53 protein-coding genes (1 of these 53 running past the window's edge) are annotated in these 56,627 nt (G+C 58.1%); 21 read left to right on the top strand and 32 right to left on the bottom strand.

Features of this window, described 5'->3' with window-relative positions:
- On the top strand, positions 1-269 hold the end of the coding sequence (locus tag DSM25558_RS21310) for a LysE family translocator (RefSeq protein WP_077106688.1). The gene continues 364 nt to the left of window position 1, outside the view; 269 of the gene's 633 nt are visible here — the last part of the coding sequence; the start codon falls outside the window, past its left edge; the stop codon is at positions 267-269.
- Positions 270-292: 23 nt separating this feature from the next.
- Here DSM25558_RS21310 and DSM25558_RS21305 read toward each other — a convergent pair whose 3' ends face one another.
- From DSM25558_RS21305 to DSM25558_RS21285, 5 genes are read right to left on the bottom strand one after another with little or no spacing between them, the layout of a single operon-like run.
- Positions 293-835, bottom strand: coding sequence for a sarcosine oxidase subunit gamma (locus DSM25558_RS21305; RefSeq protein WP_077106687.1), 543 nt, complete (start codon positions 833-835; stop codon positions 293-295).
- Positions 828-3,785: a sarcosine oxidase subunit alpha gene (locus DSM25558_RS21300; protein WP_077106686.1), complete on the bottom strand. Its 2,958-nt coding sequence runs from the start codon at positions 3,783-3,785 to the stop codon at positions 828-830. Before DSM25558_RS21300 ends, DSM25558_RS21305 begins: the two co-directional genes overlap by 8 nt.
- Positions 3,782-4,096 (bottom strand): sarcosine oxidase subunit delta, encoded by a 315-nt coding sequence (locus DSM25558_RS21295; RefSeq protein ID WP_077106685.1) that lies wholly within the window; start codon positions 4,094-4,096, stop codon positions 3,782-3,784. Before DSM25558_RS21295 ends, DSM25558_RS21300 begins: the two co-directional genes overlap by 4 nt.
- Positions 4,097-4,105: 9 nt before the next feature.
- Positions 4,106-4,513 carry a hypothetical protein gene (locus DSM25558_RS21290; RefSeq protein WP_077106684.1) on the bottom strand — a complete coding sequence of 136 codons (408 nt, stop codon included), beginning with the start codon at positions 4,511-4,513 and terminating at the stop codon, positions 4,106-4,108.
- Positions 4,510-5,763, bottom strand: a complete 1,254-nt coding sequence (locus DSM25558_RS21285) for a sarcosine oxidase subunit beta family protein (RefSeq protein ID WP_077106683.1) — start codon at positions 5,761-5,763, stop codon at positions 4,510-4,512. Before DSM25558_RS21285 ends, DSM25558_RS21290 begins: the two co-directional genes overlap by 4 nt.
- 304 nt (positions 5,764-6,067) lie before the next feature.
- On the opposite strand from DSM25558_RS21285, the gene rpsU reads away from it, so the two are divergent.
- Together rpsU and DSM25558_RS21275 are read left to right on the top strand one after the other, a co-directional pair.
- Positions 6,068-6,304 (top strand): 30S ribosomal protein S21, encoded by a 237-nt coding sequence (rpsU, locus tag DSM25558_RS21280; RefSeq protein ID WP_077106682.1) that lies wholly within the window; start codon positions 6,068-6,070, stop codon positions 6,302-6,304.
- Between the two features lie 110 nt (positions 6,305-6,414).
- Entirely contained in the window at positions 6,415-7,311 is an 897-nt protein-coding gene (locus DSM25558_RS21275; protein WP_077106681.1) for a tetratricopeptide repeat protein, read from the top strand.
- Between the two features lie 88 nt (positions 7,312-7,399).
- Here the strand turns inward: DSM25558_RS21275 and DSM25558_RS21270 are convergent, their stop codons facing one another.
- A complete protein-coding gene (locus DSM25558_RS21270) occupies positions 7,400-7,993 on the bottom strand; it encodes a TetR/AcrR family transcriptional regulator (protein WP_077106680.1) in 594 nt (197 codons plus the stop codon).
- 72 nt (positions 7,994-8,065) lie between these two features.
- Here DSM25558_RS21270 and bdcA point away from each other — a divergent pair, with 72 nt between their 5' ends.
- Positions 8,066-8,779: an SDR family oxidoreductase gene (bdcA, locus tag DSM25558_RS21265; RefSeq protein WP_077106679.1), complete on the top strand. Its 714-nt coding sequence runs from the start codon at positions 8,066-8,068 to the stop codon at positions 8,777-8,779.
- Between the two features lie 23 nt (positions 8,780-8,802).
- Here bdcA and DSM25558_RS21260 read toward each other — a convergent pair whose 3' ends face one another.
- From DSM25558_RS21260 to DSM25558_RS21250, 3 genes are all read right to left on the bottom strand, one after another.
- Positions 8,803-9,048, bottom strand: a complete 246-nt coding sequence (locus DSM25558_RS21260; protein ID WP_200800783.1) for a hypothetical protein — start codon at positions 9,046-9,048, stop codon at positions 8,803-8,805.
- A gap of 282 nt (positions 9,049-9,330) precedes the next feature.
- Positions 9,331-11,190, bottom strand: coding sequence for an ABC transporter ATP-binding protein (locus DSM25558_RS21255; protein WP_077106678.1), 1,860 nt, complete (start codon positions 11,188-11,190; stop codon positions 9,331-9,333).
- Positions 11,191-11,347: 157 nt separating this feature from the next.
- The gene (locus DSM25558_RS21250; protein ID WP_077106677.1) at positions 11,348-11,572 is read right to left on the bottom strand and encodes an aa3-type cytochrome c oxidase subunit IV; all 225 of its coding nucleotides are present in this window, start codon (positions 11,570-11,572) and stop codon (positions 11,348-11,350) included.
- Between the two features lie 406 nt (positions 11,573-11,978).
- Here DSM25558_RS21250 and DSM25558_RS21245 point away from each other — a divergent pair, with 406 nt between their 5' ends.
- The gene (locus DSM25558_RS21245) at positions 11,979-12,518 is read left to right on the top strand and encodes a TRAP transporter small permease subunit (protein ID WP_077106676.1); all 540 of its coding nucleotides are present in this window, start codon (positions 11,979-11,981) and stop codon (positions 12,516-12,518) included.
- A gap of 28 nt (positions 12,519-12,546) precedes the next feature.
- Complete coding sequence (locus DSM25558_RS21240) at positions 12,547-14,049, top strand: TRAP transporter large permease (protein WP_077106675.1); 1,503 nt, start codon at positions 12,547-12,549, stop codon at positions 14,047-14,049.
- A 445-nt stretch (positions 14,050-14,494) separates the two neighbouring features.
- Here the strand turns inward: DSM25558_RS21240 and DSM25558_RS21235 are convergent, their stop codons facing one another.
- Positions 14,495-15,601 (bottom strand): TRAP transporter substrate-binding protein, encoded by a 1,107-nt coding sequence (locus DSM25558_RS21235; RefSeq protein WP_077106674.1) that lies wholly within the window; start codon positions 15,599-15,601, stop codon positions 14,495-14,497.
- A gap of 222 nt (positions 15,602-15,823) precedes the next feature.
- Here DSM25558_RS21235 and DSM25558_RS21230 point away from each other — a divergent pair, with 222 nt between their 5' ends.
- Positions 15,824-16,579, top strand: coding sequence for a gamma-glutamyl-gamma-aminobutyrate hydrolase family protein (locus DSM25558_RS21230; protein WP_077106699.1), 756 nt, complete (start codon positions 15,824-15,826; stop codon positions 16,577-16,579).
- 204 nt (positions 16,580-16,783) lie between these two features.
- On the opposite strand, the gene DSM25558_RS21225 is transcribed toward DSM25558_RS21230, so the two are convergent.
- The 3 genes from DSM25558_RS21225 to DSM25558_RS21215 all read right to left on the bottom strand — a co-directional run bounded on the left by DSM25558_RS21225 (position 16,784) and on the right by DSM25558_RS21215 (position 19,469).
- The gene (locus DSM25558_RS21225) at positions 16,784-17,746 is read right to left on the bottom strand and encodes a 2-hydroxyacid dehydrogenase (protein WP_077106673.1); all 963 of its coding nucleotides are present in this window, start codon (positions 17,744-17,746) and stop codon (positions 16,784-16,786) included.
- 69 nt (positions 17,747-17,815) lie between these two features.
- Positions 17,816-18,838 carry a LacI family DNA-binding transcriptional regulator gene (locus DSM25558_RS21220; RefSeq protein ID WP_077106672.1) on the bottom strand — a complete coding sequence of 341 codons (1,023 nt, stop codon included), beginning with the start codon at positions 18,836-18,838 and terminating at the stop codon, positions 17,816-17,818.
- A 121-nt stretch (positions 18,839-18,959) separates the two neighbouring features.
- A complete protein-coding gene (locus DSM25558_RS21215) occupies positions 18,960-19,469 on the bottom strand; it encodes a MarR family winged helix-turn-helix transcriptional regulator (RefSeq protein WP_077106671.1) in 510 nt (169 codons plus the stop codon).
- Positions 19,470-19,547: 78 nt separating this feature from the next.
- Here DSM25558_RS21215 and DSM25558_RS21210 point away from each other — a divergent pair, with 78 nt between their 5' ends.
- From DSM25558_RS21210 to DSM25558_RS21200, 3 genes are all read left to right on the top strand, one after another.
- Positions 19,548-20,372, top strand: coding sequence for a creatininase family protein (locus DSM25558_RS21210; RefSeq protein ID WP_077106670.1), 825 nt, complete (start codon positions 19,548-19,550; stop codon positions 20,370-20,372).
- Between the two features lie 78 nt (positions 20,373-20,450).
- Positions 20,451-21,566 carry a CobW family GTP-binding protein gene (locus DSM25558_RS21205; RefSeq protein ID WP_077106669.1) on the top strand — a complete coding sequence of 372 codons (1,116 nt, stop codon included), beginning with the start codon at positions 20,451-20,453 and terminating at the stop codon, positions 21,564-21,566.
- A gap of 211 nt (positions 21,567-21,777) precedes the next feature.
- A complete protein-coding gene (locus DSM25558_RS21200) occupies positions 21,778-22,770 on the top strand; it encodes a WD40 repeat domain-containing protein (RefSeq protein ID WP_077106668.1) in 993 nt (330 codons plus the stop codon).
- Positions 22,771-22,815: 45 nt separating this feature from the next.
- On the opposite strand, the gene DSM25558_RS21195 is transcribed toward DSM25558_RS21200, so the two are convergent.
- Positions 22,816-23,259, bottom strand: a complete 444-nt coding sequence (locus tag DSM25558_RS21195; protein ID WP_077106667.1) for a glyoxalase superfamily protein — start codon at positions 23,257-23,259, stop codon at positions 22,816-22,818.
- Between the two features lie 404 nt (positions 23,260-23,663).
- The gene (locus tag DSM25558_RS21190; protein ID WP_077106666.1) at positions 23,664-23,963 is read right to left on the bottom strand and encodes a hypothetical protein; all 300 of its coding nucleotides are present in this window, start codon (positions 23,961-23,963) and stop codon (positions 23,664-23,666) included.
- Between the two features lie 251 nt (positions 23,964-24,214).
- On the opposite strand from DSM25558_RS21190, the gene DSM25558_RS21185 reads away from it, so the two are divergent.
- A complete protein-coding gene (locus DSM25558_RS21185; RefSeq protein ID WP_143240193.1) occupies positions 24,215-25,378 on the top strand; it encodes a hypothetical protein in 1,164 nt (387 codons plus the stop codon).
- Positions 25,379-25,416: 38 nt separating this feature from the next.
- Here the strand turns inward: DSM25558_RS21185 and DSM25558_RS21180 are convergent, their stop codons facing one another.
- Positions 25,417-25,983 carry a GNAT family N-acetyltransferase gene (locus DSM25558_RS21180; RefSeq protein ID WP_077106664.1) on the bottom strand — a complete coding sequence of 189 codons (567 nt, stop codon included), beginning with the start codon at positions 25,981-25,983 and terminating at the stop codon, positions 25,417-25,419.
- A 252-nt stretch (positions 25,984-26,235) separates the two neighbouring features.
- On the bottom strand, positions 26,236-27,369 hold the full coding sequence (odc2, locus tag DSM25558_RS21175) for an ornithine/lysine decarboxylase (protein WP_077106663.1): 1,134 nt from the start codon (positions 27,367-27,369) through the stop codon (positions 26,236-26,238).
- Positions 27,370-27,910: 541 nt separating this feature from the next.
- On the opposite strand from odc2, the gene DSM25558_RS21170 reads away from it, so the two are divergent.
- The 3 genes from DSM25558_RS21170 to DSM25558_RS21155 all read left to right on the top strand — a co-directional run bounded on the left by DSM25558_RS21170 (position 27,911) and on the right by DSM25558_RS21155 (position 30,857).
- Positions 27,911-28,804 (top strand): LysR family transcriptional regulator, encoded by an 894-nt coding sequence (locus tag DSM25558_RS21170; RefSeq protein ID WP_077106662.1) that lies wholly within the window; start codon positions 27,911-27,913, stop codon positions 28,802-28,804.
- 92 nt (positions 28,805-28,896) lie between these two features.
- Positions 28,897-29,544: a DUF1007 family protein gene (locus DSM25558_RS21165; RefSeq protein ID WP_077106698.1), complete on the top strand. Its 648-nt coding sequence runs from the start codon at positions 28,897-28,899 to the stop codon at positions 29,542-29,544.
- A gap of 227 nt (positions 29,545-29,771) precedes the next feature.
- Complete coding sequence (locus tag DSM25558_RS21155; RefSeq protein WP_083716603.1) at positions 29,772-30,857, top strand: nickel/cobalt transporter; 1,086 nt, start codon at positions 29,772-29,774, stop codon at positions 30,855-30,857.
- A gap of 9 nt (positions 30,858-30,866) precedes the next feature.
- On the opposite strand, the gene DSM25558_RS21150 is transcribed toward DSM25558_RS21155, so the two are convergent.
- The 5 genes from DSM25558_RS21150 to DSM25558_RS21125 form a co-directional block, all read right to left on the bottom strand.
- Entirely contained in the window at positions 30,867-31,682 is an 816-nt protein-coding gene (locus tag DSM25558_RS21150) for a suppressor of fused domain protein (protein ID WP_077106660.1), read from the bottom strand.
- 31 nt (positions 31,683-31,713) lie between these two features.
- A complete protein-coding gene (locus tag DSM25558_RS21145; RefSeq protein WP_077106659.1) occupies positions 31,714-31,923 on the bottom strand; it encodes a hypothetical protein in 210 nt (69 codons plus the stop codon).
- Positions 31,920-32,603, bottom strand: a complete 684-nt coding sequence (locus tag DSM25558_RS21140) for a GNAT family N-acetyltransferase (RefSeq protein ID WP_077106658.1) — start codon at positions 32,601-32,603, stop codon at positions 31,920-31,922. Before DSM25558_RS21140 ends, DSM25558_RS21145 begins: the two co-directional genes overlap by 4 nt.
- 280 nt (positions 32,604-32,883) lie before the next feature.
- Positions 32,884-33,585: a tellurite resistance TerB family protein gene (locus tag DSM25558_RS21130; protein ID WP_077106656.1), complete on the bottom strand. Its 702-nt coding sequence runs from the start codon at positions 33,583-33,585 to the stop codon at positions 32,884-32,886.
- 98 nt (positions 33,586-33,683) lie between these two features.
- The gene (locus DSM25558_RS21125; RefSeq protein WP_077106655.1) at positions 33,684-34,322 is read right to left on the bottom strand and encodes a 2-dehydro-3-deoxy-phosphogluconate aldolase; all 639 of its coding nucleotides are present in this window, start codon (positions 34,320-34,322) and stop codon (positions 33,684-33,686) included.
- Positions 34,323-34,472: 150 nt separating this feature from the next.
- Between DSM25558_RS21125 and DSM25558_RS21120 the strand changes: the two genes are divergently transcribed.
- The 3 genes from DSM25558_RS21120 (at position 34,473) to DSM25558_RS21110 (ending at position 36,891) form a co-directional block, all read left to right on the top strand.
- On the top strand, positions 34,473-34,961 hold the full coding sequence (locus DSM25558_RS21120; protein WP_077106654.1) for a CYTH domain-containing protein: 489 nt from the start codon (positions 34,473-34,475) through the stop codon (positions 34,959-34,961).
- Positions 34,945-35,853 carry a CHAD domain-containing protein gene (locus DSM25558_RS21115; protein WP_077106653.1) on the top strand — a complete coding sequence of 303 codons (909 nt, stop codon included), beginning with the start codon at positions 34,945-34,947 and terminating at the stop codon, positions 35,851-35,853. The genes DSM25558_RS21120 and DSM25558_RS21115 overlap by 17 nt, the downstream gene beginning before the upstream one ends.
- A 93-nt stretch (positions 35,854-35,946) precedes the next feature.
- Positions 35,947-36,891 carry an oxygen-dependent tRNA uridine(34) hydroxylase TrhO gene (locus DSM25558_RS21110; protein WP_077106652.1) on the top strand — a complete coding sequence of 315 codons (945 nt, stop codon included), beginning with the start codon at positions 35,947-35,949 and terminating at the stop codon, positions 36,889-36,891.
- A 280-nt stretch (positions 36,892-37,171) separates the two neighbouring features.
- Here DSM25558_RS21110 and DSM25558_RS21105 read toward each other — a convergent pair whose 3' ends face one another.
- The 10 genes from DSM25558_RS21105 to DSM25558_RS21060 form a co-directional block, all read right to left on the bottom strand.
- A complete protein-coding gene (locus DSM25558_RS21105) occupies positions 37,172-39,364 on the bottom strand; it encodes a putative bifunctional diguanylate cyclase/phosphodiesterase (RefSeq protein ID WP_077106651.1) in 2,193 nt (730 codons plus the stop codon).
- Positions 39,365-39,564: 200 nt separating this feature from the next.
- Positions 39,565-40,341, bottom strand: a complete 777-nt coding sequence (locus DSM25558_RS21100; protein WP_067651068.1) for a MetQ/NlpA family ABC transporter substrate-binding protein — start codon at positions 40,339-40,341, stop codon at positions 39,565-39,567.
- 25 nt (positions 40,342-40,366) lie between these two features.
- Entirely contained in the window at positions 40,367-41,035 is a 669-nt protein-coding gene (locus DSM25558_RS21095; protein WP_077106650.1) for a methionine ABC transporter permease, read from the bottom strand.
- Positions 41,025-42,065 (bottom strand): methionine ABC transporter ATP-binding protein, encoded by a 1,041-nt coding sequence (locus tag DSM25558_RS21090; RefSeq protein ID WP_083716604.1) that lies wholly within the window; start codon positions 42,063-42,065, stop codon positions 41,025-41,027. Before DSM25558_RS21090 ends, DSM25558_RS21095 begins: the two co-directional genes overlap by 11 nt.
- A 307-nt stretch (positions 42,066-42,372) precedes the next feature.
- The gene (locus DSM25558_RS21085) at positions 42,373-43,005 is read right to left on the bottom strand and encodes an NAD(P)H-dependent oxidoreductase (RefSeq protein ID WP_077106648.1); all 633 of its coding nucleotides are present in this window, start codon (positions 43,003-43,005) and stop codon (positions 42,373-42,375) included.
- 680 nt (positions 43,006-43,685) lie between these two features.
- Positions 43,686-44,996 carry a xylose isomerase gene (gene xylA, locus DSM25558_RS21080; protein ID WP_077106647.1) on the bottom strand — a complete coding sequence of 437 codons (1,311 nt, stop codon included), beginning with the start codon at positions 44,994-44,996 and terminating at the stop codon, positions 43,686-43,688.
- A gap of 255 nt (positions 44,997-45,251) precedes the next feature.
- On the bottom strand, positions 45,252-46,706 hold the full coding sequence (gene xylB / locus DSM25558_RS21075; protein ID WP_077106646.1) for a xylulokinase: 1,455 nt from the start codon (positions 46,704-46,706) through the stop codon (positions 45,252-45,254).
- 24 nt (positions 46,707-46,730) lie between these two features.
- Positions 46,731-47,756, bottom strand: coding sequence for a LacI family DNA-binding transcriptional regulator (locus DSM25558_RS21070; protein WP_077106645.1), 1,026 nt, complete (start codon positions 47,754-47,756; stop codon positions 46,731-46,733).
- Between the two features lie 353 nt (positions 47,757-48,109).
- A complete protein-coding gene (locus DSM25558_RS21065; protein WP_077106644.1) occupies positions 48,110-49,693 on the bottom strand; it encodes a DHA2 family efflux MFS transporter permease subunit in 1,584 nt (527 codons plus the stop codon).
- Between the two features lie 79 nt (positions 49,694-49,772).
- Complete coding sequence (locus tag DSM25558_RS21060) at positions 49,773-50,972, bottom strand: HlyD family secretion protein (RefSeq protein WP_077106643.1); 1,200 nt, start codon at positions 50,970-50,972, stop codon at positions 49,773-49,775.
- A 150-nt stretch (positions 50,973-51,122) separates the two neighbouring features.
- Between DSM25558_RS21060 and DSM25558_RS21055 the strand changes: the two genes are divergently transcribed.
- From DSM25558_RS21055 to lysS, 4 genes are all read left to right on the top strand, one after another.
- Complete coding sequence (locus tag DSM25558_RS21055; RefSeq protein WP_188348519.1) at positions 51,123-51,794, top strand: TetR/AcrR family transcriptional regulator; 672 nt, start codon at positions 51,123-51,125, stop codon at positions 51,792-51,794.
- A 154-nt stretch (positions 51,795-51,948) separates the two neighbouring features.
- Positions 51,949-52,698 carry a TerC family protein gene (locus DSM25558_RS21050; RefSeq protein WP_077106641.1) on the top strand — a complete coding sequence of 250 codons (750 nt, stop codon included), beginning with the start codon at positions 51,949-51,951 and terminating at the stop codon, positions 52,696-52,698.
- A gap of 263 nt (positions 52,699-52,961) precedes the next feature.
- Positions 52,962-54,419: a glutamate--tRNA ligase gene (gltX, locus tag DSM25558_RS21045; RefSeq protein ID WP_077106640.1), complete on the top strand. Its 1,458-nt coding sequence runs from the start codon at positions 52,962-52,964 to the stop codon at positions 54,417-54,419.
- A gap of 261 nt (positions 54,420-54,680) precedes the next feature.
- Entirely contained in the window at positions 54,681-56,180 is a 1,500-nt protein-coding gene (lysS, locus tag DSM25558_RS21035; protein ID WP_077106638.1) for a lysine--tRNA ligase, read from the top strand.
- Positions 56,181-56,627 lie beyond the last annotated feature (447 nt).

Below are 56,627 nucleotides of genomic sequence, written 5' to 3'. Positions count from 1 at the left end.
TTCTCAACCCGAAAATGGCGCTGTTCGTGCTGGCTCTTTTCCCGCAATTTATCGATCCGAATGGCAGTTCGATGCTCATCCAGACGTTAGTGCTCGCCAGCATTCTGAACGGCATTGGTTTTTTGGTGAATGGTGCGGTCATTCTGTTGGGAACCGGCATCCGTCGCCGCTTATCAGCCATCAGCCGCTTTCCCAAATTGCCGCAATATCTGCTGGCAACCGTTTTCGCCGGGCTTGCATGCCGTCTGGCACTCGGCAGCAGAAACTGAAAACGCCCTAAGAGGGCGTTCTCTTAGGCATCCCGCGCGCCCTCGTCCAGCAACCCGAACACATAGTCCGCAAAAGAGCGCCAGCATTCCACCCGGAACGTGTCTTCCGCCACGCGCAAGATCACCACTTCCGCCTTGCCGAACACGGTGCGCGAACACGCGCCGACGGGAAACACGGCGAGCGACAAATCCTGCGGGCAGCCCGTGTTCAGCGTCGCTTCCGCCCCCGTGCCGGAGACGGTGATGGCCGTGTTGCGGTGGGAGACGTCTGTAGCGGAGTGCGGAGCCGAGACGGTGGCGCAGGCATCCATCAGGTTGCTTTCGCCCTGGTCGATCACTAGCCACTCGTCCGGCCCAAGCCACAGCGCGGCGCGCAAAGCTGAGGTGGTGGACGTCTTGGGGGTCTCAGGCAGGCTGATATCGAGAGCCTGCGAAAGCTCCGCCACCGCATCTGCCTTGGCGCGCAGGGACAGACGGTAGGCGGGAGCTGCCATCTTGATAGAGACGGTTGCGGAACCGGCGCGTGCGCCTTCCAGAACCAAAGTGCGGTTTGCCAGATCAGCCATTGATGCGGCCTCCTTCCTTGTCGAAGAACACCATGTCCGTCACCTCAACCGCAATCGTCTTGTCGGCCAGCGGAATGTAGAGCGTTTCGCCTATCCGCGCGCGTCCACCGGCCACCAGCCCGAAGGCGATGGAGCGGCCGAGATTTTCGGACCAGTAGGATGATGTGACGTGGCCGAGCATGGTCATCGGTTTCGGCTGGTTCGGATCGGCAACGATCTGCCCGCCCTCTTCCGGCACGTCATGCGAATTTTTCGGTAGCAGACCCACCAGTTGCTTGCGTCCCTCACGCTTGAGGTCCGGCCTCTGCAAGCCGCGAATACCAACGAAATCCGTCTTCTTCTTGGACACCGCCCAGCCAAGCCCCGCATCGTCAGGCGTCACCGTGCCATCGGTATCCTGACCGACAATGATGTAGCCCTTTTCGGCGCGCAGAATATGCATGGTTTCGGTGCCATAGAGGCAACCGCCGACGGCCTCGGCGCGCTCAGCAATTTCCTTCCACACGGCAGGACCGAAATCGGCTGGTACGTTGATTTCGAAACCGAGTTCGCCGGTAAAGGACACACGGAACAACCGCGTCGGCACGCCGCAAATCGTGCCCTCGGCAATGGCCATATGCAGGAAGGCCTCGGGCGAAAGATCGATACCATCAACCAGCGGCGCAATCACCTCACGCGCCTTTGGCCCCTGTACGGCAATGACAGCCCATTGTTCGGTGGCGGATGTCAGCCACACATTGAGGTCCGGGAATTCGGTCTGGAGATAGTCTTCCATGTGCTGCAACACGCGCGGCGCACCGCCCGTCGTCGTTGTCACATGGAAACGGTCTTCGGCCAGACGCCCCACCACGCCATCATCATAAACGAAGCCGTCTTCGCGGGTCATGATGCCATAGCGGCAGCGGCCGGGCTTCAGCGTGCCCCAGGCATTGGTGTAGAGCAGGTTGAGGAACTTGGCCGCATCAGGCCCCACAACCTCGATCTTACCGAGTGTCGACGCATCGAACACGCCCACCGTCTCACGCACCGTTTTGCACTCGCGGTTCACAGCCTGGTGCATGTCTTCACCGGCGCGCGGGTAGAACCATGCGCGCTTCCAGTTGCCCACGTCTTCAAAGGTGGCATCGGCAGCCTCTTCCAGCGCATGCATCGGTGTCTTGCGGGCGGGATCGAACAGCTTGCCGCGCGAATGACCCACCAGCGTGCCGAAAGTCACCGGCGTATAGGGCGCACGGAATGTCGTCAGCCCCACCTTGGGCAGGTCACGCCCCAGCGCTTCGGATGCGATGGCCAAGCCATGCATGTTGGACATCTTGCCCTGATCGGATGCCATGCCATTGGTGGTGAAGCGCTTGATATGCTCGATGGAATGCATGCCCTCGCGCACCGCAAGGCGGATATCCTTGGCGCAGACATCGTGCTGGAAATCGATAAAGGCCTTGACGTTGTCGCCTTCGCCCGCCCCTTCCGCCGCACCAATCATGCCGCCAGTCCACACATGCGCGTTGCTGGCGGAAAATTCCACAGCGCCACCGCCCGCAGATGCCGCCTCGGCAATCAGCGCGGCCAGATCATCCGTGCCGTTGCAGGCACCGATGGAAACGCAATCCTGCACATGCACATCGGGGAGAAAACGCTGGTTTTCCCTGTCGTATGTCAGCTTGCCGCGCGATTGCGAGAATAGATGCACGGACGGCGTCCAGCCGGCGGAAACCACCAGCGCATCCACCTTGATCTTGCGCTTCGAAGACCCGCCATTACGACCGACGGTGATGGAGGAGACCCGCAAACGCCCAGCTGTATTGTAAACGCTATGGCCCGCCAGCACCTCGATGCCCAGCGCCCGCGCCTCGTCCAGAAGCTTGGCATCCGGGTTGGCGCGGCAATCCACGATGACCGCAATTTCCACCCCTGCATGCTTCAGGTCGAAGGCGGTTTCGTAAGCGGAATCATGGGCGGTATAGACAGCCACATTGTGGCCCACGGTCACGCCGTACTGGTTGAGATAGGTGCGCGCAGCCGATGCCAGCATGATGCCCGGCCGGTCATTATTGGCAAACACCATGTGCCGCTCGATAGCGCCGGTCGCCAGCACCACCTTCTTCGCCCGCACTTGCCACAGCCGCTCGCGCGGCGCGTGTCCCGGTGTTGCCAGATGGTCGGTCACACGCTCGGCAAGGCCGATGAAATTGTGGTTGTAATAGCCGAACACGGTGGTGCGCGTCAGCACCTGCACATTCGGCATGGCCTTCAGCTCGGCCAGAGTCCTCTGCGCCCAGTCATAGCCGTTGATACCGTCGATCGTCGTGCCGGTATCGAAACGAAGAGCGCCGCCAACCTCCGGGTTCTCATCCGCCAGAATGACCTTCGCCCCGGTCTTTGCCGCAGCCAGCGCTGCCGTCAAACCGGCCACGCCGCCGCCTGCCACCAGCACATCGCAATGGGCATAACGGCTGGCATAATGATCCGTATCGCCTTCCTTGGGCGCGTTGCCAAGCCCCGCCGCACGGCGGATGATCGGTTCATACAGCTTGTCCCACGCCGCCTTCGGCCACATAAAGGTCTTGTAGTAAAAACCCGCCACGAACAGGGGCGAGAGGAAATCATTCACCGCACCCACGTCGAAGGACAGCGAAGGAAAGCGGTTCTGCGAAGAGACGATCGCCCCATCGAACACTTCCTGCACCGTGGCGCGCACGTTCGGCTGCTTGCGGCTGCCATCGCGCGACACGTCAATCAGCGCATTCGGCTCTTCCGGCCCGGCGGAGAGAAAACCGCGCGGACGGTGATATTTGAACGAGCGGCCAATCAGATGCACGCCATCCGCCAGCAAGGCAGAGGCCACCGTGTCACCCTGAAGGGCCGTGTGGATCTTGCCATCGAAGGTAAAGCGCGCCGTGCGCGCAGGCGTCAGGCGGCCAGCGCCTTTGATGCGATAGGCGCCGCTCATCGGGCTGCTCCTTCATGTCCGGCCAGAACCGTGGCCTCGTCCGGCTTCGGCTCGCCCGCCTTGTAGGTCAGGTAAATCTTGTCGCTCACGGAATGGCGCGCAGCGTTGAAGAACCGCCCGCAGCCGTGAATGTGCCGCCAGCGCTCAAACACCATGCCCTTGTCATTGTCGCGCATGAAGAAATATTCGGCGAATTCCTCATCGGAAATTCCGGCAATATTTTCGGGCCGCGCAATATGCGCCTCCCCCGCCCAGCGGAATTCCAGCTCGGAACGCTCTTCTTCACAATAGGGACAACGGATCAGCAGCATGTTCTTGCCTCAAAGAGAGCTTTCCGGAACGACAGTTCCGGCGGGTTGGTCACACAGGCGTTTCCCCATGGTGATATAGGGGTAAAGCCTGCCCATCAGTTCATCGACAGTCGTGAAGTCGCGGAAAACCTTCGTTTTTCCGAGATTTATAACAGCCATCATCATCGGGTTCGTGTTGAGAATAACAGGCTCTTGCTGCCCACCACCCTCGGTCGTGCCCACGAAATAAACTGCTTTGTCACCGATGACAGGTGCGCACAGCAGCACGCCCTCGGTTGCAGCAAAAGGCCAGTTGGCCTCCCCTTGCGCCTTGCGGATCGTCTGCATGCGGAAATCTTTCTCTTCCAACACAAGCTTGCTGGCCTGCGCCGGCGAGGCTGCAAAAGCAGCAGCAAGAATTGCCGCAGCCGCCCTCAATGCGCCACCGCCGCCGCCGCCGCCTCATCGATCAGCCGTCCCGAACGGAACCGCTCCAGATTGAGGCCTTCCGCCAATTTGTGCGGCTCGCCGCGGGCGATGAGATGCGCAAACAGATGCGCAGACCCCGGTGTCGCCTTGAACCCGCCCGTGCCCCAGCCGCAATTGAGGAACAGGTTCGGCACCGGCGTCACGCTCTGGATTGCCGAGCGATCCGGCGTGTTGTCGGTAATGCCGCCCCATTGGCGCATCATTTTCACACGGCGGAAAATCGGGAACAGTTCGCAGATCGCATCCAGCGTGTGGGTGATGATCTGCAACCCGCCGGTCTGGGAATAGGAATTATACTGGTCCGTGCCCGCACCGATCACCAGCTCACCCTTGTCGGATTGGGAGATATAGGCATGCACCGTGTTGGACATGACCACGCAAGGAAAAATCGGCTTCAGCGGTTCAGACACCAGCGCCTGCAACGGGTTGGAGGCCAGCGGCACCCGCACATCGGCCATCTTCATGACCACGGAGGAATGCCCCGCCGCCGAAACGCCGATCTTCTTGGCACCGATAAAGCCGCGATTGGTCTCCACACCCGTCACGGCACCATCCGGCCCGCGACGGATGGCGGTCACTTCGCAGTTCTGGATGACATGCACACCGCGATCCGACGCCGCACGCGCATAACCCCAATTGACAGCATCATGCCGCGCCGTGCCGCCCCGGCGCTGAAGCGCTGCACCATTGATGGCGTAACGCGCATTGGCGGAAATATCGAGCGGCGGACAATAGGCCTTGGCCTGTTCCGGCGTCAGCCATTCATTGTCGATGCCGTAGAGACGGTTGGCATTGATATGGCGCTTGAATGACTGCTGGTCGTGCACATTGTGCGACAGCATCATCACGCCGCGCGCCGAATACATGACGTTATAATTGAGATCCTGGCTCAGGCCTTCCCACAGTTTCAGGGAGTGCTCGTAAATGTCCATGCTCTCTTCATAGAGATAATTGGAGCGGATGATGGTGGTGTTGCGTCCGCTGTTGCCGCCGCCGATCCAGCCCTTTTCCAGCACCGCGACATTGGTAATGCCATGTTCCTTGGCCAGATAATAGGCCGCACCCAGCCCATGCCCGCCACCGCCGATGATGATGACATCGTATTCCTTGCGCGGTTCGGGAGAGGCCCATTGTGCATCCCAGCCTTTATGTCCGCGCAGAGCCTCGCGAGCCACGGCGAAAACCGAATATTTGCGCATGCGCGAACCACTCCTTGAAAACCGGCTGGATTATTCCGGCACCATCATACACATGGCAAATCAATATCAACTGCAATGTCCATTTTGCGACGCGCCGACATGATTGTTTTGACATATGACAGAAGAATGGTCTCTACGCTGGTTTTTAAGGCCTCTAGACAGTTAACGGCTGGACTTCACGAAAACGATCTGATATTGCACGTCACCAATCGCGTCGGCCACCGGCCAACCGAACGATTTTTTGTTTGCTTGCGAATGCCACAATTCACACGGCAAAATAACCAACCAAAGGAACGGGATTCACGTGCAGGTACTAGTCCGCGACAACAACGTTGATCAGGCGCTTCGCGCTCTTAAGAAGAAGATGCAGCGCGAAGGCATTTTCCGCGAAATGAAGATGCGCGATTTTTACGAGAAGCCTTCCCAGAAGCGCGCTCGCGAAAAGGCTGAAGCTGTTCGTCGCGTTCGCAAGCTGGCACGTAAGCGCATGCAGCGCGAAGGTCTGATTGCAGGCCCACGTCCAGCAGCTGGCCGCACCTAAGGCCGTTTTTTAGACGTTATTGAATGCTTATGGGGCGGGGGCGATTTTTTCGCCGCCGCTCTTTGAGTTTATAGCCGTGAAACGGACTTGGTAAAGGGAACCCAAATCGCATGAACGCTGTTGATACCCGTGATTCCAGAAATCCGTTTGCAATCTCAAACGGCGTATCCCAGAGAAAAAAAATGCGGCTTAGTTCTTCCCTGTTCGTCTGCGGAGTGCTCGTAACCCTTTCGGGCTGCGCCACGACGACACAAACGAATGACGTTTTCCAGTTGGACCGAGCCCAGGGCTCGTCAGAAAACATCACCTCGCTGACCTCGGTCATCAATGCCAATCCGCAGGATCCCGAAGGCTATAATGTTCGCGGCTCGGCTTACGGACGCTCGGGCGATTCCAAACGTGCCATCGCAGATTTCGAGCGCGCTTTGCAGCTCAATCCGCGTTTTTATCAGGCATATGCCAACCGCGCCCTCGTCTACCGCAACAGCGGACAGCAGCAGCTGGCCTTGCAGGACTACAACTCAGCGCTTCAGATCAATCCCAGCTATGACGTCGCATTGATCGGTCGCGGCAATCTTTATCGCCAGACAGGCCGCGTCAACGAAGCCTTCAACGATTTCTCCGCCGCCATTAATCTCGAGACCACCGATGGCCGCGCATGGCACAATCGCGGCCTGATCTATCAGCTGCGCAACCAGCATGCCCAGGCCATCGAAGACTTCTCGAAAGCCATCTCGCTGTCGCCAAACTCGCCAGAGCCTTACAACGGCCGGGGCATTTCCTACGTCGCCCTCAATGACGACGAAAACGCCTTCGCTGACTTCAATCACGCGATTGCGCTGAACGGTGATCTGGCCGAATCCTGGGCAAACCAGGCACTGGTTTACGAGCGTCGTGGCGAAAAAGACAAGGCCGCCAAATCCTACGGCCACGCCGCCCGTCTCGACCCGAAGTATAAGCCAGCCGTCGATGGCTTGGCCCGTACGCGTGGCGCAAGACCAGCGTAACCGGCAGCAATCATATATATAGAAAAAAGCCGGAAGCATCGCTCCCGGCTTTTTTTGTTGCGGAGACCCCTCCCCAACCATCACATCTTTAAGCGGCCAGTTCTTGCGCCAATGCCCGCCCAGCCAAGCGTGCGATATGCAGCAGGCGGTCGAGGTCGAGGCCCCTGCGGGCCTTAGCGGACAGGCCTGTCATAGTGGTGCCGATGAAATCCGTCAGGCGTTCCGCCTCCTCCGGGTGGCGTTCGGCAATGTAGGCGCAGATGGCACCCTCTGCAGCCGTGTGGAAGACACAAGCCGCCGCGCGCGCTTCCTCGTCATTGCAACGTGTGCCTTCCAGCACAAGACAGCCAGCGGCTGTCGGATCGGCAGCATAGAGCCGAGCGGCTTCTTCCAGCAACAACGCCAGGCATTCGGCGACCGGTCGGTCGGGTCGCAGGATATCGGCAAGAGGAATGGCACCTGTTGCCGCGTAGCGAGCTAAAACGCGGTCATAGAGGCCCGCCTTATTGCCGAAGGCAGCGTAAAAACTGGGCGGATTGATACCCAGCGCTTCTGTAACATCCGCCACGCTGACAGCGTCATAGCCGCGCGCGTGGAACAGGTGTTGGGCAACGGCCACACCCTGGTCGGGATCAAAACGGCGTGGACGGCCACGCGGGCGTACAGTATTTGTAGTACTCATTACAAAAATCTCTTGACGAATATTTCCAGGCATTTATGTAGCATTCATTAAATTAATTCTCAAGGAACCAAAATGTCAACTTTTCAAGGAAAATCCGTTCTGGTCCTCGGCGGCAGTCGGGGTATCGGAGCAGCCATTGTACGCCGGTTTGCGGCAGACGGTGCTGTCGTGACCTTCACCTATGCGGGCTCCCGGGATGCGGCAGATCAACTGGCTTCTGAGACGGGAAGCAAGGCAGTTTTGACAGACAGCGCCAACCGCGATGACGTCATTTCCCGGGTACGCGAAAGCGGCCCTCTGGACATATTGGTCGTCAATGCCGGGATAGCCATTTTCGGCGATGCTCTGGAACAGGATCCAGATGCGATAGACCGACTATTTCAGATCAATATTCAGGCACCCTATCACGCCTCGGTGGAGGCGGCTCGCCAGATGCCTGACGGCGGACGGATCATCGTCATCGGCTCGGTCAATGGTGACAGGATGCCCGTCGCTGGCATGGCGTCCTATGCGGTCAGCAAGTCCGCCCTACAAGGCTTGGCGCGAGGGCTGGCGCGCGATTTTGGCCCCAGAGGAATCACGATAAACGTCGTCCAGCCGGGACCGGTCGATACCGATGCAAACCCGGAGAACGGCCCGATGAAAGACCTCATGCACAGCTTCATGGCCATCAAGCGCCATGGCCGTGCAGAAGAAGTCGCAGGTATGGTCGCCTGGCTTGCCGGCCCAGAAGCCGGTTTCGTGACCGGGGCGATGCACACCATAGACGGCGCGTTCGGCGCGTAACCATCCATGGTTGCCATTCAGACTCATGGTTGGATGGCAGCCGCTCCCCCATTTTCTCTGGTAATGGCGTGCTTCAAGTGAGGCAGCAATTCGCGGTAGGTTTCCAGAAAAAGGTCATTCATACAATGGTTTGATGCCCTGAAAGCTATAAACAGTTCATTGCGAAGATCATCCAGCGTTTCGCGCTTTTGCGCCGTCGCCGCATCGGCAGCAGCCTGGAACGAGCCGAAATGCTGATAGCCATTGAAGGACAGTGAAAAATCCGCCACCGCTCCTTCATCTGCGGCATCTGGCAGATCCTCAATTCGAAGGCGGCTGCTCTAGATCAACAGCAATGCAGGGTCACGTTCCATGGGTACACCTCCGTTCCGCCAATACATTAGCTCATCAACAAAGAAAAAAACAACGCTATGAACAGCACCCCCGCCGCCCAATAGGTAGATTGCCATGTCGGCAAATACCAGAACAATCGGGGATATATGAACCGGTTCAGAAGCAGCGCCTCCGAGGCCATAGCGGAAATGAACAGGCAGACGATGATCTCGTGCATATCAATCACGGGTCCAGTTTGTCGCCAAGAATCCCCCGGTCTGCCGTTGCCACAGACGCGCGTAAAGCCCATCCCGCTCCAGCAATGCCGCTGGCGTCCCCTCCTCCACGATCCGCCCCTTATCCAGCACGATGATCCGGTCCATCTGCGCGATGGTCGACAGGCGGTGGGCGATGGCGATAACCGTCTTGCCCGCCATCAGCACATCCAGCTTTTCCTGAATAGCTGCTTCCGACTCACTATCCAGCGAAGATGTCGCCTCATCGAGAATGAGGATGGGCGCGTCTTTTAAAAGCACGCGGGCAATGGCAACACGCTGGCGTTGGCCGCCGGAAAGCTTCACGCCCCGGTCTCCCACGAAAGCCTTGTAACCGCTGCGGCCCTCCGCATCGGTCAAGTCGGCGATAAAGCCGTCGGCCTGTGCTGCCCTTGCCGCCGCATTGATTGCTTCGGCGGAGGCATCCGGCTTACCGTAGCGAATATTGTCGCCCACGGAGCGGTGCAGCAGGGAAACATCCTGGGAGATAACGCCGATGTTTTCACGCAGGCTCGCCTGTGTGACGGCGCGGATACTTTGGCCGTCGATGAGAATGTCGCCCTTATCAAGCTCGTAAAAGCGCAAAAGCAGGTTCACCAGCGTCGTCTTGCCTGCACCCGACAAGCCCACCAGCCCCACCTTTTCACCGGCAGCAACCGTGAGCGTCAAATCTTCGATCACCGTTTTTTCCGAACGGTAGGCAAAGCGAATATGTTCAAAACTGATATCTCCCCGCCTCACCAAAAGTGGCGCTGCATGCGGCGCATCCACGATCGTCGGTGGCGTCGTCATGACAGGCATGGCGTCACGAATGGTGCCGATGGCCTGAAAGATTTGCTGACCCATATCCAGAAAAGCCCGCGCATTTGCGGAAAGCCGCTGTGTCAGATAGATCGAGCCTGCGAACTGGCCGGTGGTCACAAAGCCAGCGATCATGCCCCAAAAGCCGATGCCCAGCATGGCAATCCACAGACAGACACTGAGGAGAAGGATGTTCGACCGCGTGGTCAGATAAGCCCGTCGCTCCTTGTGCTGCGTGTCGATGACATCGCCGAACACCTTGCGCAGCATGCCCGCCTCGCTGTCTTCGGCGGCAAATTGCTTGACCATTTGTATATTGCCGTAGAGATCGGTCATCGATCCCACCAGAAGACTGCGCTGCTTGGCAGAGCGTCGGCCCAGTTCTGAAAATTTCGGCACGGCGCGAACGGCAATCACGACACTGATGATGATCCAGATCAGCACCGTCAACGCCAGCGGCCACGCAACCGTGCTCAACAGGAAGAGCGAGCCGACGAATTGCATCAGAAAATACGGGATGGAGTAGAATCCCACGACGACCTGTTGCTGAACCGCCGACGCGACCTGCGACAGACGCGAGGCAACCTGCCCGGCAAAGAGATCGTGAAAGAAGCGGATATCCTGACGCTCGACCGCCTTGTGCCCCTGCCACTGAATGGCTGCGGGCATGCCGACCCCCAGCGCTTGTGAGGACAAGGTGTTGGCTATGAACGCAAGGATCGGCTGCACGGGAAACAGCAAGAAAACCATAATCGCCAGGAGTTGCCATTCATTTTCCAGGAATGCCTTGGCACCTTGTGCCGTCACGCCATCCACGATGGCCGAGAAACTCCAGATCAGGAAGAGGTTGGTCGCCTCCATCAACATTGCAGACACAGAGATCGCGATGAGAACCCCGCGAAACATCCGTACAAAATACATCAGCAGATGAAACGGCCCCTGCGCGGGCAGAGGCTTGTAGGGAATGTCAAGCGGTCGGATCAGCCGTTCGAACGGACGGTAGAAGAAGTCTGAAAAAGCCATGGTACCAAACAGTAAAACTGAAAAGGAAAGGCGACTGCATTGGGAATCGCCGATATTTAACCATGAATTGCCATTTCAGACAAAAATTATCTTAGATTGTAAAAATAATATCGGGCGCGGGAGTTTTGCCTCCCGCCGCCGCTTTAAATTCGGAAACTCAACGCAGCAGTACGAACCCGGCAATCGTCAGAATGAAAAACACGAGCGCGCCGCCGAAAAAGCCGCCGGTGGTGAAAAAGCCGACAGCCATGGCAATCATCAACACAGTGACCATAATCGTCACGTACTTCGTTGCGGACAGGAAGCCGTTATAGGTCTTTTCGTGCTCGGAATAATTCATCGGCGCACCGACTTCGGCTGGTCCTGTGTGGTGTTCGCTCATTCTCTTTCCCCTTCATAAATCCACGATCTTGCCCGGCACTCCACGTGCGCACGGCACGTTCCTCCCACGGCAAGACATTGCAGAAGCTCCAACACGAGACCTAACATGGACTGGCAGAAAAACGCAATGGATTGAGTAACGGCTGTCGGCCTGGATACGATACTTCGAAAAACGTTGCGAAACAGTGCAGTCCAGCAACAGGCACGAGGCCAATTCTTCGCAAACACCCGGTTTACCTGAAGCAGCGCGCTATCGCAGTTGCATTTCTCAAAGCCAACTCCTACACGAAAGAGTGTGGAGGACGTCCGAATCTTTGATCAGACACGCTGCCAGCATCGTCAGGTGCAGGCGGCAAAGGGCACCTCCCACCTATAATACCCGCAAAGGGATTCGAGGAGGGGAAAGAATGAAAGCTCTTCTAAAGCTGAGCGCCCTTATTGACTGGTTCAGTGAGGCGATGGGCAAGTTTGCAGGCTATCTGGTCCTGATCTGCTGCCTCGTCAGCGCTGGCAACGCGATTGTGCGTTACCTTTTCAATTATAGTTCGAACGGCTGGCTTGAAATCCAGTGGTACATGTTCGCCTTCATCGTTCTCGTCGGTGCATCCTATACGTTGCGGATGAACGAACATGTGCGCGTCGACATCATCTACGGCGCGATTTCAGCGCACACCCGCCTGTGGGTCGATATCATCGGCATCGTCTTTTTCCTGCTTCCCGCCTGCTTCGTTCTGGCGTGGTTGAGTTGGCCGATGTTCTGGCTCTCCTTGCAACAGAACGAGGTGTCGTCGAATGCAGGCGGGCTCATTCGCTGGCCGGTCAAATTCATCATCTTTGCGGGCTTTGCGCTGCTGGTCCTTCAGGGAATATCCGAACTGGTGAAGCGCATCGGCGCGCTGAACGGGCTCTATCAGCTCGACACCAAATACGAAAAACCGCTCCAGTAATTTCACGGCTGACGGAAAGGATATTTCCATGTTCGAATACGGTATTCTGCCGCCGCTGATGTTCCTGGGCATGATCATCTTCATGCTCTACGGTTTTCCCGTGGCGTTTTCCCTTGCCTCCGTCGGGCTTCTGTTCGGCGTCATAGGCATTTTCACAGAGCATTTTTCGCCGGCCTTCCTGCAAGCCTTGCCGCTTCGCATTTTCGGAATCATTTCCAATGACCTGCTGCTAGCCATTCCCTTCTTCACCTTCATGGGTGCGATATTGGAACGATGTGGGCTTGCGGAGGATTTGCTGGAAGGCACCGGCAAGCTGTTCGGGGCCATTCCCGGTGGCCTGGCTTACGCTGTCATTCTCGTCGGTGCCATCCTCGGTGCCATCACCGGCACGGTGGCGGCCTCGGTCATCACCATGGGCGTCATCTCGCTGCCCATCATGCTGAAATACGGCTACAATCCGCGCCTTGCCACCGGCGTCATCGCGGCATCCGGCACCATCACGCAGGTTATTCCGCCATCGCTGGTGCTGATCGTTCTGGCAGACCAGCTCGGCAAGTCGGTCGGCGACATGTATCTCGGCGCGATCGGGCCATCGATCCTGCAAGTCACCATCTTCCTGCTGTTCATCTTCGTAATGTCGAAACTGCGCCCGAAAGACTTGCCTGCTTTGCCGCCGGAAGCTCGCGGGGAACTCAACCGCGCTCTGGTCTTCAAGGTGCTGGCGGGCATGGTGCCATCCATCGTGCTGATCTTCCTCGTGCTCGGCACCATCTTCATGGGCCTCGCCACACCCACGGAAGCAGGTGCGCTCGGCGTCGTCGGTGCCATGGCGCTCGCCGCCGCCCACCGCCGCCTGACCTGGGATCTCGTCAAGCAAGGCATGCACTCTACCATGCACATCACCTCGATGGTGGTGTTCATCCTCGTCGGTGCCACCTGCTTCAGCCTCGTGTTTCAGGGCATGGATGGTTCGCTGTGGATTGAGCATATGCTGTCGGGCATTCCCGGCGGGCCGATCGGCTTCCTGATTTTCGTCAACATCTTCATCTTCTTCCTGGCTTTCTTCCTCGATTTCTTCGAGATCGCCTTCATCGTCATCCCGATGCTGGCCCCGATTGCGCAATCTCTCGGCATCGACCTCATCTGGTTCGGCGTGCTGATCTGCATCAACATGCAAACCAGCTTCATGCACCCGCCATTTGGCTTTGCCCTGTTCTATCTGCGCTCCATCGCGCCACGCAGCGTCAAGACATCGGACATCTACATGGGCGCAATCCCTTGGCTAGGCATGCAGCTCATCCTCGTCGCCATCGTCATCTTCTGGCCGGAATCCGTTACCTACTGGCTGGACAAGGCACCGCAGGTCGACCTCAACACCATCAAGATCGATATCCCCGCCTTCGGCAACCAAGGCGGCAACACCATGCCGAATTTCGGCCTGCCACCCATGGACGGCGCACCCGCACAGCCGGGCGGAAATGGCTTGCCCGGAATGCCAAACCTGAACGAGCCGCCGAAGATCGGACCCTGAGGCGAAACACTTTTTACGTGTGTGAAAACATATTATATTGGTGAAGTGGAAGGCAGAGCGCGAACTCTACCTTCCGGTTTACCTATCGCTTGAAATTGAGCCGGACAGTCAATGACCAGCCTGTCCGGCTTATCCTTACGATAAACGTAATGCTCAGCGGCTTTCGCATCGCATCACCTCCACAGTTGAACAGCAAGGCCGTTGCCTTCAGCGTTTCCTTGTTCAATGGAACCGTTCTGTCGGTTCCATTGAACAAGGAAACGCTTGGGGTCGGCGGGGCCCGTCTCCGCCGATACTCCGGCTGGTCACGGAGTGTGCTGCTTTAGCGTTCAATCATCGCGATCATAGAATTGAATTTGCTTTTGTCGAGATACCACAATCATTGAGAGCAAAATAAAACCCGGACCTTTCGATCCGGGTTTGTCTGATCTGCCCTTGATGTCGTTCAGAGCTTGCCGTTGCGCTGCTGGATCATCATGAAGGTATCGAATGTATATTCCGCCAGCTGCATCCACAGATACCCCTCGCGCTTGAACGCCACCTGGTCTTCGTAAACCTTCTTGAAATCGGGATTGACAGCTGAAATCTCGGCATAGACTTCCAACGCCGCCTTGTAGCAGGCGTCCAGAATGTCCTGGCTGAAGGGCCGCAGCGTCGCACCTTCGGCCACGATCTGCTTGATTGCGGTCGGGTTCTTGGCATCGTATTTCGCCATCATATTCGTGTTGGCGAAGGCGCAAGCGTCCTGCAACACGGCCTGATATTGCTTGGGCAGGGCGTTCCATTTGTCCAGATTGACGAAGGAGTGGATGACCGGGCCGCCTTCCCAGAAGGCCGGGTAATAGTAATATTTCGCCACTTTCTGGAAGCCCAGCTTGTGGTCGTCATAGGGTCCAACCCATTCGGCCGCGTCGATGGTGCCCTTTTCGAGCGCCGGATAGATATCGCCACCGGCGATCTGCTGCGGCACAACACCAAGCTTCTCGACAACCTTGCCGGCCAGACCGGCAATGCGCATCTTCACGCCCTTGAAGTCTTCGACGGTGTTGATTTCCTTGCGGAACCAGCCGCCCATCTGCACGCCAGTATTGCCTGATATCATGCCGTAGAGGTTGTGCTTGGCGTAGAATTCATTCAGCAACGTGTTCCCATTGCCCTCGTAAAACCATGAGTTCGTCAGGCGCGCATTGAGACCGAATGGAATGGCGGTACCGATCGCGAATGTCGGGTCCTTGCCGACGTAATAATAGGAGCATGTGTGGCACATCTCGACGGTGCCGGATGATACCGCGTCGGCCGCCTGCAAGCCCGGCACGATTTCACCGGCGGCGAAAATCTGAATGTTGAAATTGCCGTCTGTCGCTGCCGAGACATGATTGGCCACGTCCTGCGCACCGCCGAAAATCGTATCCAGCGACTTCGGAAACGACGACGTCAGACGCCATGTGATCTTGGTATTCTGCTGTGCGATGGCGGGTGCAGCCAGAACGGTTGCGGCGGCGGCTCCTGCACCGGAAACGGCACCTTTTTTGATAAATGAACGACGATCCATAAATATCCTCCCAGATACGAATCTTATGCCTCAGCCGAATTCCCCTCCGCTATCAGGCATATCGCGAGCAAAGCACGGGTCTTTGGCGCTGACAAGCATGTCGGTCAAGAATAGGTCGCGCCTTATACTTTAGAATGAAGAGATGAGCGCAAACCACGAATGCAAAGCTTGACGAATCCCCCCATGGGGCTTCACAAGGTAGACATCGACTTCGGAGCCATCATGTCCAGACCCATCATCGCCATTCCCGCCGACATCAGATTTCTCGATGGTGCGGAATGGCACGCCGCGCAAACGCAGTACCTGTCCGCTGCCCTCAATGTGGCCGATGTCATGTCCTTCATCGTCCCCGCTTTCGAGCGAGGCAATGATATCGATGCCATTCTGGATCGTGTCGACGGCCTCCTCGTTTCCGGCTCCGCCACCAACGTTCACCCATCCCTCTATGGCGTAGAGGCCAAAGACAGCGATGGCCCGTTCGATCCCGGTCGCGATGCCACCAGCCTGCCGCTCATTCGCCGTGCGATAGAGCGCGGCATTCCCATACTGGCCATCTGCCGTGGCATTCAGGAACTGAATGTGGCACTCGGCGGCACACTCGCCAGTGAAATTCAGGAACAACCCGGCAATTGGGACCACCGCAAACCCGCCGACGTCGACCGCGACGCAGCCTTCGCCATCCGCCAGCCCGTCTTCATCCGCGAAGGCTCCTGCATCGCCCAGCATCTGGGCTTGGCAGGAGAGGTCCAGATTAACTCCCTGCACCGCCAGGCCATCGCGCAGACGGCTCCCTTGCTTCAGGTGGAAGCAACGGCGGAAGACGGCACCATCGAAGCCGTCTCGGTCATCGATGCCAAAGGCTTCGCCGTCGGCGTGCAGTGGCATCCGGAATATTGGGCACAGACCGATGCGCCGTCACGGGCGTTGTTCGAGGCGTTTGGTAGGGCTGTGCGGGAGTATCGGGATGGGAAGGCGTGATTGAAGGATGCGGGCCTCATCTCTCCCCTTGTGGGAGAGAAAGCGATTTCAACATCTTAGCCAAAGGCTAAGTGTTAGAAATCGCAAGTGAGGGGTCTTCTCTCGGCGCAAGCGGCCAACCCCTCACCTGAAAAATCTATGACTTAGCTAAAGCTAAGATCATGATTTTTCTTCCTCTCCCACAAGGGGAGAGGTAACCACCCCTCACCCCTTAACCGGCGTCTCCGGCACAGGCGTCACCACCTTCCGCCCACTCAACCACCCCAGCACATTATCTGCCACCAAATCGGCCATGGCATTGCGCGTCGGCACCGAGGCCGATGCCACATGCGGCAGCAAGGTCACGTTCGGCAGCGACAAGAAGCCTTCCGGCACCTTCGGCTCCGCGTAAAACACATCCAGACCAGCCGCCCCCAGCGTCCCATCCTGAAGCGCCTTCAGCAACGCATCTTCATCCACGCTGGAACCACGCCCGACATTGATGAACACGCCGTTGGAACCCAGCGCCTCGAGGATATCTGCATTGATAGCCTTATGCGTTTCCGGCGTACCCGGCACGATGCAGATCAGCACGTCGACGGCCTCAGCCATCTCCTTAAGCGAGCCGTAATAGGTGTAGGAAAGCTCCGACTTGCGGCTGCGCGTGTGGTAGCCGATCTCCACCTTGAACGGCTCCAGCCGCTTGGCGATTTCCTGGCCGATGCGGCCCATGCCGAACAGGCCGACCTTGCGGCCGCGCAGCGAAAAGGGCGAGAGCGCAAACGGCCCTTCGGATACCCATTTGCCTTCGCGAAGATATTTTTCCGCTTCGTAAAAACGCCTGACGGTGTTGATCAGCAGCGCAATCGTCGTATCCGCCACCTCGTCGTTCAAAACGTCGGGCGTGTTGGTAACGATGATGCCACGGGATGCGGCATGCTTCACATCCACGCCGTCATAGCCGACGCCGAAATTGGCGATGACCTCGAGGTTAGGCAGCGCATCCATCCACTTGGCGTTGAAGCTGCCGAACATGGCAGCGGCGGTAACGCGCTGCGCATCCTCGGCAGAAAGCGACGGCTCAGGTCCCGCCGGGGCCTTAATGACATCCACCTTGCCTTCGAAGCGCTCGAGAACGCGAGGGTGGATTTTGCCCGAAACGAGAACGGCGGCTTTGCTATCTGACATGCTTGTGTATCCTCCTGCTATGCATGAGGCCAAGCTAGCCCATCGATTTACAAAGCGGAACCCAAAAAGCTACTTGCGCGGAACGCAGGGGCTGGTGGATTGGCGAATGCGCATTTCCGGCTTGATCAGGTGAATACCGTCAGGCTCATGGCTGCCCGCCAGCCTGTCCAGCAGCGCCCGCGCCGCCAGTCGACCGACTTCCGCCTGACCGTTGGAAACAGTGGTCAGCGCCGGTGTCGCAATAGCCGCCTCTTCCAGATCGTCATAGCCAGTAACGGAAATATCCTTGCCGGGCACGAAACCAGCGCGGGAAATACCGTTCATCAGGCCGATGGCGACAAGGTCGTTCCAGCACACGGCAGCCGTCGGTTTTTGCGGAAGCGACAAAAAGTTCACCGCAGCCTCAAACCCACCCTGCTTGGAGCGCGCACCGGGAATACGCAGGTTCGGGTCCACTTCGATGCCTGCCTTGCGCAACGCATTGACGTAACCCTGATAGCGGTCACGACCCGTCGAAGTCTGGTCCGTACCGCCCACCATCGCAATGGTGCGGTGGCCAAGGCTGATCAAGTGGTTGGTGGCCAGCGAAATGCCGTAGCTATCATCACCCCGAAAGGTCGGCATATCCACGCCATCCATGGAACGCGCCACGAGAATGGCGGGCATGCCGTTGTCCTCGGCCAGCGTCATATCCTCCAGCGGCGTGCCGATGGCGGGAGACATGATGATGCCGTCACTGCCCAGCTGCAGCAGCGTCTCGATGAAGGTGCGCTGCTTTTCGACCGAATCGTAATGGTTGGACAGAATGAACGTCTGGCGGCTGCGGTCCAGCTCGCTTTCGATGGCTTTCAGAATTTCCCCGTAAAACGGGTTCATCACATCATGGAAAACGACGCCGATAATGCCGGAGCGCGAAGTGCGCAGACTGGCGGCGCGGCGGTTATAGATATAACCCAGCGCACGGGCCTGTATCTTGATTTTTTCCCGCGTATCGCCTGCCACCAGCGGGCTATCACGCAACGCAAGCGAAATCGTAGCGGTGGAAAGCCCAAGACTTTCAGCAATGGTCGATAGTTTGATTTTTTGCGCCACAGTACCCTCCCACGGTCACGCAAGCCGCCTCCGCAGCCTTTAAATTGCGACTAAACAATTTAAACAAAACGCGCAACAATTTTAAGGGATTCAAAGCGATCGATAAGAGAGATTCAAAATTTTAATCGATTGATTCAAAAGATTGCAAATTCGCATCGATGGCGCGCAGCAATTTGACCACCGTTTTGACTTCCTTGGCGGACAATCCATCCACGGCGCGCGTGTTACAATCGGCCAGAGACGTGTTGATGTGCTCGACGCTTTTCAGGCCCGCCTCGGTCAGTTTCACCATCGTCAACCGCCCGTCGCCATCACCGGCACTGCGCTCCACGAAGCCTTGCGCCTCCATCCGGCCAATCGTGCGGGTCATGGTCGGAGCCTTGACGCCCAGTTTCTGGGCAATCTGCCCCGGCGTCATGCTGCCTTCCTGCGCCAGTGCCAGGATCACGCCATCCTGGCCCGCATAAAGACCGCTGGCCGCAAGATTGTGGCTCAGCGCCGTGCGCATGGAGCGGGCGGCCTGCGTAATGGACTGAGCAAGTTCTTCCGGGTTGAACGGCAAATCCTTCTTTTTGCCAGACTTGGCTTTCTTCTCAGACTTGCTCTTTTTAGCCAGCTTATCCTTGCTCATCAGCAAATGCCTTTCCTGAAGTCCCGGACGACGATATGTTCTTGGTAACACTTAACGAATGCAGGCGCAGATCGCCAGATGTCTGACACATATACGCATATTCACGACAATAACGTAACAGCCGCACCTTACGCGCAAAACGAGATCATCTCGGTACTGCCTTTGGGCGCGCATGAGCAGCATGGCCCGCACCTGCCGTTCGAGACCGATACGCTGATCGTAGAGGGCATTGTGGAGCGGTTGAAACAGGCGCTCGCCCCCAACGCGCCCATCCATTTCCTGCCTTCAGAACCGGTCGGCTATTCCATAGAGCACATGGATGTGTTAGGCACGAAGACGCTTTCCTTCGATGAGGCCGTGCACCGCTGGCTTAGCATTGCCGAGGCCCAGCACAACAAGGGCATCCGCAAATTCGTGATGCTCAACGCCCATGGCGGCAACTCGCCACTGATAACCATCGTTGCCACCGAAGCAAGGATGCGGTTTGATATGCTGGCAGTCGCCACCAGCTGGACTCGTTTCGGCATGCCGCCGGGCGTCATCACGCCGGAAGATAAGGCCATCGATATCCATGGCGGCGATATCGAAACCTCCGTCATGCTGGCCCTGCACCCGCAGCTGGTGCGGATGGACAAAGCCAAGAACTTCCCATCGAAACAAACGCAATTCGCCCAAGACTTCAAACATCTGCGCGCCTATGGCCCGCACGCCTTCGGCTGGCGCATGTCGGACCTGAATCCACAGGGCGTTGCGGGCAATGCCGCCGCTGCAAGTGCCGAAAAGGGCGAGGCGATCATCGCCCACGCGGTCGCAGGCTTGCTGGAGCTTTTGGAGGACGTATCCGCCTTCGACATGAATTTGCTTGAAAGCTCGGTTCAAAAATCTTCGGCAAATTCTCTTTGAACTCACTTCGCCACACGCCTATATGAACGACAACGCTTTCAAAGCCGCGTCGCGGCCCATTACCTTCAGAGGTTTCTCATGACCGAAGCAGCACCAACCATCAAGCCAATCCCCGTCACCGTGTTGACCGGCTATCTGGGCGCGGGCAAAACCACGCTTCTCAACCGCATCCTGTCGGAAAACCACGGCAAGAAATACGCCGTCATCGTCAATGAATTCGGCGAAATCGGCATCGATAACGACCTCATCGTCGAGTCGGACGAAGAAATCTACGAAATGAACAATGGCTGCGTTTGCTGCACCGTGCGCGGCGACCTCATCCGCGTGGTGGAAGGCCTGATGCGCCGCCCCGGCCGCTTCGATGGCATCATCGTTGAGACCACCGGCCTTGCGGACCCCGTTCCCGTCGCTCAGACCTTCTTTATGGATGACGATGTGCGCGCCAAGACCGAGCTCGACGCCGTCATCGCGCTGGTGGATGCCAAGCACCTGCCGTTGCGCCTGAAGGACAGCCGCGAAGCCGAAGACCAGATCGCCTTTGCCGACGTCGTCGTCATCAACAAGACCGATCTCGTGACGCCGCAGGAACTGGTCGTCATCGAAGATGTCGTTCGCGCCATCAACCCGTCAGCCCGTATCCACAAGACCAGCCGCTCCGGTGTCGATCTCGCCCATGTGCTCAATCAGGGCGCGTTCAACCTGGAACGTGCTCTCGAAAACGATCCGCATTTCCTCGAGCAGGAACATGACGACCACGTCTGCGGCCCCGATTGCGGACATGACCATAGCCATGATCACCATCATCACGACCATAGCCACGGGCATGATCACGACCACCATGGCCACGACCATCACGATCATGGGCACCACCACGCCCCCTCACCCATCCATGATGTAACGGTACAGTCGGTGTCGCTTCGCGGCGGCGAGATGAATGCCGAGCGTTTCTTCCCGTGGATTCAGAAGGTCACCCAGACCGACGGCCCGAAAATCCTGCGCCTCAAGGGCATCATCGCTTTCAAGGACGATGCCGAACGTTACGTCGTCCAAGGCGTCCACATGATCATCGAAGGTGATCACCAGCGGGCATGGAAAGACGGCGAGAAGCGCGAAAGCCGCCTTGTCTTCATCGGCCGCGATCTGGACCGCGAAAAGCTGGAAAACAGCTTTAATGCGTGTGTCGCCGCGGCTTAATTGCTCCGAACTTGCCTCCGTCATCCCGCACTTGATGCGGGATCCAGTGCGATCAAGTCCTTGATCGCAAAAGACTCTTCAGGCCGCGCAGACGCGCGGCAACTGGACCCCGGCTCAAGGCCGGGGTGACGGAAGAGTGAACGGCTTGCCCAGACGCTTATAAAAACCAAAGGCCAACGCGCCTGCCTGACGACAGAAAGACCCTTTACCCATGCCCACCGTTGCTCCTCTTGACCTTGAAGGCCACGTCGTCGCGACGCATTTTCTGGGGGAAATCCCGCTCTTTGCCACCGCCTCTGGCAGCATTCACCGGCTGGATGGTGGCGAGAAGGTCATCGAGGCGCATCAGGGCCTGCTCACCTGCATCCGCGATCCGCACAGCGCGACGCTGCTCACCGGCGGTGAGGATGGCAAGGTGCTGCGCATCGGCCATGATGGCACGGTGACGGAGCTTGCCCATGTGCCGCGTAAATGGATCAGCGTTGTCGCAGGCGGCCCGCAAAACGCCATCGCTTACGGCGTCGGCAAGTCCAGCTTCGTGCGCCTGGGTGATGGTACGGTCAAGGAATTCAAGGAAGAGCGTACGGTCGAAGCCATCGCCTTTGCGCCCAAGGGTCTGCGCATCGCCGCCGCCCGCTACAATGGCGTCACCCTACATTGGGTGGCAAGCGCTGGCGATCCCATCGATCTCGACTGGAAGGGTGCCCATACCGGCGTCACCTTCTCCGCAGACGGCAAATTCCTCGTCACCACCATGCAGGAAAACGCCTTGCACGGCTGGAAGATGGAAGCCACCAAGGGCGGCATGGAAACACGCCACATGCGCATGACCGGATATCCCGCCAAGGTCAAATCCATCTCTTGGTCGCACAAGGGCAAGTGGCTCGCCTCATCCGGCGCACCTGCCGCCATCGTCTGGCCGTTCTCCGGCAAGGACGGCCCGATGGGCAAGGCCCCGCTGGAGCTCGGCACCCGCGCCAACATCATGGTCACCCATGTCGCGTTCCACCCGCTGGACGAAGTCCTGGCAGTCGGCTTTGCCGACGGCATGATCTTGGGCGTGCGCCTGGCCGACCAGAAGGAAGCGCTGCTCCGCCGCCCCGGCAAGGGTGCCATCACCTCCATGGACTGGAGCAACAACGGCAACCTGCTGGCCTTCGCTTCGGAAGCAGGCGACTGCGGCATTATCGATATTACGGCTTGACGGCTTCATGCTTTTGAATGGCGGCGTCGAAACGCCGCCATTCTTTCACCAGACCAGTTCCACCTGCGGGCGACCGTTCGATGTCCTCTGCATCGTGCGCCCGGTTGTATCAATGTTGCAGTGAACCCGTTGTCGAAAAGCGGAAAAGCTTTCGAACGTCACCACATCCACGGGATCGTCGAAATGCAGCGTCAGCCGGTAACGTTCCGGATCGCCGCCCAGCGACTGCACGCCCAGAACCGAACCGGTGAAGGGCTGTCCCAGGTAAAATCCGCTGACTCGGGAACCGAGCGTGTAGGGATTGAAGGGCGGGCGGTTGCCCACCGCCGCGTAGAGCGTGTTCCAGTCGCGGTAGCCGAATTGCACTGCAACCAGTTCCAGCGCGCGTGAATGGCTCATCGTCTGGCCTTCCTGCGCCAAACTCGCGCGCAGACGTTTTGCCTGATCTTTCAAGGTTTCTATGCTTGGTAATCGTATATCGTTCCGCATTACGGTTCTCCGGCACTGGCATGCGCATTTTCAGGAGGGGTCCGCATTGCCGCCGTATCACATGCCCAGAGGGGATGACCGTGACGGATAATTATGAGAGATTTCACCAAAGCCTTTGGGGCTTGCGGACGGCCGGGACTCTCGCCCGAAGCCATTCTTTAGCTGATCCGCCTTTTTCGGTCAAACGGTTGGTTGCCTTGGTCGATCTGTGCCCTTCACATAGAAAAAGGAGAGCCTTTCAGCTCTCCTCTCATCTGGCAATGAATGCGCCAGAACCCTCTTCGTCATCATCGGCCTTGCCGGGGACACAACCACTTTGACGGCAGGGACTCGTCAGGTGGTAGGGACAAGACAGAGCGTGCCGAGGTAGGCAGTGACGCGCTCCGTTGGCAGATAGAGTTAGCCTAGTGGCGACGCTTCTTCTTGTTATAACCGCGGTCGTTGTCATTGCCGCTGCCGATGGCATCGACCGATGTTCTGTTGCCATTGAGAATGCCGCTCAACAGGCCGGTCTTGTTGCCGTTCAGCAAACCGTTGCCGGACAGAATGTTGCCGACGCCAAGATCGACATTTGGCGATAGATTGATAAGGCCGCCCTTGTTGCTGTTGCCCGAAAGAAGGCCACCCAGCAGTCCGCCTGCATGGGCAGGAGCCATGGAAGCAACGGTAAGAACGATCGTGGCACATGCGATTTTCGTAAGCATTTGTCTCTCCTCTGATCTTTAAAACAACGCCGCTTGGCGTGAAGAGACAGTACAATTAGGATCACCTAATGCAAGCATATGCTAATGTTATAATAAACCGTTAATATTAACATTTTTAAATTGAATAAAATAAGCGCTAAAGCCATGCTTTCCGCTGACCGAACATGAACCGCCAACAATGCCCGTCAGTGGCGACAGGTTATTAACCATCTATCCATAAGATATCTCTCAATTAGATATCGGAGATGTTGATGATTCCTCGCATCGTTATCGCGTTGCTCGTCTACGGTGCTTGCGTTCAAAACGCCGGCGCGGACCCGCGCGTCACGTACAATGCGGAAACGAATTACGACACGAACTATTTCAACGACATCAACAAAATAGCGGTTCTCAGCCTGCGCACGAGCATCGGGGTCGAAGGCGACATCGAACGGGAAGGCACCAAATTCGGCTACTCCTTCAACCATCAGGAGGTTCGTGTCCCGCGTTATGGGTTCGCCAACGAACACAATAGCTGGGTGAATTTCACGCTATCGCGCAAAATCTCCGACAAGCTGGAGTGGAGCGCCCAGATGCGCGGCACACGAAGTGACGCGGGCGATATTTTTCTCAAGTTGCCGGATGAGGTCCTCGGCTATCGTCGCCTGGACCACAAGTTCGATGTCTCCACCACCGCCACGCTTGAAGCACTCGGCGGCAAGAATACGGTAACGGCCAGCTACACCAGCCTCATGAAAGGCAAGTTGCATTTCCGCCCCAGCTATTTCCTGCCTGCGCGGCTGGAAGCGAATGAGGCGCTCCTTGGCCTGAAAGCAGACCACATCCGCGCACTGGCCGGAGGTGAAGTGGGCGTGACAGTCGCCTACAACACCAGCCTGATACCTGACAGCCAGCAGCAACGCTATGGTCGCTTCCCCGCCACCAACCTTCGCGGCTCGCTCGCCTATGGCCGCAAATTCGGCAACAACCTCGCGGTTCTGATGGAAGCTGGCCTCACGACAATCTCGGGGAATGAGGTCGGCAATCAGGTCAAGCGCACCCGCCCTTACCTTCGCACTGAGGTCGAATGGGCGCTCAATGATCGGCTGTCCTTCGGCGCAGCCTTCTCGCAGGATTACGCGCTCTATGATCTGGATGATGCACTGGGCGAGTTTCAGCGCCGCTGGAAAGCGGTGATGAAAACCAAGCTCACCAAGACGCTGGGTTTCGACCTCTCGGTGGAAAGAACCCACAAGGAATGGATTTACTACGATGACAACAGCAGCGAACGTCGCGTTGTCGCCACGCTGGCGCTCGATACCGGCAAGAACCACAAGCTGGAGCTGGAATTCTCCCGCCTGCTGCACGATGAGCAGGATGACACCGCTGCCTATCGCGGCAGTGCCATATCTTCCCGCTTCAGCGGCAGTTTCTAACCGCCCCTAACCACGGTCGAGCAAACCGCGGAGATGTATCAGGAAAACTTACGTCCACTGGCGACCAGCATACCGGCAGCGCCATCCAGCCAACCCTTTTTCAGCTCCAGAGCCAGAAAGCGCGAACGCTCGAACGGGCCTGGCATGACGAGATGCTGGGTGTGGCTGGCGAAGAAGCCGAAGCGCTCGTAGTAAGGCGCATCACCCACCAGCAGGACGGCACCGTGATCGCGCTTGGCGGCTTCGGCAATGGCAGCGCGCATCAAGGCGGAGCCGATGCCCTTGCCTTCATGGGCGCAATCCACGGCAAGCGGTCCCAACAGCAGGGCAGATACGGGGCGGCCTTCGCGGGTTACGCCTGCCTGCACATTCCACAGACGAACGGTGCCGATGACGTGGCCATCTTCATCACGGGCGACCAGAGCCAGACCTTCGGCAGGCACGCGGCCTGCGCGCAGCTTTTCCGACGACTTGCGACGACGGCCCGGACCCATGACGCGGTCGAGCAGATTTTCACGGGCAACGACGTCACCCGGATTTTCAGCGTCGATATGAAATGTCTGCGGTGTGAAGAAAGCACGTACAGAATTGAGAACAGCGGCCATCTCGGCCTCCCGTCACCAAGCCGCCCACGAAAGCGGCACCCTAAAATGAAAGCATGTCGCGCAAAGGCGTCGAGCGGTTTTGCGATAACGACATGCGATAAATAATGTGAAACCGTTCCGGCCCGCCAGACCACGCCTTTCCTCGGCTGGACAGAGGTGCGGCAAGCAGGGTTTGCGCCTAAGCGCGGATGGCAAAGCCGGAACGGGAGGATCCTAGAGACTGTCGCCTGCCCCCAGACAGGCGTCACTCATTCAGATCACATAGGACTTCAGCGGCTCGAAACCGTTGAATGCGACCGCCGAATAGGTGGTCGTGTAAGCGCCTGTGCCTTCGATGAGAACATCGTCGCCGATGGTCAGAGAGACCGGCAGCGGGTACATGTTCTTCTCATACAGCACGTCGGCGCTGTCGCAGGTCGGGCCAGCCAGAACGCAAAGCTCCATCGCATCGTCGTCGCGCTCGGTGCGGATCGGGTAGCGAATCGCTTCGTCCATGGTTTCGGCCAGACCACCGAACTTGCCGATATCCAGGAACACCCAGCGGTGGTTGTCGTTGTCGGACTTGCGCGAAACAAGAACGACTTCCGCCTTGATGACACCGGCATTACCGACCATGCCGCGGCCTGGCTCGATAATGGTCTTCGGAATCTGATTGCCGAAGTGCTTGCGCAGCGCCGTGTCGATGGCATGGCCATATTCTTCGGCAGCAGGCACGTCACGCAGGTACTTCGTCGGGAAGCCACCGCCCATGTTGACCATCTGCAGGTGGATGCCCTGCTTGGCCAGCGAAGCGAAAACGCGCTTTGCATCGCCAAGAGCCGCGTCCCATGCGTCGAGGTTCATCATCTGCGAACCGACGTGGAAGGAAACGCCGTAGGACTCCAGACCCATCTGATGGGCATAGACGAGAACATCGACAGCCATCTGCGGTACGCAGCCGAACTTGCGCGACAGCGGCCATTCGGCACCTTCACCATCGGTCAGAACGCGGCAGAATACGCGGGCGCCAGGCGCTGCACGGGCAACCTTCTCCACTTCTTCATGGCTATCCACGGCGAAGAGATCAATGCCCAGCGCAAATGCGCGCGCAACATCGCGTTCCTTCTTGATGGTGTTGCCGTAGGAGATACGGTCGGATGTCGCACCGGCGTCGAGTGCCATCTGGATTTCAGCCACGGAGGCGCAATCGAAGTTGGAACCCATGCTGGCCAGCAGCTTGAGAATTTCAGGAGCCGGGTTTGCCTTGACGGCATAATAGATCGCACTGTTTGGCAGAGCGTGGCGGAACGCATGGAAATTGTCGCGCACAACGTCAAGGTCGACCACCAGGCAAGGGCCTTCGGGGCGGCGGGTCTTGATGAAGTCAATGATGCGTGCAGTCGTCATCGTTGTATTCCCTAAAATGTTCCGACCCCGGAAAATTCCGGAGGACAAAGGGCGCTCAAGATATGCAGAACGATCCGCTGGTGGAGACGCAGAATCATTCGCATACGCTCAAGGCGCAAATATGAACAACGCCCTGCCAGGAGCATTATTCGGCTTTGTCTGCCATGGGATTGGAGGGAATCATACCCAACCGCACTTACGGCAATGATGGTGTGCCTCTTTAGTACCCCGGCTGATGGAAAGCCGGCAGAGAACCAGAAAGGCCCGCACCGTCGTTGCTTCGTATGTCCTCGCATTTCCCGGTTGGCCGGAATAGCGACTGGAGGGGTTAATTCCAGGTACCTTACCAAACTCCTCACCACATCGAGGGTCCGGCGGACACACATGGGCACGTGCGACTTTGGGCAAACGGGAGATAAGAATATTCGCTGTAACAATCAAGGGAATTTTTCATCATAATGCGGATTTTTTCGGCACTCGATTTTATTCTTGAACGATAGCGCTCACACGTTCAAGAATATGGAACAAATAGGAGCCGTATATGGACACTCTCACCCGCATCAGGGCCTTTATCGACGTCGTCGAAGCGGAGGGTTTTTCCGCCGCCGCCCGCAAGACCGGGCGTTCCAAGGCGCTTTTGTCCAAATATGTCCGTGAACTGGAAGACGATCTCGGCGCACTGCTTCTCAACCGCACCACGCGCCAGTTTTCCATGACCGAAGCCGGTCACACCTATTACCGCACCGCCGCCGATATCCTCAAGGAAATCGATAACCTTGCCGATCTCGTGCGCGAGAACAACGCCGATCTCAAAGGCAAGCTGCGCATCTCCGTGCCGCGCACCTTCATCGACGCGGAAATTGGCCAGAGCCTGATCGACTTTGCCAAGGAAAACCCGGAACTGGTTCTAGAAATCGTCGCTGAAGACCGGTTCGTGGACCTGATCGAGGAAAGTTTCGACCTGGCTGTGCGAATCACCAAGCTGGAAGATTCCGGTATGATCGCCAGGAAGCTGGCCGACTTTCGCGTTTATGCGGTGGCAACCCCTGAATTCGTGGACCGTTACGGCCCGCTGAATTCACCGCAGGATCTGGCCAAGGTGCCCTGCATTGTTGATACGAACTCCCGCTTCCACAACCACATCCGCTATTTCGAACCCGGCGGCGGCACCAATTCCGTGGCGATTACCGGCCCTATCGAGGTCAACAGCCCGATGGCCACGCTGCGTGCCGCCCGCACCGGCCTCGGCGTGGCCATCGTGCCTGATTTCATCGCCAAACCGCACATTCTCTCAGGCGAACTCGTGACCCTGTTCGATGACTATATTTCCCGCGATCGCGGCATCTACGCGGTCTATCCGCACCGGCGTTACCTGCCCGCCAAGGTGCGCAGCTTCGTGGACTATCTGTCGAACTGGTTCAAGAATTACGGATGAGTTCGCAGCACATCGTCGGCCAAGCCGAAATTCGGTCCCATTTTCCGGTAGAATCACAAACCAGATTGAAGCGTCGAGACAGACAGGCATCCATGAAAAACGTGATCGTACCACTGGCTGCATGCCTGTCCGCCTGTCTTGCGCCGTTCAGCGCCATGGCGCATCCGCATATATTTGCCGAGGCGCGGATGGAAATCATCGAAGGCGCGGACGGCAATATCGCCGAAGTGCGCAACATCTGGCGCTTCGATGAGATGTTTTCCGCAAGCGTGGTGCTGGACTATGACAAGAACAGCGATGCCAAGCTCGACAAGGACGAACTGGCTGAAATCGGCACCACGGTGCATGAATCGCTTGCCGAGTTTTCCTATTACACCTTCGTCACCGTCAACGGAAAACCGGTCGATCTTGGCAAGCCCGATACCATCCATGTCGATTACAAAGACGGTCAGGTGCTGATGTTCTTTTCCCTGAAGCCGCAAAAGCCGCTCCCGGTAAAAGGCACGCTGACCTTCGGAGCATGGGACCCGACGCTCTACACGGCAATAGACTTCGCCAAGGACACCGACATCGTGGTCAAGGGCACGCATCTGGCGGCCTGCAAACACAAGGTCGTGCGGCCCGACCCGGATGAAATCATCTCCCAAAACCAGAACAATCTGACCGACGCCTTCTTCAACGATCCCACCGGCACCGACATGACCAAGCTGTTTGCGACGCGACTGGAGCTGTCATGCTGAGGATAGTCAGTGCGTTGTGCTCCCCATTGTCAGGCAGCGCCAACGGCCACCCCCCTCTGCCCTGCCGGGCATCTCCCCCTCAAGGGGGGAGATCAGCAAGAAGCGCGCCCCTCGCTTCATCTTCAACCTTTGAGATGGGCAAGTGGGTCGCCGCAGGTCGATCTCCCCACCTGTGGGGGAGATGCCCGGCAGGGCAGAGGGGGGCAAGCCACGGGCACCAAGGTCTCATGGGTTCTTCACCGACCGACCCGAAACAGTTCACCAGCGCTCGCTTTCTTCTCATTCTTTGCGCCATCTTCCTCGCCACCCTGTCCACCGCCCACGCCCAGTCGCCACTCGGCATCGGCTCGGCAGAACCCTCCATCTCCATCGGTGGACCGCTCGCGCCCCTTTTCCAGTGGATCAATGTCCACCAGCAAACCTTCTACCGCGCCCTCACCGGTGCACTGAAAGCCATGCGGGAAGACCCATGGGCGCTGACGTCGCTGATCGGCCTGTCCTTTGCCTATGGCGTGTTCCACGCCGCAGGCCCCGGCCACGGCAAGGCGGTCATCTCGTCCTATATGATTGCCAACGAAACGCAGCTAAGACGCGGCATCGTCATCTCCTTCATCTCGGCCATCTTACAAGGCGCGGTCGCCATCGCACTGGTCGGCGCTGCCTATCTGGTGCTGCGCGGCACCTCCATCACCATGACCAAGGCGACGCAGGCAATGGAAATCGCCAGCTTCGCCATGGTCGCCCTGTTTGGCGCATGGTTGCTGTTCCGCAAGCTGCGCAGCCTCATGGTGAAGGTCGAACCCGCACCGGCGCTTGAGCTTGCCGGCCCCTCGCCCGTCACCCTTAGCCCGCCAAGAACAGGAATGGGCAGCGGCCTTCGCTTCCAAGGCAAGCCCGTCTTCGCAGATCACGCCCAGAGCGGCACTGGCGACCTCTGCACCACCTGCGGCAACGCCCACGCGCCAGACCCATCCATGCTGCGCGCGAAAGATTTCAGCCTGCATGAAGCATGGTCGGCCATCATCGCCGTTGGCCTGCGCCCCTGCTCCGGTGCCATCATCGTCATGAGCTTTTCCGTGCTGAATGGCCTGCTGCTCGGCGGCATCCTCTCCGTGCTCGCCATGTCCATCGGCACCGCCATCACCGTTTCACTCCTCGCCTGCCTCGCCGTCAAAGCCAAAGACATCGCCGTCCGCTTCGCCGGCATCGGCAGCACAAAGGCATCACGCATCACCCACGGCATAGAGATCGCCGGCGCTGTGTTCGTCCTACTGGTGGGGTTGGGGTTGCTGGGTGCATCGTTGCAGGTTTGAGGCAAACACTCAAATTACATCCGGTCGCATGAAGGCGCTGACGTTGCCGATGCCGCTCTCTGTGAGCTTTTCGGAAAGAGCGATGCGCTCATTAGCACCGTTGGCACGGATATAGTCCAGTTCGGCAGCCGTGATGACAGTGATCGGGATGATCCTCACGGGTGAAAGCGGCATATCGGTTATCTCTGTACCAAAATTCTGTTTCGGCGCACCGATCAGAATGCCGATGCAATCATCGTCGGTAATGAAGCGCTTCGGCACCTGCGTCTGGACGGCATGGGACTGGCTGACGCCTGGAACTTCAACCGACAGCACGGTGTAGCGATCCAACTGCTCATTGATGCCGCCAGCACCAGCTACAGTGCCCGCAACATTCTGGATGATCTCGAATGCCCAGCTTTTGCCGATGCTGGCTATGTCCCCAGCCTGCCCGGCATGGTCAGGATAGACATCGGGCGTCTCGATAAACAGCTCCAGCTCGAAACCATTTTCGCCGCCTGATACACCGCGAAAAGGGTCTGACAGCCCGTCCGTGGCGATGATCATCGTGTTTTTGCGACGCACCACCCGATAGGCCTGGCGTGTCGTCGGCCACTCCGGGCCGCCGGTCAGGGATGGGCTGATCAGGTGAGTCAGCACATCGGTCTCGACCTGCCCAACCGCTTCCCAGAACTGATCGCGCTTGAGGCAGCTTTCCTGGAAAAAATGTTCGTCCCACTGCTCTTCTTCCGCAGCGGTTAGCTCCGTCTCAACGACATCTTGATTGGACGCTTTATTGTCTTCTTTCGGACGAAACAAACCGGCGATGAATTTGAACAGAGCCATGGATGTCCTTTCGGAAAAGCTTTTGCGCGCCCTAGGGATTGCGCCGCTGATACCGGGCCCGCAGCCAGAAGATCAAAAAGAAAGCCAGCACCGCAACCGTATCGAAGGCCGCAGCGGCCCAGACGGAATAATGGTTTGCCAGCCACAGCGTAATCGTCGGCATGATGTAGAACAACACGCCAAAGCCGATGAGGATGGCGATGGCGGCGATGATGGCCGAGCTGCTGGTCTTGCCGGTCATGCTGTAATCCCTGCGCGAATGTCTTCGAGCTTCTGCTTCTGAACACCTTCGTCGCCAAAATTATCCGGTGAAAGCCACGCTTCGAAAGACTGCCGTATCACCGGCCATTCACTATCGATCATGGAGAACCAAGCCGTATCGCGGTTGGCACCCTTGGAGATCATGTGTTGGCGAAACACGCCCTCGAACATGAAGCCGTAGCGCTTGGCCGTGGCTTTGGATGCCTCGTTTTCATTGTGGCATTTCCACTCATAACGACGGTAACCGAGATCATCGAACACATGTCGTGCCATCAGATAATGCGCTTCGGTGGACAGAGGCGACCGCTTCATTTTCACCCCATGGGCGACGGAGCCCACCTCCACCACGCCGTTTTTCGGGTCCGGCCGCATATAGCTGGCCATGCCCACAACCTCGCCGCTGACATTTTCGATGAACACCAGCGTCACCCAGCCAAATCCCGCCTGCGCGCCTTCGATCCAGTCGCCAAAGGCCTGCGAATGCATAAACCCATCCTGCGGGAAATATTTCAGCAGATCGTTGATTCCGAGCCCGCCAAGCGCATCCCAGAGCTTCTCCAGATGCGTTGCGCGATCGAACGGAGCGGCAGTAACGAACCGACCTTCGAGCGTTACCGGCTGCGGTGCCGGACATCCTTTGAACTGGCTGAGATCGCGCATTCTTATCCCCGTGAAATGACGGAAAAGATGTACGGTAGGTGGTTGGTAAAGACAACAGTGGATTGTGTTGAGGTTGGAGGGTGTCGCTCACCCCCCTCTGCCCTGCCGGGCATCTCCCCCTCAGGTGGGGAGATCAGCTGGGCGTGCTAACATCGCTTCAATCTCAACATCAGAGGCGGTCGAGGGGTTGCCGCGATTCGATCTCCCCACCTGTGGGGGAGATGTCCGGCAGGACAGAGGGGGGTAAGCCACACCCTCCACCACCGACGACCTGACGCCATCAAACCTTGGCAGCAGAAACCGTCGCCTCGATATGCTCCACCAGCGCATCCGGCAAACCAAGACGGCCCGCCAGCAGATCCAGATACCCGCGCTCGGCGCGGCTGTCGGGCTCGATGGTCAGGCGGGACGCGGTGTAGAGTTCCACCTTCTGCTCTTCGGTCTTGGCAGCGGCCACCAGCGCGTTGATATCCAGCGGATCGGCCAGTTCCTTTTCGATGAAGGCACCTGCTTCGCTATCCAGCTCGGAGACCTGCACCTTTTCCATGATACGGGCGCGCTCGGCCTCGTCTATGTGACCGTCGGCCTTGGCGGCGGCGATCATGGCCTGCACCAGGATCAGCGCGAAATTGTTGGAGAGCGTTTCAGACTGCGGGTGAAAGGGGGAGTCCACCGGTGGTGGCAACAGTGCCTGGGTCGGCTGCGGTTGCTGCACGGCCTCTGGCTTCTGGCCGGACTGATAATTCTTGTAGGCGAGATAGCCCAGACCGGCGATGGCGGCGATGCCACCAACCGCTGCGGCATTACCCGCCAGCTTGCGACCGGTTTTGGTGCCGAAGATGGCGGCGGCGATGGCACCGGCCTTCATCGGGTTGTTCTTCGCAATCTGGGTGGCCTGTCCGGCCCGGTCCCGCACGCTTCCCGACAGGCCCGGTACGTTGGAGCCCAAAAACTGGTCTAGAAGCTTTTTCGCGTCGAACATTCAAATCTCCTGTTTTGTTCAATATCAAAACAGGAGATAGTGAGTGCGAAGACGAATACAAATGGCTGTAACGTTCACGCAGTCGTGAACGTCAACCCTCAGCCGCGCAGCGCTGCCGCTTCGGCTGCAAGCTTGGTGATACCCGCCCAGTCACCGGCCGCGATGAGTTCCTTCGGCGCAACCCACGAGCCGCCAACGCAGACGACGTTCGGCAAAGCCAGATAATCCTTGGCGTTCTTCAGCGAAACGCTGCCCGTGGGGCAGAACACGACGTCTGCCAGCGGTGAGGACAAAGCCTTCAGATACGGTGCTCCACCGGCCTGTTCGGCGGGGAAGAATTTCAAAACCTTGTAGCCCTTGTCACGCAGATGCATGACTTCGCTGGCGGTTGCGGCACCCGGTAGCAGCGGAACCTTGGAACCCTTGGCCGCTTCCAGAACGCTCTTGTTCACGCCGGGGCTGACGATGAAGGTCGAACCTGCCTTGACGGCGGCTTCGAAATCCTTGGCATTGAGAATGGTGCCAGCGCCCACATGCGCGCCTTCGACTTCGTCCGCCACAGCGCGGATCGCATCCAGCGCTGCCGGAGTGCGCATGGTGATTTCGATGGCCTTCAAGCCACCTTCGACCAGCGCGCGGGCCAAAGGCACGGCGGATGCGACGTCTTCGACAATCAGAACAGGCACAACCGGCTGGAGTTTCAGGATGGAAAGCAGCTTTTCGGAATCCTGGGCCATGATGGTGTCTCCTCTATTGAATCGATTGAATTGCGCATTCAATTACCGCGCCAAGCCTGACCTGTCGAGGCAAAACGAAATATTTCAGTTTCATTACTTTTTCATGACAGTTGCATAGGTTACGGTGGCCGAAATCAGGCAGGTTGTTGAATGGCAAAAGAAATCGAACGCAAGTTTCTGGTCGCAGATGAGAGCTGGCGCGACCAGACCGCGTCACGCACGCCGTTCCGGCAAGGCTACATCGTCTCTTTGCAAGACCGATCCGTGCGGGTGCGCATCAAAGGCGATGACAGCGCAACCCTGACCATCAAGATCGGCACCAACAGCCTTGTGCGCGACGAATATGAATATGACATTCCCGTCGCCGATGCCGAGGAATTGCTGACCACCGCCACCGGCATCATCATCGAAAAAATCCGCCACACAGTGGAGCATCAGGGTTTCATCTGGGAAATCGACGTCTTCGACGGTCTCTACAAGGGCCTCGTCGTCGCGGAAGTGGAGTTGAAAGCAGAGACCGACCAGCCCGACTTGCCAACATGGCTGGGCCCGGAAGTCACAGGTGACCCGCGTTTTTCAAACCAGCATCTGGCAACAGACGATTTGCGTGCAGAGTTGAGCCATGTCATTCCAGATTAATCCTGCAAAACCTTTTTCGGATGAACTGAAACGGGTCGGACTGGAGCTGATCGATGACGCCATTTCCGGCTTGTCACAGCAACCCGATGGTCCCCATGCCGCCGTGCACGACGCGCGCAAGAAATTCAAGCGGCTGCGCGCCCTCTACCGCTTCACGCAAGCCGAAAATCCGGCGTTCCGAACCACCGAAAACCTGCGTTTTCGCGATATTGCCCGCTCGCTGTCCCAGGCCCGCGAGGCCGCTGCCCTTGTGGAAACCATCCATTACCTCCAGGATTTCACCAACACGGATGCGCAGCGCGCTGCCCTCACCAGCGCCCACGACACCTTGGCAAAACGGCGTGACGCGATAACCGGTGACGATGGCGACTTGCACATCCGCATCGCAGCCACGATTGCCGAATGTGAAAATGGCAGGCGCGCCCTCAAGCAGCTCTCCTTGCCGGAAAGCCAGAAAGTGGCTGTGAAACTGGTGAGGGCCACGTGGCGCAAGCAGCGCAAACGGGCGCTCGAAGCTCTCAAGGCCTGCCACGAACAAGCCCATGACGAAGCCTTCCACGACCTGCGAAAGAGCGGACAGGTCTACTGGATGCATCTGGCCCTCATGCGGCGGGTCTGGCCATCGGCCATGCGGGCCAAGAAAATCCACGCCAAAGAGTTGGTCGATCTTCTGGGCCACGAACATGATCTTTCCGTGCTGGCAACCTTTGCGACACAGGAGCCGGAAAGCTTTGCCAACGACGAAACACTGAGTGTGCTGCGCGATGCGATCACCCATCGTCAGCAGGCGCTGCGTCAGGAGTGTCTCGATCTTGCCGACCGGGTGTTTGCCGAATCCGCCAAGAGTGAGAGCAGGATCATCAGCCTTTTGTGGGACCATGCTGCGGGCTAGGTCATGGGACGCGTGTTCAAAACTTCACCGCAAGCCGCGCGCCTCAGCGAAATATGATTGCGCAAAAGCACATCTGGCTGTATTTCAGCCGCCATGACCGACACCTCCACCCTACCCCGCCCGGAAGCCGCCGGTGATTTTCTCGTGGCTGCGCTGTATCATTTTGCCCGCTTTGCGCGGTTTGAAAGCGTGCGCGAGCCGCTGTTTACGCTGTGCCAGCAAAATGGCGTCAAAGGCACGCTGCTTCTGGCCGCAGAAGGCATCAACGGCACCATTGCCGGAACGGATGCGGGCGTCGGCAACGTGCTCTCTTTCCTGCGCGCCCAGCCGGAATTCTCTGGCCTAGAGCATAAGGAAAGCCGCGCTTCCAAAATGCCTTTCGTGCGCATGAAGGTGAAGCTGAAGCAGGAAATCGTCACCATGGGCGTGCCGGATATCGATCCGAACCAGATCGTCGGCACCTATGTCGATCCGAAGGACTGGAACGAGCTGATCTCGGACCCCGATACGATCCTCATCGATACCCGCAACGATTACGAGACCGCCATCGGCCTGTTCAAGGGCGCGGTCGATCCGCAGACCAAGACGTTCCGCGAGTTTCCAGACTGGGTGAAGAACAATCCCGGCCTGCACAACAAGCCCAAGATCGCCATGTACTGCACCGGCGGCATTCGCTGCGAAAAGGCCACCGCCTTCATGAAGGATCAGGGCTTTGACGAGGTCTACCACCTCAAGGGCGGCATTCTGAAATATCTGGAAGAAGTGCCGGAAGAAGAAAGCCTGTGGGAAGGTGCCTGCTTCGTGTTCGATGAGCGCGTGTCGGTCGTCCACGGCCTGGCCGAAGGCGACCACAAACTCTGCCACGCCTGCCGCAACCCGATTACGCCAGAAGTACGCCTCTCGCCGAAGTTCGAGGAAGGCGTCTCCTGCCCCAGCTGCTACGACGACCGCACCGAAGAAGACCGCCAACGCTTCCGCAACCGCCAGAAACAGATCGATCTGGCGAAGATGCGGGGTGAGAAGCATATTGGGCGATAGGCTTCTCCGCCACCGCCTCCTATCCGTCGTCTCCTACCTTTCTGCCGTCTCCGCCCTCTCCACCCTCTCCGCCGTCATCCTCGGGCTTGACCCGAGGATCTGACCACGTTGGATGTTGGGGTTCGTTAGATCCTCGGGTCAAGCCCGAGGATGACGGCGTGTTGTAGGTTGACGTCACACAAACCCCACACTTGAAAAATCTATGACTTAGCTCTGCTAAGATCATGATTTTTCTTCCTCTCCCACAGGGGGAGAGGTAACCAGCCGCGCGCCTCAAACCTCAAGACACCTTGCGCTGCGCCACCGGCGCATCCTGCGCCTCCAGCAACGGCAAAATCTGTTCGGCCGCAACCGGCCGTGAGAACAGATAGCCCTGCAATTCATCGCAGCCGCACAGGTGCAGAATGGCGGCCTGGTCTTCCGTTTCGATGCCTTCTGCCGTCACCGGAATGCCGAGCGAGCGGGCCAGTGCCACGGTGGCTGTCAGCATTTCCAGCGAGCGACCGCCTTCATCCAGCGCCACAACCAGCGACTTGTCGATCTTCATGCGGTTGAAGCCGAAGCGGCGCAGATAACCGATGCTGGCAAAGCCGGAGCCGAAATCGTCCAGCGCGATGCTGACGCCGATCTGTTTCAGCTTTTCGATGGCAGCACCTGCCCGCTCCGGGTGGTGGATGAAATAGCCTTCGGTCATTTCCAGCATCACGCGTGATGGCTCAATGTCGTGTTCCTCGAGAATAGACAGAACCTGAGCGGCAAAAAGCGGATTTCTGAACTGCACTGGCGAGATGTTGACGGCAAGCTTTATGTCCGGCCAGGCGACCGCCTCATGGCAGGCCTTGCGCAGAACGGCAAGACCGAGCTGGTCAATGAGACCGCTGCTTTCCGCAGCCGCAATGAAGACATCCGGCGACACCGGGCCATAACCGGCGCGGTTCCAGCGGGCCAGCGCTTCGACACCGTTGATCCGGCGGGTGAGCGTGTTGACCACGGGCTGGAACACGACCTTGATTTCATCGTGCTCGATGGCGTATTTCAGATCTGCCTCGAGCTGGTTCTTTTCCTCGCGGCGTGTGTCCATGTGCGGTTCGTAAGCCATGTAGCGGCCACGGCCGCTCTCCTTGGCCTCGTACATCGCCATATCGGCACGGCGCAACAACTCCTCGCCGTCGATATCGCCACCCTTCGACACGGCCGTTCCGATGCTGCAGCCGATGGCGGCAACCCGATCACCGATCATGAAGGGTTCGGAGAACAGGGTCAGAATGTCGTCGCAAAGCTTGCGGCTTTCGATGCGGGCATCGGGGCCTTGCAGGACGATTGCGAACTCGTCGCCGCCCAGCCGCGCCAGTAGCGTGCCGTCTGCGACAAGCACCTTCAAAGCTGCCGCAACACCCTTGATCAATAGGTCACCAGCACCGTGGCCGAAGGAATCATTGATTTCCTTGAAACCATCAAGATCGAGATAAATGAGATTGACGTAGGAATTGTCTTCGCCCGACCGCAGCAAGCACTTCTTCAGTCCCTGGAACAGCCCGGGGCGGTTGTACAGTCCGGTCAACCGATCGCTCAACAGTTCACGACGGGCAGACGCCTCATCGCTTTTCAGCTTTCTCAGGGCCGCGGTACCAATTGCGATGAGCGCCAGAAAGAATAGAAGGCTGATGGCATTGGCGGCGAAGATGCGTGGCCTTACCTCGCGCATGCTGATGTCACCCGGCATTTGCGACTGCCAGGTCAGATTGCCCAGCACCTGCCCTCTGGGATCAACGATGCTGACGAAGTAATCCGGATGCGTATCGGGGGACTGCAAGGCAAGCCCGGTGATGACATAGGTATGTGCAAGCTGCTCGATCTTCTGCGCCGTCAAATGGCGAGCAAAGATCAGATACCGTCTCGCGGCTTCAGGCACGTCAATTAGGCCGAATTTGTTGCGCACCAGAGCGACACCGACGGCGGCAATGCCGTCCTGCGTCCGCAAAAATCCCGAGACTTCGGATGGCTGGCCGGTCGGGATGGAGCGAGCCTGCTGAATCAGTCCCGCCAAGCCATCGCCGAAATAGCCTGAAAGCGACCAATCCGTTGCCACACCCTGGCGGTAGGACATCAAAATCTGATCATTCATATCGATGAGGACAGCCGTGTCGAACAATTCGCTGTTGACGGTCATGTCGCCATAATTGCTGATGATCCACTCCAGACCATCGGCGGCATAGGTAAACCGGGCAGCGTCGTCCCAGGCTGCGTAATCATTGAGTGTCGCGGTGAGCTGATTGAGGTAGGTGGAGAGTGCGCCGGAGGTCGTTTCCAAAGAGCGCTGATCGTCCAGCGCATTGGCATTTTTGGCGACATCGCCCAGCGCGGATAAAATGAGAACGGTGACGATGGCGACGACGATGGCAAGCGCCGACAAAACCCCTGCCACGGCGGTGGTCCGGCCGATCGACAGTGTTCTGGCATGCTTACGCGGCATCTGACAGCATCTTTTTTCCTCTAAAGGCTGTATATTCCGCGTGAAGTCTTCAAAAGCTATTAAAATACCCCGCCGCAATGCTCTCAATTGCAACGCGCATGGAGCAAAATTCGTAACGTCTTAGTTTAGGGCTAACCGAATGTAAAAAACCTCCCCCGTCTGCACGGGAGAGGTTGAAAAAGGCTGTCTAAGAACGCCGCTTACCAGGACGGAATGACCGTGCCGTTGTACTTTTCAAGAATGAAGGTCTTCACTTCCGGGCTCTGGTAGGATTCGACCAGCGTCTTTACCCAAGGCTTGTCCTTATCCTGAGCGCGCACCGCAATGACGTTGGCGTAGGGGGATTTCTCGCTTTCGATGGCGATGGAATCCTTCTTCGGGTTCAGGCCGGCAGCTGTCGCATAGTTGGTGTTGATGACCGAGGCATCGGTATCGTCCAGCGAACGCGGCAGCTGGGCAGCATCGAGTTCCACGATCTGGATGTTCTTCGGGTTCTCGGTGATATCGGCAGGCGTGACCTTCAGACCAACATCAGGGTTGACCTTAAGCACACCCTTGGATGCCAGAACCAGAAGCGCGCGACCGCCATTGGTCGGGTCGTTCGGAATGCCGACGGTTGCGCCGTCCTTCAGCTCGTCAAGGCTCTTCACCTTCTTGGAATAAACGCCCATCGGCGTGGTGATGGTGGTGCCGACGCTGACGAGATCGAACTTGCGATCTGCGACCTGGTTGTCGAGATAAGGCTGGTGCTGGAAGGAATTGGCCTGAAGCTCGCCATCCGCCAACGCCTGGTTCGGCACGACATAATCGGAGAATTCGAGGATTTCGAGATCGAGACCCTTGGTGGCCGCAACCTTCTTCACCTGCTCCATGATCTGCGCGTGTTCGGCAGGTGTAACGCCGATCTTGATGGTTTCAGCCAATGCGCTGCCTGCAAACAGAGCTGCCAGCGATGCGGCGATGATGAGTTTTTTCATGAGGTGTCTCCTTTGTTTTGTGTTTTTAGTTTTTACGATTGCGCTTGTCGAAGCTGCGCGCCAGCGCATCCCCTGCGCTTTGCACGATCTGGACAAGCACGATGAGAACGACGACGACGACCAGCATCACGTCAGGCATGAAGCGTTGATAGCCATAGCGAATGCCAAGATCGCCCAGACCACCACCGCCGACAGCGCCGACCATGGCCGAGTAACCGATGAGGCTGACGAGCGTCAGCGTCAGTGCCAGCGTGATGCCGGGCTTTGCCTCGGCCAGCAGCACCTTGGTGACGATCTGGAGCGGGGTTGCGCCCATGGCACGCGCGGCTTCGATAAGGCCCTTGTCGACCTCGCGGATGGCGGCTTCCACCAGACGGGCAACAAAGGGAACGGTGGCCACCGTTAGCGGTACGATGGCGGCGGAGGTGCCGATGGAGGTGCCAGCAACAAGCCGCGTGAACGGAATGATGGCCACGACCAGAATGATGAACGGCGTGGAGCGAGCGGCGTTGACGATGAGGCCGATGACACGGTTGATCATGGGTGCCTCGAACAGCTCTCCCTTACCACTGGTGGCGAGGAAAATGCCAATGGGCAGGCCGAGCAACGAACCGACGAGACCGGAAACCGCGACCATATGGAGCGTCTGGATCAAACCCTTCCAGAGAACAGCAAACAGCATATCAGGCGACATAACCGAGGACCTCCGTGGTCAGGCCGGTATCGGCATAGAAACGGTTGGCACGGGCCGTAACATCGGGCGTTGCCGGATAGGAAACAACCAGCGAGCCGAAAGGCTGGCCGGAGATTTCCTCGATGGTGCCGGCGAGAATGTTCACATCAGGACCGATTTCCGCGACCAGTCGTGCCGTGAGCGGCTGGAAGGCGGTATCGCCGAAGAAGACGAGACGCACCAGTACGCGGTCGGCGGGCGCTGCATCCGGCTTCAAACCGGATGTGACCCAATGCGGCAGCTTCACGCCGACGGCTGACGATAGCAGGCTGCGGGTCGTTTCATGGCGCGGATTGGTGAAGATATCGAAGGTGGTGCCCTGCTCAACGATCAGACCCTTGTCGATGACCGCTACCTGAGAAGCGATGGTCTTCACCACTTCCATCTCATGGGTGATGAGCAGGACGGTAAGGTTCAGCTCGGCGTTGATCTTTTTCAACAGTTCCAGAATGGACTGCGTGGTCTCAGGATCGAGCGCGGACGTGGCTTCGTCGGACAGCAGCAGCTTCGGCTCGGTGGCCAGCGCACGGGCAATGCCGACGCGCTGTTTCTGGCCGCCGGAAAGTTCGGCGGGATAACGGTTGGCCTTATCGCCCAGCCCGACCAGATCGAGCAACGGCCCGACCTTCTGTTTGATCTCGGCCCGCGAGACACCAGCGATTTCCAGCGGCAAAGCGACATTGTCGTAAGCGGTGCGCGACGACAGAAGATTGAAGTGCTGGAAGATCATGCCGACAGAACGGCGCAGGGTGCGGAGGCCCGCTTCATCCAGCGCACCGACATCCACACCATCCACGGCAACCTTGCCAGCGCTTGGACGCTCCAGCCCGTTGACGAGCCGGATGAGGGTGGACTTGCCCGCGCCGGAGCGGCCGATAATGCCGGAAATCGAGCCTCTGGGTACGGTGTAATCGACACCGGCAAGCGCGGTGAACGAGGTCTGGCTGGCCGGATCGCCGAATGTCTTGGTCACGGCGTCAAAAACGACCATCGGGTCGCTGGCCGCCTGACCGGCAGGCACGGGGCTGGCCGCAAAATTCTGTGGTGTCATCAAATGCTCTTCGGATGAAATCTGTTACGTCGAAACCCGGCGGCAGAAAAGCCGCTCTTCACGCTGCCATCAGGCACATTCGACAAGGCAAGACGTTCCGTAGCACTGATGTTCAACTTTCCTGATGGAAGCCGGGATCGGCTGTTTTGTATCGCAAACATGCCCGTCTGCGATACTATTTTGTAGGTATGATTTTTCAATTATTATCAGAAGTTAGAAAAATCGACCAAATCAGCGGATCAAACGATCACTTCACCGTGGTAACGAACTCTTCCAGCGGGCGGCGCACCTTCTTGAGGTTGACCAGCCAGTCGCCCTCTTCCTTGCGATAACCCAGCGGCAGGATCACTGCAGAGCGCAGGCCCTTTTCACGAAGGCCGAGAATTTCGTCCAGCTTGGCCGGTTCGAAGCCTTCCATCGGAGTGGAATCCACACCCTCGAAAGCGGCCTGTGCAACGGCGATGCCGAACGCGATATAGGCCTGACGGGCGGCGTGCTGGAAATTCACCTCGGCATCCCGCTGCGGGTAAGACGACAGCAGAGACTGCCGGTACTTTTCCCAGCCTTCGTTCTTGAAGCCGCGTTCGTCATTGGTCAGATCGAACATATGGTTGATGCGGTCTGCTGTGTAGTTGTCCCAAGCGGCGAATACCAGCAGGTGCGAACCTTCGGTGACCTGCGCCTGGTTCCAGGAAATTTCCTGGATTTTGGCGCGCGTTTCCGGGTTGGTGACGACGATGATTTCGAAAGGCTGCAAGCCACTCGATGTCGGTGCCAGACGAGCGGCTTCGATGATGCGGTCGACCTTGTCCTGCGAAACCGACTTGGAAGGGTCCATTTTCTTGGTGGCATAACGCCAGTTCAATTTCTCGATCAGCATAAAAATCTCCTTGGGACGACCCTCATGTCATGGCACGCATGCGCCGAGCCGGGCTCTCCATAAAACCCACCACACATAGGTCATGTTGCGCCGCACACAAGAAGGCACAGAGAAGTAACCACGCAAAATCCGCTCCGGCCCGCTTTATGAAAAAAGCGAACCGGAGGGATGATGAATGCCCGGCAAATGCGTGTTGCATTGGCAGGTATGGTCGAGGTCTTGGCATTTGCCGGACCCGTTACAACAACACTGTCACGATATCTATCGGAACGCCCGGTCCCTTGCCTGGCCAATGGCAAGAGGTGGGTCCACGGAAACGGCCCTCTTTTAAGAGATGCCGCTTGTCGATACCGGCTTTCGAACCGTGGGAGTGCCGCGCGTTGCACCCCTTTGCTTCGAAAGCACGGGGATTATGCGGGAGGGTGGGAGAGCGTGGAGAAAAAATTATTTTATTTTTTGTGGGGTTGGTTTGGCGACGAAATGGAGGCTTTTCAAGCATAGGCCTCGCCCCAATCTCCGTCATTCCGGCCTCGAGCCGGAATCCAGCAGCGCCGCGTCTGCGGCGCGAAAGAGTCTCTTGCGATCAAGGACTTGATCGCACTGGACCCCGGCTCAAGGCCGGGGTGACGGAGGTTCCGGGGCGGGTAGAGGAAGCGCCTGCCACGCGGCAGGCGACCCTATTAAACGTAGCGATTGACCACGTTTTCCAGATATTCCTGACGACCGGACTTAGGCTCAGGGTTGATGTTGTCGCGCTCGACCATCGCAGCAATGTCATCGAGCTTCAGTTCGCCGCGCAGCAGCTTCTGGGCGTCGGCCGAATCCCACTTGGCGTAGCGGTCTGCCAGCGGCTGTGACAGGGCCTTGTCTTCGACCATCTTGGCAGCAGCTTTGAGGCCACGGGCGCAGCAATCCATGCCGCCGATGTGACCGATGAGCAGATCTGCCGGGTCGAGCGACTGACGGCGCAGCTTCGAATCGAAGTTGGTGCCGCCGTTCTTGAAGCCGCCACCTACCAGCACGTGGTAATAGGCCAGTGCCATTTCCGGCACGTTGTTGGGGAACTGGTCGGTATCCCAGCCGGACTGGTAGTCGTTGCGGTTCATGTCGATGGAGCCGAAAATGCCGAAGGCGTTGGCCATGGCCAACTCGTGTTCGAAGGAGTGACCGGCCAGAATGGCGTGGCCCTGTTCGATATTGACCTTCACTTCCTTGTCCAGCCCGTGCTTTTGCAGGAAGGCGTAGACGGTGGCGACGTCGTAGTCATACTGGTGCTTGGTGGGTTCCTGCGGCTTGGGCTCGATGAGGATCGTGCCTTCGAAACCGATCTTGTACTTGTATTCCACCACCAGATTGAGGAAGCGGCCAAGCTGATCGAGCTCGCGCTTCACATCGGTGTTCAGCAGGGTTTCATAACCTTCACGACCGCCCCACAGAACGTAGTTCGCGCCGCCGAGTGTCTTGGTGGCATCCATGCACGTCTTTACCGTTGCAGCCGAATAGGCAAAAACATCCGGGTCCGGGTTGGTGGCGGCACCGGACATGAAGCGGCGGTTGGAGAAGAGGTTGGCCGTGCCCCACAGAAGCTTGACGCCGGTATCGGCCTGCTTCTGGCCGAAATAATCGACGATCTCGTTGAGGTTGCGCGTGTTTTCCGCAAATGTCTTGCCTTCGGGGCGCACGTCAGCGTCGTGGAAGCAGTAGAAGGGCGAGCCGAGCAGCGAGAAGAATTCGAACGCGACATCTGCCTTCAGCTTCGCGGCCTGCATGGTGTCTTCAAACCATGGACGCTCGAAGGTCTGACTACCGAACGGGTCGCCGCCCGGCCATGTGAAGGTGTGCCAGTAAGCCACCGCAAAGCGCAAATGGTCTTCCATGCGCTTGCCGTCGACGATTTCGTCGGGGTTGTAATGGCGGAAGGCCAGCGGGTTGGTGCTGTCTGGGCCTTCATATTTGATCTTCTGGATGTCGCCGAAAAAGCCTGTGGTCATGGTTCTCTCCCTAGTTTGCATAGTGGTAAAATGGTGAAAGTGTTCTTGAGTATATTCGCTTGTGTTGGCAGGTGGGGCTTACCCCCCTCTGCCCTGCCGGGCATCTCCCCCACAGGTGGGGAGATCGACTCGTGGAAACCTCCCGCCCATCTCCAAGGCTGCGGATAAAGCGAGGAGTTAGCGTCTAGCCGATCTCCCTCCTTGTGGAGGAGATGGTCGGCAGACCAGAGGGGGGTAAACCCCGACCACCGACCATCAATGCGACAACTCTTTGATCGCCGGATAAAGCGCCCGATAACGCCCATAAGCCTCCTCATAGGCATCACCCAGCGCAGCCACCGGCTCGATCGTCTCCTCCGTCTCCGGCTGCGAACACACCGCAACCGGGTCCGCCCCCGTCGCTGCAATCAACCCCAGACGCGCTGCGCCGAATGCTGCGCCGAAATCACCTTCCGCCGGAATGTCCACGGGAACACCGAGCGAGGTGGCAATGGAGGCCAGCCAGTAGCGCGAACGCGAACCGCCGCCGATGGCGGTGACGCGGTCAATCGAGGTGCCTGCGGATTTCAGGGCTTCGAGATTGTCTCGGATGGCGAAGGTCACGCCTTCCATCACGGCCTGCGTCAGCGCCTTGCGGTCGCTTTCGTGGGACAGGCCAATGAAGGAACCGCGAATGGCCGCGTCGTTGTGAGGGGTGCGTTCGCCCGAGAGGTAAGGCGCGAAGGTGACGCCGGTCGGAGCCTTCAGCTCGTCGCCGAGTTCGGTGGAAAGATCGGCAGCGGATTTGCCAGTGACGCCGGAATACCAGTTCAGTGCATCGGTGGCCGACAGAATGACGCCCATCTGGTGCCATGTGTTGGGCAAAGCGTGGCAGAAGGCGTGGACGGCGCTTTCGGGCTTGGGCAGATAGGATGCGTTGGCGGCGAACAGAACACCGGATGTGCCCAGCGACACGAACGCATGGCCTTCTGACACCGTACCCATGCCGCAGGCAGACGCGGCATTGTCCCCTGCTCCACCGGCAACCACCACCTTGGCAGAAATGCCCCATGAGGAGGCAAGTTCGGAGCGCAACGTTCCGGCCTCTTGCGTGCCTTCCACCAGCGATGGCATCTGCTTCTCGGAGAGGCCGGTGGCCTCCAGCAGTTCCGGCGACCACTTGCGTGCGCCGGTATCCAGCCACGAGGTGCCTGCGGAGTCGGACATTTCGGAGATGTATTCGCCCGTCAGCCAGAGGCGCAGATAATCCTTCGGCAACAGCACCTTGGCGACCTTGGCGAAAATTTCAGGTTCGTTGTTGGCGACCCACACCAGCTTCGGTGCGGTAAAACCGGGGAAAACGATGTTGCCGGTGATCTTGCGGAAGCGCGGGTCGGCATCCAGCTTTGCTGCCTCGGCATAAGAGCGGGTGTCGTTCCATAAAATGCAGGGGCGCAGCACATCGCCCGCCGCATCCACCAGCGTTGCGCCATGCATGTGACCCGACAGGCCGATGCCCTTAACGGCGGCCAATTCCTGAGGGTGCTTCGCCCTCAGGCCGGCAATCGCTGTTTCCGTCGCGGTAATCCAATCTGCGGGGTCCTGTTCCGACCAGCCATGATGGAGGCGTGAAACGTCGAGCGCGCCATTGGCCGAACCGATGACGTTTTGATCACCATCGATCAGCAGCGCCTTGACGCCGGATGTTCCCAAATCGAGACCGAGATACATGTTTCCTCCAGTGCTATGTCAGTGTCAGGGGAGATTATCCCGCAAGAATATGTCGATACGAATGCGCTCCTGCGCCTCGATGACGGCAAGGCCATCGGCACGGGCTTTGAGCACCCGGATGGCGCTGCGCACCTCATGGCCCGCATCCTGGTTCAGCACGGCATCGAACACGCCTTCCGCCAAGGCAATGGCGGTGTTTTCGGTCAGTTCGTGGGCGATAACGCAAGGGTATGATGGTTGGCGCGACGCCTTAAGCGCCTTGATGAGACCGCGATTACCGGCACCCAAACTGTAGAGGCCGAGAAGATCAGGATTTGCCCTGAGGCATTCCGCCACCAGCTGCTCGACAGTTTCAGGGTCATCGCGCCCCTCCAGAACCGGCAGGAGGTGCAGATCGGGAAACTCTTCCGCTATGACCGACTGGAACCCGGCGAGCCGTTCGCGGTGGTCCTTGACGAGCATGGAGCCCGCCAGAACCGCGACATCGCCACCTTTTTCCGGCAGAAACCGACCCATCAGGCTGGCAGCGGTACGTCCCGCGGCGACGTTATCGACACCCGCAAAATGATCGCGCCGGGAGCCGGTGATATCAGAGACGAGTGTGACGGCCGCAATGCCGCTATCGGCCAACCGATCCGCCGCTTCCACCACATCCTGCGCATCGATGGCGACGAAGGCAACGCCGGACGGCTTTTCCAGCCGCGCCACATCGAGCGCCTGCGCGAGAGCAGCCGCATCAAAGGGTGGCACCTCGATGATGCGGATGGATGTACGCTCGACGTAAGACCGCGAGGCCGCAGCCCGCACCTCGGCGCGAAGGCCGGCCATGAATGAGTTGTCGTTGTTGGGCAGAATGAAGACCAGCGCATAGCTCCGGCCCTTGGCCAGATTGGCAGCCGCCATATCGCGCACATAACCCAGCTCCAAAATCGCCGTCTCGACCTTGGCACGCGTGACAGCGTGCACACCCGGACGCAGGTTGATCACCCGATCAACGGTGGCCAGACTGACGCCTGCCTTCGAGGCAATATCGTGAACTGTCGGCTTCATGTTTTCTCCCGGGAGATTCCTTAGAGGAGTTTTTGAGGTACGTAAATCAGAAAATGACGTACGTACCTCAGTATCGGGGTCGGGGTATCGATTTTGAGGTTGAGGGTGTGGCTCACCCCCCTCTGTCCTGCCGGACATCTCCCCCACAAGGAGGGAGATTGGCAAGACGTTTGCTCCTCGCTCTATCCGCAGCCTTCAAGATGGGCGAGAGGTTTCAACGAATCGATCTCCCCACCTGTGGGGGAGATGTCCGGCAGGACAGAGGGGGGTGAGCGGCATACTCGACGCTCCCCACCAAACGAAAAGGGCCGCCATTTCTGGCGACCCTTCAGCGCTGCGGTGGAACTTTAAAATTAGTGCCCGGCGCCCGGTGGGGGCGCGGCTTTGGGTTTCTTGATGAGCACCGTCAGGAAGATGAGGCAACTGAACAGAACTGTCAGCGCCAGGAAGACATCCGCAAAGGCCTGCAACCATGCCTGTTGAGACACCACGCCGACGAGCTTCTTGACCGCAACGGAGGTGCCGTCCATGCCGTAGGAGTCGTAGTTTGCACCAACCGTGTTCAGCCATTCCAGCGCGGCCGGATTACCGAAATTCACATGCTCGGCGATGCGGAAATAGTGATCGTCGGTGCGCTGGCTGAGCAGGGTGTTGATGATCGCAAGGCCCACGGCACCGCCAAGGTTACGGGTGAGATTGAACAGGCCGGACGCGTTCTTCATGCGAGCTGGCGGCAGGGTGCCGAGCGCGATGTTGTTGATCGGCACCATGCACATCATCAGCCCGAAGCCGCGCAGGATTTGCGGGATCAGCAGCTCGTAGAAGTCCCAGTCTGCGGTGACATAGGTCATGATCCACGTTCCCGAACCGAAACTGATGAAACCGATGGCCATCATCAAACGCGGATCGAGCTTGGTGGACAGTTTGCCCGCAATCGGCGCGGTGAAAAACATGGCCATGCCCGAGACGAACATCGTCTCGCCGATCATTAGCGCATCGTAACCGCGAATGCGCCCGAGATAGAGCGGGTACATATAGGTCAAGCCGTAAAGTCCGATGCCCATGACGAAAGAAAACAGCGAGCCGATGGAGAAATTCCGGTCCGCAAAGGCTTTCAAATCCACCACGGGGAAATCGACATTGAAGGCGCGCCAGAAGAACACGACGCCGCCGATTGTCATCGCCACTGCACCGATGACGATGTGGGTGTCGTTGAACCAATCGTTGTTGTTGCCCTCTTCCAGGATATATTCCATCGAGCCCAGGAACACGCCCATGGACAGCAGGCCCCACCAGTCGAACTTTTTCCACAGCGGCAGTTCCGGCTTGTCGAAATCGATGAAATTCCACGTCACCAGAGTGACGATGATGCCGGGGATGATGTTGACGAGGAACAGCCAGTGCCAGGAGAAGGCATTCGACAGATAGCCACCGACCGTCGGGCCGATGGTGGGTGCCAGCGTTGCCACGAGACCGATGATGGGGGACACCACCGAGCGCTTCGAGGCCGGGAAAATCGTAAAGGCGGCGGCAAATACAGATGGGATCATGCCGCCGCCTATGAAGCCCTGAATGCAACGATAGACGATCATCTGGTCGATGTTCGTGGCTGTCGCACACAGGGCGCTGGAAATGGTGAAGCCGGCGGCGCAGGTGGCAAACAGCACCCGTGTCGACAAGATACGCGCCAGCGTTCCCGACAGCGGAATCATGATGACTTCCGCAATCAGATAGGAGGTCTGCACCCAGGCGATTTCATCCGACCCGGCACCCAGACCGGCCTGAATTTCCGCAAGCGATGCAGACACGATCTGGATATCCAGGATCGACATGAACATGCCGAACACCATCGCGAAAAATGCGATAAGGCGCTTTTTATCCATCGGTGGATCGGCGGCGGCCATCGTACCGCCTGCCATAGTGGCTGTTGCCGCCATGATCTTGGTCCTTAGAGCAATGCCAGCAACACATGCGAAACGCTGTTGCTGGAATTGCGTGAAAACGGTCTAGCGAAGATTACTTCGCCTGATTCTGAGCCGTGCGCGTATTGTCCGGTGCCGTGCGGGTATCGACATCGACCACCACGCTCAGGCCAGCGCGCAGCTTATGCTTGGCAAGATCTTCCTTGGAAAAGACGACGCGAACCGGCACACGCTGGATAACCTTGGTGAAGTTGCCCGTGGCGTTTTCCGGCGGCAGTAACGAGAACACGGAGCCGGAAGCAGGCGCGATGGACTGCACCGTGGCTTCGATGTCGTGGTCGCCGAAGGCATCGACATGCACGCGCACCCTGGAACCGGGCTCTATCTTGGCGAGCTGCGTTTCCTTGAAATTGGCATCGATATAGAGGTTGTCCATCGGCACCAGCGATGCGAGACGCTTGCCGACCGAAACGAGATCGCCGGTCTGGACCGAGAGATTACCGATGACGCCATCATAAGGCGCGCGCAGCACGGTGAAGGACAGGTCACGGGCAGCCTTGTCGCGGGAAATTTCCAGCGACTTGACCGAACCTTCGGCTTCCTTGCGCTGTGCTCTCAGCAGATCGATATTGGCCTGGGCGGAAACGACGCCCGCCTCACCGGCGACCAGATTGGCTTTGGCCTGTTCCATTGCGATCTGGGCGTTATCCGACGATGCGGCCGTGCCGACATCCTTGGCTTTAAGTTCGTTGGCGCGTTTCAGGTTGATGTCGGCACCGCGCAATGCGGCATCCAAGGAACCCTTCTGGGCAACGGCCTGCGCCAGCGATGCTTCTGCACCGGCAATCTGCGCATCGATACGGTTTAGCGACAGCTGCTGCGTCTGAAGCTGAGCTTCCGCCTGATCCAGCGCGTTGCGGTAATCGCCATCATCCAGCGTCACCAGTTCATCGCCAGCCTTGACTTCCTGGTTGGCAACGACATCAACCTTGGTGATGTAGCCGGAAACCTTGGGCGAGATGACCGCGATATCGCCCTTTACATAGGCGTCATCGGTGGAGATGAGGAAACGTCCATCCGTCCAGTACTGATAGCCATACCATCCACCAGCAGCCAAAATGGCAACCGCGATGACCGGAAGCACGAAGGATTTGCGCTTTTTCTTTTCTGGAACAGCGGCCTGCGCGGGAGCAGCGCTCTGCTCCGCCGTCACCGGCTTGCCCTCGTCGGCGCGTGCCTCGGTTTCATCTGACGAATTGACTGCACGGACTGCACCGCTTTTTTGGGCCGACATCGGTAACACCATTCACTGTAAAAAAAGAATAACTTCGAACTGAACCGTTCGGTTCGATTGACTTAATCTTTTTCCTGACACATATCAAGTGATATCGAACCGGTTGGTTCGATATATTGAATCGAATCTAAAAGATTGGCGGATCAAAGCGTGACCGAAGACAAACACAGTGAGGAGTGCTGCACCGCTTCACCGGCGGGACGGTTTGCGGCGGGCGAAGACCCGGCAAAGCGCGAGCAGATCCTTGACGGTGCATGGCGCGTGTTTAAGCAAAAGGGCTTCGACGCCGCCAGCATGAACGATATTACCCGCGAAGCCAGCGTTTCCAAGGGTACGATCTACGTCTACTTCCAGAACAAGGACGAGCTGTTTGCAGCCCTGATCGACCGCCACCGCGCAGAATTTGCCCATTCCATGCGCGACATTCTGGCCGGCACCGAGGAAGTCCGCGACGGACTTTGGCAGTTCGGAGATGCTTTCATCCATAAAGTGACATGCACTGACATGATACCTGCCATGCGCTCAGTGCTTGGCGTTATCGACCGCATGCCAAAACTATCGCAACGATTCTTCGTCGCCGCACCAAACAACGTCCGCGTCGTGCTGCGCGATTTTCTCCAGCACCATGTCGACCAGGGAACGCTGGTTGCTGCCGATGTAGACCTCGCAGCACGCCAGTTCATAGAGCTTGCGACCGGTACGTTCTTCAAAATGCGGCTCTTCGGTGAGTTGGACGGGGACGTCCCACCTGAAGATGCCGAGCGTGTCCTCTCCAGTGCCATCGACGTTTTTATGGCGGCCTATGGAACCAAGAAGGCCTGAGCCCATTCAGCATCCGCATTTCTCGTTATGCGCGCAATATCCAGAAAATATGGCATAACACCTCTGTCACACGCTTGTTTCTCGCGCATTCGAATATAGAACTGTTGCGTTTCGAATTGTCGAAACCGGATAGCTGAAAAGGAAAACAGGCCCGATGGACTCCATTGTCCCTCTATTGACAGACCCCGCCGCATGGGTGGCGCTCGTCACACTTATCGTCATGGAGGTCGTGCTTGGCATCGACAACCTGATTTTCATTTCCATTCTGACCAACAAGCTGCCTGAAAACCAGCGCGAAAAGGCCCGCAAGATCGGTATCGGTCTGGCGTTGGTCATGCGTCTCGGCTTGCTCGGCACCGTTGCCTGGATTGTTCAGCTCACCGAACCGGTGTTCGAACTCTTCGGCCAGGGCTTCTCCTGGAAGGACATCATCCTGATCGTCGGCGGCCTGTTCCTCGTATGGAAGGCCACCAAGGAAATCCACCACAATGTGGACCCCGAAGATCACAAGGAAGACATGGTCGGCGGCGCTGCCATCAACAGCTTCTCGTCCGCCATCGTCCAGATCCTGCTGCTCGACCTCGTCTTCTCCGTGGACAGCATCATTACCGCCGTCGGCATGACACCACACGTGCCGATCATGGTCGTCGCCGTCGTCTTTGCCGTCACCGTCATGCTGCTTGCCGCAACGCCGCTGGCCAACTTCATCGAGAAGAACCCGACCATCGTCATGCTGGCACTCGCCTTCCTTTTGATGATCGGCACGACGCTGATCGCCGAAGGCATGGGCTTCCATGTTCCAAAGGGCTACGTCTATGCCGCCATGGCCTTCTCGGCGCTGGTGGAAGTGCTGAACATGATCTCGCGAAATGCCCGCAAGAAGAAGAAGGGTACAGTGCATTAAGTGCGCTGCGCCAAGCTGAGGATACAAAAGGCCCGCCTCATGCGGGCCTTTTTGCATCAAACGCCTCGGTCCACGAACCAAAAAGGTTCCGTATTTTCTTGACGCATGCGGCGTAATATGGCCTAAGGCCATGCCTAATGGGAACGTGTGAAAGCTGCGCTTTGCGCCTGTTTTCAGCCATTCCCGCTGCATCCAACGTCAATTTTCGTGATATCGGGCACTATCAGCCTCATGTCACAACCAGTCACGACGAGTGAATTTCAATGACCACTTCCGGCGTCCGCGTCCGTATTGCACCTTCCCCCACTGGCGAGCCGCATGTCGGCACCGCTTATATTGCGCTTTTCAACTATCTCTTCGCCCAGAAGCATGGTGGTGAATTCATTCTGCGCATCGAAGATACCGATGCCACGCGCTCCACGCGCGAATATGAAGACAAGGTGCTGGAAGCGCTGAAATGGACCGGGCTGAAGTGGTCTGAAGGCCCTGACGTTGGCGGCCCTTACGGCCCCTACCGCCAGTCCGACCGCAAGGACATGTACCAGCCATTTGCCGACGAGCTGCTGGAAAAAGGCCATGCCTTCCGCTGTTTCTGCACGCCAGAGCGGCTGACGGAGATGCGCGAGGCGCAGCGCGCCGCTGGCAAGCCGCCGAAATATGACGGTCTTTGCCTTCATCTGAAGGCGGAAGAAGTGACTGCCAAGATGGAAGCGGGAGAAGCCTCCGTCGTGCGCATGAAAATCCCGACCGAGGGCTCCTGCGATTTCACCGACGGCGTTTACGGCGATGTTTCGATCCCTTGGGACAGCGTCGACATGCAGGTTCTGATGAAGGCCGATGGCATGCCGACCTATCACATGGCCAATGTCATCGACGACCATCTGATGAAGATCACCCATGTCGCGCGCGGCGAGGAGTGGCTGGCATCGGTGCCGAAGCACATTCTGCTGTACCGCTATTTCGGTTGGGACCAGCCGACATTCATGCATCTGTCCTTGATGCGCAATGCCGACAAATCCAAGCTGTCGAAACGCAAGAACCCGACGTCGATCTCCTACTACTCCGCACTCGGTTATCTGCCGGAAGCGCTGATGAACTTCCTCGGCCTGTTCTTCGTGCAGCTGGGCGAAGGCGAAGAGCTTTTGACCATGGACGAGCTGGCGCAAAAGTTCGACCCAGAAGCGCTGTCCAAGGCGGGCGCGATCTTCGATATTCAGAAACTGGATTGGCTGAATGGCCGCTGGCTGCGTGAAAAGCTGACGCAGGACGAGTTCATTGCCCGCACTTTGGAATGGGCGATGGAAAATGCGCGTCTTACGGAAGGTTTGAAGCTTTCGCAGAGCCGTATTTCCAAGCTGGGCGATCTGCCAAACCTTGCAGGCTTCCTGCTATCCAGCGATGTCGGCCTGACGCCTGCGTCCTTCTCTGGCCTGAAGAGCAAGCCGGAAGAAATCCACGAAATCCTGACCACAGTTGCCGCCGATCTGGAAAAAATGCCAGACTGGACACTTGAAGCCATCGAGGCGGAATTGCGCGATGTGGCGGAGCGCACGGGCAAGAAGCTGCGCGTGGTGACGCCGCCGTTGTTTGTTGCGATGTCCGGTTCGTCGCGCTCGCTGCCGCTGTTTGATAGCATGGCGGTGCTGGGGCGGTCCGTGGTGCGCCAGCGGTTGAAGGTGGCGATTGCGGTTGCGGCGACGATGGTTGGCGCTGGAACGTAAAGGCGACGCTGTTTGGTGTTGCTCGGCAGACCCCACGCTCGTCATCCTCGGGCTTGACCCGAGGATCTACGTCGGGTTCCTAGGCCTCGACGGTGAGAACGCCGCTCCGCCGGTAGATCCTCGGGTCAAGCCCGAGGATGACGGCGGTGGAGGTGGGCGGATGACGATCGAGAGGGCTGAGGATACCAGATACGGAAAAGGTGCGGGCGCGTGTCGTGACCGCAGCAATGAAAACAACACAGCCCGAAAAAGGCCCCGACGATGACCGACAAGACAACTGAAACGACCGTCCTTTCCTCCGACGTGACAGAAGTGCGCCGCCAGAAGCTGGCGATGCTGCGTGAGAAGGTTGGCGATGTGTATCCCGCCCATTTTCACCGCACACTGACCAATGCCGAGCTGGCTGAAAAATACGCCGACATCGAGCCTGACGTTGAAACCGGCGATACGGTGACGGTTGCGGGCCGCGTCTATTCCAACCGCAATTCCGGCATGTTCATGGATATCCATGACGCCTCCGGCAAGGTCCAGATTTTCAGCCACAAGGACACGACGCCACAAGAAGCGCGTGATCTTCTGCCGATGATCGATATTGGCGATATCATTGGCGTGACCGGCAAGGTGCGCCGCACCAAGCGCGGTGAGCTGACGATCAATGCCGAAGAGATCACCATGCTGACCAAGTCTCTGCTGCCGATGCCGGAGAAGTGGAGCGGCATTTCCGATATCGAAATTCGTTATCGCAAGCGCCATCTGGATATTCTCTCCAACGAGGAATCCAAGCTGCGTTTCCAGCAGCGTTCCAAGATCATCTCCGGCATTCGCCGCTTCATGGAAGAGGAAGCCTTCCTCGAGGTGGAAACGCCGATGTTGCAGACCGTGTATGGCGGCGCGACGGCTGATCCGTTCAAGACCTTCCACAACACGCTGAAGATGGACATGTATCTGCGCATCGCGCCGGAACTGTTTTTGAAGCGCACGCTGGTCTCGGGCCTGTCCGACAAGGTATTCGAAATCAACCGCAACTTCCGCAATGAAGGTGTTTCCACCCGGCACAATCCGGAATTCACCATGCTGGAATGCTATTGGGCCTATGCCGATTACGAAGACATCATGGGTCTGGTCGAGCGTATGTTCGAAACGCTGGCGCTGGCCATTCACGGCACGACGGAACTGGATTTCCAGGGCAAGACGATTTCCTTCAAGGGTCCGTTCAAGCGCGTGCCGATGCCGGATGCGGTGAAGGAAGCCACGGGCATCGACTTCCTGGCGATCAAAACAGATGAAGAAGCCCGCGCTGCGGCACGAGCTGCAGGTTTCGAAGTCGAGAAGGACTGGACATGGGGTGAATGCCTGGCCTTCATCTTTGAAGAAAAGGTCGAGGCCACGCTGATCCAGCCAAGCCACGTCACGCATTTCCCGAAGGACATCTCGCCCTTCGCCAAGGAAGTGCCGGGCGAGCCGCGTCTGGTCGAGCGCTTCGAGAGCTATTGCAACGCCTGGGAAGTGGGCAATGCGTTTTCCGAACTCAACGACCCGGAAGAACAGCGCCGCCGCATGGTGGAACAGCTGGAGCAGGCGCATGCCCGTGGCGAAAAGGACAAGCAGCTAGACGACGAGTTCCTCGACGCCATCGACCAGGGCATGCCGCCAGCCGGTGGCCTCGGCATCGGCGTGGACCGTCTGGTCATGCTGCTGACCAATGCGCCATCCATCCGCGATGTCATCCTGTTCCCGGCGCGTCGCCAGAAGACGGATTGATAGCGGTCTGTTATCACTGAAAATGAGAAGCCGGAGGCAGCGATGCCTTCGGCTTTTTTGTTGGCCGGTGCGGATGATGGGTTCTTGGGTCAGGCCCACTGCTGTTCGGTTTAAGTTGAAGAAAAGTTTGGCGGAAATACCCTCACCTCCGTCACCCCGCACTTGTGTGGACGAAATGTGGTTTACTTGTTGCATTGACCGGGACGCGCATCCCGGTCAATGCAGGCAGGAGGCCGTATTTCCGCACCGGTTTGAAAGAGCCGACATCAAGCAAGGCCCTGCCTGCTCCCTTTGACCCCGAACGGTTGATCGGGCTTTCGCCCGCACCACAAGACTGGGAGCAAGGCCATGATACAGGAACTTACCGTTGTTGGTATCGACATTTCCAAAGCCCGCTTCGATGTCTGCGCGTATCCTGCGGGAAAGCACTGGAGTACAGGCAGTTCA

The organism is Agrobacterium sp. DSM 25558, from assembly GCF_900100825.1.
Lineage (GTDB): Bacteria > Pseudomonadota > Alphaproteobacteria > Rhizobiales > Rhizobiaceae > Agrobacterium.
The sequence above is the reverse complement of the archived record's forward strand: the minus strand, read 5'-3'. Positions and strand labels throughout refer to the sequence as shown.

What these genes read in the sequence shown, in the direction of transcription:
- DSM25558_RS21305 (WP_077106687.1), bottom strand. Translation starts at nt 835, where the DNA reads ATGGCTGATCTGGCAAACCGCACTTTGGTTCTGGAAGGCGCACGCGCC.
- DSM25558_RS21300 (WP_077106686.1), bottom strand. Translation starts at nt 3,785, where the DNA reads ATGAGCGGCGCCTATCGCATCAAAGGCGCTGGCCGCCTGACGCCTGCG.
- DSM25558_RS21295 (WP_077106685.1), bottom strand. Translation starts at nt 4,096, where the DNA reads ATGCTGCTGATCCGTTGTCCCTATTGTGAAGAAGAGCGTTCCGAGCTG.
- DSM25558_RS21285 (WP_077106683.1), bottom strand. Translation starts at nt 5,763, where the DNA reads ATGCGCAAATATTCGGTTTTCGCCGTGGCTCGCGAGGCTCTGCGCGGA.
- DSM25558_RS21275 (WP_077106681.1), top strand. Translation starts at nt 6,415, where the DNA reads ATGAACGCTGTTGATACCCGTGATTCCAGAAATCCGTTTGCAATCTCA.
- DSM25558_RS21270 (WP_077106680.1), bottom strand. Translation starts at nt 7,993, where the DNA reads ATGAGTACTACAAATACTGTACGCCCGCGTGGCCGTCCACGCCGTTTT.
- bdcA (WP_077106679.1), top strand. Translation starts at nt 8,066, where the DNA reads ATGTCAACTTTTCAAGGAAAATCCGTTCTGGTCCTCGGCGGCAGTCGG.
- DSM25558_RS21255 (WP_077106678.1), bottom strand. Translation starts at nt 11,190, where the DNA reads ATGGCTTTTTCAGACTTCTTCTACCGTCCGTTCGAACGGCTGATCCGA.
- DSM25558_RS21250 (WP_077106677.1), bottom strand. Translation starts at nt 11,572, where the DNA reads ATGAGCGAACACCACACAGGACCAGCCGAAGTCGGTGCGCCGATGAAT.
- DSM25558_RS21245 (WP_077106676.1), top strand. Translation starts at nt 11,979, where the DNA reads ATGAAAGCTCTTCTAAAGCTGAGCGCCCTTATTGACTGGTTCAGTGAG.
- DSM25558_RS21240 (WP_077106675.1), top strand. Translation starts at nt 12,547, where the DNA reads ATGTTCGAATACGGTATTCTGCCGCCGCTGATGTTCCTGGGCATGATC.
- DSM25558_RS21235 (WP_077106674.1), bottom strand. Translation starts at nt 15,601, where the DNA reads ATGGATCGTCGTTCATTTATCAAAAAAGGTGCCGTTTCCGGTGCAGGA.
- DSM25558_RS21230 (WP_077106699.1), top strand. Translation starts at nt 15,824, where the DNA reads ATGTCCAGACCCATCATCGCCATTCCCGCCGACATCAGATTTCTCGAT.
- DSM25558_RS21225 (WP_077106673.1), bottom strand. Translation starts at nt 17,746, where the DNA reads ATGTCAGATAGCAAAGCCGCCGTTCTCGTTTCGGGCAAAATCCACCCT.
- DSM25558_RS21215 (WP_077106671.1), bottom strand. Translation starts at nt 19,469, where the DNA reads ATGAGCAAGGATAAGCTGGCTAAAAAGAGCAAGTCTGAGAAGAAAGCC.
- DSM25558_RS21210 (WP_077106670.1), top strand. Translation starts at nt 19,548, where the DNA reads ATGTCTGACACATATACGCATATTCACGACAATAACGTAACAGCCGCA.
- DSM25558_RS21205 (WP_077106669.1), top strand. Translation starts at nt 20,451, where the DNA reads ATGACCGAAGCAGCACCAACCATCAAGCCAATCCCCGTCACCGTGTTG.
- DSM25558_RS21200 (WP_077106668.1), top strand. Translation starts at nt 21,778, where the DNA reads ATGCCCACCGTTGCTCCTCTTGACCTTGAAGGCCACGTCGTCGCGACG.
- DSM25558_RS21195 (WP_077106667.1), bottom strand. Translation starts at nt 23,259, where the DNA reads ATGCGGAACGATATACGATTACCAAGCATAGAAACCTTGAAAGATCAG.
- DSM25558_RS21190 (WP_077106666.1), bottom strand. Translation starts at nt 23,963, where the DNA reads ATGCTTACGAAAATCGCATGTGCCACGATCGTTCTTACCGTTGCTTCC.
- DSM25558_RS21185 (WP_143240193.1), top strand. Translation starts at nt 24,215, where the DNA reads ATGATTCCTCGCATCGTTATCGCGTTGCTCGTCTACGGTGCTTGCGTT.
- DSM25558_RS21180 (WP_077106664.1), bottom strand. Translation starts at nt 25,983, where the DNA reads ATGGCCGCTGTTCTCAATTCTGTACGTGCTTTCTTCACACCGCAGACA.
- odc2 (WP_077106663.1), bottom strand. Translation starts at nt 27,369, where the DNA reads ATGACGACTGCACGCATCATTGACTTCATCAAGACCCGCCGCCCCGAA.
- DSM25558_RS21170 (WP_077106662.1), top strand. Translation starts at nt 27,911, where the DNA reads ATGGACACTCTCACCCGCATCAGGGCCTTTATCGACGTCGTCGAAGCG.
- DSM25558_RS21165 (WP_077106698.1), top strand. Translation starts at nt 28,897, where the DNA reads ATGAAAAACGTGATCGTACCACTGGCTGCATGCCTGTCCGCCTGTCTT.
- DSM25558_RS21155 (WP_083716603.1), top strand. Translation starts at nt 29,772, where the DNA reads ATGGGTTCTTCACCGACCGACCCGAAACAGTTCACCAGCGCTCGCTTT.
- DSM25558_RS21150 (WP_077106660.1), bottom strand. Translation starts at nt 31,682, where the DNA reads ATGGCTCTGTTCAAATTCATCGCCGGTTTGTTTCGTCCGAAAGAAGAC.
- DSM25558_RS21145 (WP_077106659.1), bottom strand. Translation starts at nt 31,923, where the DNA reads ATGACCGGCAAGACCAGCAGCTCGGCCATCATCGCCGCCATCGCCATC.
- DSM25558_RS21140 (WP_077106658.1), bottom strand. Translation starts at nt 32,603, where the DNA reads ATGCGCGATCTCAGCCAGTTCAAAGGATGTCCGGCACCGCAGCCGGTA.
- DSM25558_RS21130 (WP_077106656.1), bottom strand. Translation starts at nt 33,585, where the DNA reads ATGTTCGACGCGAAAAAGCTTCTAGACCAGTTTTTGGGCTCCAACGTA.
- DSM25558_RS21125 (WP_077106655.1), bottom strand. Translation starts at nt 34,322, where the DNA reads ATGGCCCAGGATTCCGAAAAGCTGCTTTCCATCCTGAAACTCCAGCCG.
- DSM25558_RS21120 (WP_077106654.1), top strand. Translation starts at nt 34,473, where the DNA reads ATGGCAAAAGAAATCGAACGCAAGTTTCTGGTCGCAGATGAGAGCTGG.
- DSM25558_RS21115 (WP_077106653.1), top strand. Translation starts at nt 34,945, where the DNA reads ATGTCATTCCAGATTAATCCTGCAAAACCTTTTTCGGATGAACTGAAA.
- DSM25558_RS21110 (WP_077106652.1), top strand. Translation starts at nt 35,947, where the DNA reads ATGACCGACACCTCCACCCTACCCCGCCCGGAAGCCGCCGGTGATTTT.
- DSM25558_RS21105 (WP_077106651.1), bottom strand. Translation starts at nt 39,364, where the DNA reads ATGCCGCGTAAGCATGCCAGAACACTGTCGATCGGCCGGACCACCGCC.
- DSM25558_RS21100 (WP_067651068.1), bottom strand. Translation starts at nt 40,341, where the DNA reads ATGAAAAAACTCATCATCGCCGCATCGCTGGCAGCTCTGTTTGCAGGC.
- DSM25558_RS21095 (WP_077106650.1), bottom strand. Translation starts at nt 41,035, where the DNA reads ATGTCGCCTGATATGCTGTTTGCTGTTCTCTGGAAGGGTTTGATCCAG.
- DSM25558_RS21090 (WP_083716604.1), bottom strand. Translation starts at nt 42,065, where the DNA reads ATGGTCGTTTTTGACGCCGTGACCAAGACATTCGGCGATCCGGCCAGC.
- DSM25558_RS21085 (WP_077106648.1), bottom strand. Translation starts at nt 43,005, where the DNA reads ATGCTGATCGAGAAATTGAACTGGCGTTATGCCACCAAGAAAATGGAC.
- xylA (WP_077106647.1), bottom strand. Translation starts at nt 44,996, where the DNA reads ATGACCACAGGCTTTTTCGGCGACATCCAGAAGATCAAATATGAAGGC.
- xylB (WP_077106646.1), bottom strand. Translation starts at nt 46,706, where the DNA reads ATGTATCTCGGTCTCGATTTGGGAACATCCGGCGTCAAGGCGCTGCTG.
- DSM25558_RS21070 (WP_077106645.1), bottom strand. Translation starts at nt 47,756, where the DNA reads ATGAAGCCGACAGTTCACGATATTGCCTCGAAGGCAGGCGTCAGTCTG.
- DSM25558_RS21065 (WP_077106644.1), bottom strand. Translation starts at nt 49,693, where the DNA reads ATGGCGGCAACAGCCACTATGGCAGGCGGTACGATGGCCGCCGCCGAT.
- DSM25558_RS21060 (WP_077106643.1), bottom strand. Translation starts at nt 50,972, where the DNA reads ATGTCGGCCCAAAAAAGCGGTGCAGTCCGTGCAGTCAATTCGTCAGAT.
- DSM25558_RS21050 (WP_077106641.1), top strand. Translation starts at nt 51,949, where the DNA reads ATGGACTCCATTGTCCCTCTATTGACAGACCCCGCCGCATGGGTGGCG.
- gltX (WP_077106640.1), top strand. Translation starts at nt 52,962, where the DNA reads ATGACCACTTCCGGCGTCCGCGTCCGTATTGCACCTTCCCCCACTGGC.
- lysS (WP_077106638.1), top strand. Translation starts at nt 54,681, where the DNA reads ATGACCGACAAGACAACTGAAACGACCGTCCTTTCCTCCGACGTGACA.